Annotated in this window: 46 protein-coding genes and 3 pseudogenes; 22 read left to right on the forward strand and 27 right to left on the reverse strand. The window is 69.2% G+C overall.

Features of this window, described 5'->3' with window-relative positions:
• On the reverse strand, positions 1 to 727 hold a 727-nt coding region (locus ACWCQK_RS34875), incomplete at its 3' end, for an RNA-guided endonuclease InsQ/TnpB family protein (RefSeq protein ID WP_451162027.1).
• A gap of 245 nt (positions 728 to 972) precedes the next feature.
• On the opposite strand from ACWCQK_RS34875, the gene ACWCQK_RS34880 reads away from it, so the two are divergent.
• Complete coding sequence (locus ACWCQK_RS34880) at positions 973 to 1,311, forward strand: hypothetical protein (protein WP_451162029.1); 339 nt, start codon at positions 973 to 975, stop codon at positions 1,309 to 1,311.
• A gap of 62 nt (positions 1,312 to 1,373) precedes the next feature.
• Here ACWCQK_RS34880 and ACWCQK_RS34885 read toward each other — a convergent pair whose 3' ends face one another.
• A complete protein-coding gene (locus ACWCQK_RS34885) occupies positions 1,374 to 1,871 on the reverse strand; it encodes a hypothetical protein (RefSeq protein WP_451162031.1) in 498 nt (165 codons plus the stop codon).
• A gap of 46 nt (positions 1,872 to 1,917) precedes the next feature.
• On the opposite strand from ACWCQK_RS34885, the gene ACWCQK_RS34890 reads away from it, so the two are divergent.
• A complete protein-coding gene (locus tag ACWCQK_RS34890; protein ID WP_451162033.1) occupies positions 1,918 to 2,121 on the forward strand; it encodes a hypothetical protein in 204 nt (67 codons plus the stop codon).
• Positions 2,122 to 2,330: 209 nt separating this feature from the next.
• Here the strand turns inward: ACWCQK_RS34890 and ACWCQK_RS34895 are convergent, their stop codons facing one another.
• The gene (locus tag ACWCQK_RS34895; protein WP_451162035.1) at positions 2,331 to 2,576 is read right to left on the reverse strand and encodes a CU044_2847 family protein; all 246 of its coding nucleotides are present in this window, start codon (positions 2,574 to 2,576) and stop codon (positions 2,331 to 2,333) included.
• Positions 2,577 to 3,358: 782 nt separating this feature from the next.
• Between ACWCQK_RS34895 and snpA the strand changes: the two genes are divergently transcribed.
• Positions 3,359 to 4,147: a snapalysin gene (gene snpA / locus ACWCQK_RS34900; protein WP_451162037.1), complete on the forward strand. Its 789-nt coding sequence runs from the start codon at positions 3,359 to 3,361 to the stop codon at positions 4,145 to 4,147.
• Between the two features lie 299 nt (positions 4,148 to 4,446).
• On the opposite strand, the gene ACWCQK_RS34905 is transcribed toward snpA, so the two are convergent.
• On the reverse strand, positions 4,447 to 4,920 hold the full coding sequence (locus ACWCQK_RS34905) for a nuclear transport factor 2 family protein (RefSeq protein ID WP_451162039.1): 474 nt from the start codon (positions 4,918 to 4,920) through the stop codon (positions 4,447 to 4,449).
• A 463-nt stretch (positions 4,921 to 5,383) separates the two neighbouring features.
• On the opposite strand from ACWCQK_RS34905, the gene ACWCQK_RS34910 reads away from it, so the two are divergent.
• Positions 5,384 to 5,938: a hypothetical protein gene (locus ACWCQK_RS34910; RefSeq protein WP_451162108.1), complete on the forward strand. Its 555-nt coding sequence runs from the start codon at positions 5,384 to 5,386 to the stop codon at positions 5,936 to 5,938.
• A gap of 64 nt (positions 5,939 to 6,002) precedes the next feature.
• Here the strand turns inward: ACWCQK_RS34910 and ACWCQK_RS34915 are convergent, their stop codons facing one another.
• Positions 6,003 to 6,794, reverse strand: a complete 792-nt coding sequence (locus ACWCQK_RS34915) for a class I SAM-dependent methyltransferase (RefSeq protein WP_451162041.1) — start codon at positions 6,792 to 6,794, stop codon at positions 6,003 to 6,005.
• A 351-nt stretch (positions 6,795 to 7,145) separates the two neighbouring features.
• Here ACWCQK_RS34915 and ACWCQK_RS34920 point away from each other — a divergent pair, with 351 nt between their 5' ends.
• On the forward strand, positions 7,146 to 7,988 hold the full coding sequence (locus ACWCQK_RS34920) for a class I SAM-dependent methyltransferase (protein ID WP_451162110.1): 843 nt from the start codon (positions 7,146 to 7,148) through the stop codon (positions 7,986 to 7,988).
• A 99-nt stretch (positions 7,989 to 8,087) separates the two neighbouring features.
• Here the strand turns inward: ACWCQK_RS34920 and ACWCQK_RS34925 are convergent, their stop codons facing one another.
• A complete protein-coding gene (locus ACWCQK_RS34925) occupies positions 8,088 to 8,372 on the reverse strand; it encodes a hypothetical protein (protein ID WP_451162043.1) in 285 nt (94 codons plus the stop codon).
• A complete protein-coding gene (locus ACWCQK_RS34930; protein WP_451162045.1) occupies positions 8,369 to 9,244 on the reverse strand; it encodes a hypothetical protein in 876 nt (291 codons plus the stop codon). The genes ACWCQK_RS34925 and ACWCQK_RS34930 overlap by 4 nt, the downstream gene beginning before the upstream one ends.
• A gap of 277 nt (positions 9,245 to 9,521) precedes the next feature.
• Here ACWCQK_RS34930 and ACWCQK_RS34935 point away from each other — a divergent pair.
• Positions 9,522 to 10,324, forward strand: a pseudogene (locus ACWCQK_RS34935) (nucleotidyltransferase domain-containing protein).
• Positions 10,325 to 10,417: 93 nt separating this feature from the next.
• On the forward strand, positions 10,418 to 10,951 hold the full coding sequence (locus ACWCQK_RS34940; protein WP_451162047.1) for a GNAT family N-acetyltransferase: 534 nt from the start codon (positions 10,418 to 10,420) through the stop codon (positions 10,949 to 10,951).
• 377 nt (positions 10,952 to 11,328) lie between these two features.
• Here the strand turns inward: ACWCQK_RS34940 and ACWCQK_RS34945 are convergent, their stop codons facing one another.
• From ACWCQK_RS34945 to ACWCQK_RS34970, 6 genes are all read right to left on the reverse strand, one after another.
• Positions 11,329 to 11,814, reverse strand: a complete 486-nt coding sequence (locus ACWCQK_RS34945) for a DUF427 domain-containing protein (RefSeq protein ID WP_451162049.1) — start codon at positions 11,812 to 11,814, stop codon at positions 11,329 to 11,331.
• A gap of 122 nt (positions 11,815 to 11,936) precedes the next feature.
• Positions 11,937 to 12,233 (reverse strand): hypothetical protein, encoded by a 297-nt coding sequence (locus ACWCQK_RS34950; protein WP_451162051.1) that lies wholly within the window; start codon positions 12,231 to 12,233, stop codon positions 11,937 to 11,939.
• Positions 12,234 to 12,701: 468 nt separating this feature from the next.
• Complete coding sequence (locus ACWCQK_RS34955; RefSeq protein ID WP_451162053.1) at positions 12,702 to 13,640, reverse strand: LPXTG cell wall anchor domain-containing protein; 939 nt, start codon at positions 13,638 to 13,640, stop codon at positions 12,702 to 12,704.
• Between the two features lie 71 nt (positions 13,641 to 13,711).
• The gene (locus ACWCQK_RS34960; protein ID WP_451162112.1) at positions 13,712 to 14,371 is read right to left on the reverse strand and encodes an SDR family NAD(P)-dependent oxidoreductase; all 660 of its coding nucleotides are present in this window, start codon (positions 14,369 to 14,371) and stop codon (positions 13,712 to 13,714) included.
• 161 nt (positions 14,372 to 14,532) lie between these two features.
• Complete coding sequence (locus ACWCQK_RS34965; RefSeq protein ID WP_451162055.1) at positions 14,533 to 15,402, reverse strand: hypothetical protein; 870 nt, start codon at positions 15,400 to 15,402, stop codon at positions 14,533 to 14,535.
• A 243-nt stretch (positions 15,403 to 15,645) separates the two neighbouring features.
• Positions 15,646 to 16,587 (reverse strand): patatin-like phospholipase family protein, encoded by a 942-nt coding sequence (locus ACWCQK_RS34970; protein ID WP_451162057.1) that lies wholly within the window; start codon positions 16,585 to 16,587, stop codon positions 15,646 to 15,648.
• A gap of 543 nt (positions 16,588 to 17,130) precedes the next feature.
• Here ACWCQK_RS34970 and ACWCQK_RS34975 point away from each other — a divergent pair.
• Together ACWCQK_RS34975 and ACWCQK_RS34980 are read left to right on the forward strand one after the other, a co-directional pair.
• A complete protein-coding gene (locus ACWCQK_RS34975) occupies positions 17,131 to 18,366 on the forward strand; it encodes a BtrH N-terminal domain-containing protein (RefSeq protein WP_451162059.1) in 1,236 nt (411 codons plus the stop codon).
• Between the two features lie 317 nt (positions 18,367 to 18,683).
• Positions 18,684 to 21,302, forward strand: coding sequence for a DUF6185 family protein (locus ACWCQK_RS34980; protein ID WP_451162061.1), 2,619 nt, complete (start codon positions 18,684 to 18,686; stop codon positions 21,300 to 21,302).
• A gap of 193 nt (positions 21,303 to 21,495) precedes the next feature.
• Here the strand turns inward: ACWCQK_RS34980 and fabV are convergent, their stop codons facing one another.
• The 4 genes from fabV to ACWCQK_RS35000 form a co-directional block, all read right to left on the reverse strand.
• Positions 21,496 to 22,710, reverse strand: coding sequence for an enoyl-[acyl-carrier-protein] reductase FabV (fabV, locus tag ACWCQK_RS34985; protein ID WP_451162063.1), 1,215 nt, complete (start codon positions 22,708 to 22,710; stop codon positions 21,496 to 21,498).
• A gap of 136 nt (positions 22,711 to 22,846) precedes the next feature.
• A complete protein-coding gene (locus ACWCQK_RS34990; protein WP_451162065.1) occupies positions 22,847 to 23,011 on the reverse strand; it encodes a hypothetical protein in 165 nt (54 codons plus the stop codon).
• Between the two features lie 662 nt (positions 23,012 to 23,673).
• The gene (locus ACWCQK_RS34995; protein WP_451162067.1) at positions 23,674 to 25,122 is read right to left on the reverse strand and encodes an MFS transporter; all 1,449 of its coding nucleotides are present in this window, start codon (positions 25,120 to 25,122) and stop codon (positions 23,674 to 23,676) included.
• Entirely contained in the window at positions 25,119 to 25,775 is a 657-nt protein-coding gene (locus ACWCQK_RS35000) for a TetR/AcrR family transcriptional regulator (RefSeq protein WP_451162069.1), read from the reverse strand. The genes ACWCQK_RS34995 and ACWCQK_RS35000 overlap by 4 nt, the downstream gene beginning before the upstream one ends.
• Here ACWCQK_RS35000 and ACWCQK_RS35005 point away from each other — a divergent pair.
• Positions 25,753 to 26,268, forward strand: coding sequence for a recombinase family protein (locus tag ACWCQK_RS35005; RefSeq protein WP_451162071.1), 516 nt, complete (start codon positions 25,753 to 25,755; stop codon positions 26,266 to 26,268). The genes ACWCQK_RS35000 and ACWCQK_RS35005 overlap by 23 nt on opposite strands.
• Positions 26,269 to 26,336: 68 nt before the next feature.
• Positions 26,337 to 26,498, forward strand: a pseudogene (locus ACWCQK_RS35010) (GNAT family N-acetyltransferase); the annotation flags it as partial.
• Positions 26,499 to 26,860: 362 nt separating this feature from the next.
• Here ACWCQK_RS35010 and ACWCQK_RS35015 read toward each other — a convergent pair.
• Positions 26,861 to 27,815: pseudogene (locus ACWCQK_RS35015) on the reverse strand (transposase family protein).
• A 102-nt stretch (positions 27,816 to 27,917) separates the two neighbouring features.
• Here ACWCQK_RS35015 and ACWCQK_RS35020 point away from each other — a divergent pair.
• A complete protein-coding gene (locus ACWCQK_RS35020; RefSeq protein WP_451162073.1) occupies positions 27,918 to 28,544 on the forward strand; it encodes an SMI1/KNR4 family protein in 627 nt (208 codons plus the stop codon).
• A 218-nt stretch (positions 28,545 to 28,762) separates the two neighbouring features.
• On the opposite strand, the gene ACWCQK_RS35025 is transcribed toward ACWCQK_RS35020, so the two are convergent.
• Positions 28,763 to 29,758: a WD40 repeat domain-containing protein gene (locus ACWCQK_RS35025; RefSeq protein WP_451162075.1), complete on the reverse strand. Its 996-nt coding sequence runs from the start codon at positions 29,756 to 29,758 to the stop codon at positions 28,763 to 28,765.
• Between the two features lie 761 nt (positions 29,759 to 30,519).
• Here ACWCQK_RS35025 and ACWCQK_RS35030 point away from each other — a divergent pair.
• The 3 genes from ACWCQK_RS35030 to ACWCQK_RS35040 all read left to right on the forward strand — a co-directional run bounded on the left by ACWCQK_RS35030 (position 30,520) and on the right by ACWCQK_RS35040 (position 34,599).
• Entirely contained in the window at positions 30,520 to 31,548 is a 1,029-nt protein-coding gene (locus ACWCQK_RS35030) for a S66 family peptidase (protein WP_451162077.1), read from the forward strand.
• A 133-nt stretch (positions 31,549 to 31,681) separates the two neighbouring features.
• Complete coding sequence (locus ACWCQK_RS35035; protein WP_451162079.1) at positions 31,682 to 33,235, forward strand: alpha/beta hydrolase; 1,554 nt, start codon at positions 31,682 to 31,684, stop codon at positions 33,233 to 33,235.
• A 692-nt stretch (positions 33,236 to 33,927) separates the two neighbouring features.
• Positions 33,928 to 34,599, forward strand: a complete 672-nt coding sequence (locus ACWCQK_RS35040) for a DUF6461 domain-containing protein (RefSeq protein ID WP_451162081.1) — start codon at positions 33,928 to 33,930, stop codon at positions 34,597 to 34,599.
• Between the two features lie 641 nt (positions 34,600 to 35,240).
• On the opposite strand, the gene ACWCQK_RS35045 is transcribed toward ACWCQK_RS35040, so the two are convergent.
• Positions 35,241 to 35,612 carry a transposase gene (locus tag ACWCQK_RS35045; RefSeq protein WP_451162083.1) on the reverse strand — a complete coding sequence of 124 codons (372 nt, stop codon included), beginning with the start codon at positions 35,610 to 35,612 and terminating at the stop codon, positions 35,241 to 35,243.
• Between the two features lie 15 nt (positions 35,613 to 35,627).
• Positions 35,628 to 36,005, reverse strand: a complete 378-nt coding sequence (locus ACWCQK_RS35050) for a helix-turn-helix domain-containing protein (protein WP_451162085.1) — start codon at positions 36,003 to 36,005, stop codon at positions 35,628 to 35,630.
• A gap of 144 nt (positions 36,006 to 36,149) precedes the next feature.
• On the opposite strand from ACWCQK_RS35050, the gene ACWCQK_RS35055 reads away from it, so the two are divergent.
• The 3 genes from ACWCQK_RS35055 (at position 36,150) to ACWCQK_RS35065 (ending at position 44,610) form a co-directional block, all read left to right on the forward strand.
• A complete protein-coding gene (locus tag ACWCQK_RS35055) occupies positions 36,150 to 38,297 on the forward strand; it encodes a zinc ribbon domain-containing protein (RefSeq protein WP_451162087.1) in 2,148 nt (715 codons plus the stop codon).
• A 239-nt stretch (positions 38,298 to 38,536) separates the two neighbouring features.
• Positions 38,537 to 39,889, forward strand: a complete 1,353-nt coding sequence (locus tag ACWCQK_RS35060; RefSeq protein ID WP_451162089.1) for an ankyrin repeat domain-containing protein — start codon at positions 38,537 to 38,539, stop codon at positions 39,887 to 39,889.
• Positions 39,890 to 40,890: 1,001 nt separating this feature from the next.
• Positions 40,891 to 44,610 (forward strand): S8 family serine peptidase, encoded by a 3,720-nt coding sequence (locus tag ACWCQK_RS35065; RefSeq protein ID WP_451162091.1) that lies wholly within the window; start codon positions 40,891 to 40,893, stop codon positions 44,608 to 44,610.
• 391 nt (positions 44,611 to 45,001) lie between these two features.
• Here ACWCQK_RS35065 and ACWCQK_RS35070 read toward each other — a convergent pair whose 3' ends face one another.
• Positions 45,002 to 45,769, reverse strand: coding sequence for a phosphotransferase (locus ACWCQK_RS35070; protein ID WP_451162114.1), 768 nt, complete (start codon positions 45,767 to 45,769; stop codon positions 45,002 to 45,004).
• Positions 45,770 to 46,445: 676 nt separating this feature from the next.
• Between ACWCQK_RS35070 and ACWCQK_RS35075 the strand changes: the two genes are divergently transcribed.
• A complete protein-coding gene (locus ACWCQK_RS35075) occupies positions 46,446 to 46,736 on the forward strand; it encodes a hypothetical protein (protein ID WP_451162093.1) in 291 nt (96 codons plus the stop codon).
• A gap of 361 nt (positions 46,737 to 47,097) precedes the next feature.
• Here the strand turns inward: ACWCQK_RS35075 and ACWCQK_RS35080 are convergent, their stop codons facing one another.
• Positions 47,098 to 48,087: an alpha/beta fold hydrolase gene (locus ACWCQK_RS35080; protein WP_451162095.1), complete on the reverse strand. Its 990-nt coding sequence runs from the start codon at positions 48,085 to 48,087 to the stop codon at positions 47,098 to 47,100.
• Positions 48,088 to 48,227: 140 nt separating this feature from the next.
• On the opposite strand from ACWCQK_RS35080, the gene ACWCQK_RS35085 reads away from it, so the two are divergent.
• Together ACWCQK_RS35085 and ACWCQK_RS35090 are read left to right on the forward strand one after the other, a co-directional pair.
• Positions 48,228 to 48,941, forward strand: a complete 714-nt coding sequence (locus ACWCQK_RS35085) for a helix-turn-helix domain-containing protein (protein WP_451162097.1) — start codon at positions 48,228 to 48,230, stop codon at positions 48,939 to 48,941.
• Entirely contained in the window at positions 48,938 to 49,579 is a 642-nt protein-coding gene (locus ACWCQK_RS35090; protein WP_451162099.1) for a DUF6461 domain-containing protein, read from the forward strand. The genes ACWCQK_RS35085 and ACWCQK_RS35090 overlap by 4 nt, the downstream gene beginning before the upstream one ends.
• Positions 49,580 to 49,650: 71 nt before the next feature.
• Here ACWCQK_RS35090 and ACWCQK_RS35095 read toward each other — a convergent pair whose 3' ends face one another.
• Together ACWCQK_RS35095 and ACWCQK_RS35100 are read right to left on the reverse strand one after the other, a co-directional pair.
• Positions 49,651 to 50,313: a hypothetical protein gene (locus ACWCQK_RS35095; protein WP_451162101.1), complete on the reverse strand. Its 663-nt coding sequence runs from the start codon at positions 50,311 to 50,313 to the stop codon at positions 49,651 to 49,653.
• On the reverse strand, positions 50,313 to 50,774 hold the full coding sequence (locus ACWCQK_RS35100) for a DUF2199 domain-containing protein (RefSeq protein ID WP_451162116.1): 462 nt from the start codon (positions 50,772 to 50,774) through the stop codon (positions 50,313 to 50,315). The genes ACWCQK_RS35095 and ACWCQK_RS35100 overlap by 1 nt, the downstream gene beginning before the upstream one ends.
• A gap of 315 nt (positions 50,775 to 51,089) precedes the next feature.
• On the opposite strand from ACWCQK_RS35100, the gene ACWCQK_RS35105 reads away from it, so the two are divergent.
• Complete coding sequence (locus ACWCQK_RS35105; RefSeq protein WP_451162103.1) at positions 51,090 to 51,680, forward strand: DUF4240 domain-containing protein; 591 nt, start codon at positions 51,090 to 51,092, stop codon at positions 51,678 to 51,680.
• 69 nt (positions 51,681 to 51,749) lie between these two features.
• Here the strand turns inward: ACWCQK_RS35105 and ACWCQK_RS35110 are convergent, their stop codons facing one another.
• Positions 51,750 to 51,932, reverse strand: coding sequence for a hypothetical protein (locus ACWCQK_RS35110; protein WP_451162105.1), 183 nt, complete (start codon positions 51,930 to 51,932; stop codon positions 51,750 to 51,752).
• A 145-nt stretch (positions 51,933 to 52,077) separates the two neighbouring features.
• Positions 52,078 to 52,432 (reverse strand): hypothetical protein (locus ACWCQK_RS35115; RefSeq protein ID WP_451162106.1); only part of this gene is annotated, 355 nt, incomplete at its 5' end.

Genomic DNA, 52,432 nt, shown 5'->3' on the forward strand with positions numbered 1-52,432 from the left:
GCCCCCGGGCAGGGCGCCGACGCGCCATCATCCGCTGATACCGGGCCAGACGCTGCGCCGCCTGCTTCCCGAACTCCGGATGCGGCAGATCATGCTCGTCGCAGGTGGTGGTGGCCGTCTCCTTCACACCCCAGTCGACGCCCAGCACCCGCCCGGTCTCCGTAAGCGGCTGCACCTGGACGGCGACGACGAACGAGCAGTACCAGTGGCCGAGAGTGTCCTGGTAGACGCGCACGCTCGAGGGGTCGCAGGGCAGGTCACGCGACCACACCACCCTCAGCACGATCCCACCCGCGAGATGCAGACGGCCGTCCCTCAGACGGAAACCCCGGCGCGTGTAATTCAACGGCGGACGCGAATCACGCTTCTTCTTGTGCCGCGGCATCCCGGCCCGCCTGCGCATCGGCAGCCGGTCCTTGATGTCCTTCAACGCCTTCGCCCGGGACTTCCCGAAATCCCGGATGATCTGTTGCTGCGGCACCGACGAACCCTCCACCAGCCAGGAAACACACGCCCGTGCCTGCGTCAGCATCCGGTCCAGGGCTGCCGGCCCGCAGCTTTCCCCTTCGGCGTGCGCTTTCTTGGACCGGGCGACGCATTCATTCCATATCCAACGGCACCGCGCCCACTCGGCATGCAGAAGATCGCGGGCGGTCGACGACACACGCAGCCGGTAGGTGTACCGGGCACTCCCGGACACCCCGGCAGCATCCTGCGGCACCGTCACAAGAAAAATCGTATCCCAGGAAAGAGAATGGATCACCTCAACGAGAAGGTGCCGAAGCCCCGTTGAGGAAGCTGACCTGCATACCGTCCCCGGTCATGATCAATGGGCCACCCACTGCCTGCCGACTTCCGCCCGGCCTGCGCTGACGGCCGATCGCCCAGGCGGCGATCGCCCATTCCCTGCCCTGCTCCGCAGGAGTCCGATTCCTCCCCGGCCTAAAGGCCGGGGCATCCTCGGAGAGCCCGGTGAACGCGTGGGCCGCCTTGGTAACCGTCATTGAGCGCGGCTACGGCGACGACATCTACGAGTACACCAACGACCTCTACTGTCGAAACTGGCTGCGCGAGGCGTGGCTCCTGCTGGACGACTACATCGTGCAGCTCTGGACCCCACAGATCAAAGCCCTGGACGACCGGTACAAGGCGGCGACCGTCGACGACGACGGCCAGGCGCTCGAGCAGTTCATCAGGTTGCCCGGCCCCGACCTGTGGTGGTGGCGGCGACACCCTCGCATCCTCACCGGAGACCTCGGGCGTTCACTTCGCTCGGCCGGTGCCATCGGCGCCGACCCCGACACGGCATGACCCTCGGCCTCACGGAATTACGGGACACCTCTCAGGCCCCTCGGAACCTCGGTCCGCGTTGCCTACTGCTCCAGATCGTCCCACGTCCACGGCGGAGCCGCGGTCCCATCAGGCTCACGGCCGAACCGGAACTGCTCAGGGCCTGCGCCGGCCTCGAGGAACAAGTCGAATCTGCCTACAGCCGGCAGGCGAGCGAGCAGGGCGGCGATCTGCCCGGGTGGCACCACCTCCCGCAGCGCCTGCAACAACTCAGCCCACCCGTATGTCCCAGCCGCCTGGTCGAGGGGGACGTCGGCGACGGTCCGCCGGGCCAGCGCGGTGGCCTGCTCGTCCGCCCCGGCCTCCCGCAACGCCGTCAACAGCGTGAGCACCCTGTGGGGGCGGTTGAGGTGCACGTGGAGGGCAGGGCAGCGTGCAGGCAGAGCCGCACTCTGCCCTGCCTGCAACGCTCCCAGCAGCTCCGCCACCGCACCCGGGTAGTGGAGGGGCGCGTGGTTGGCCGCCCGTGTGGCCAGGGCTTGGGCCTGTTCCTGCGCCCCGGCCCCCCGCAACGCTTCCAATAGCTCGGCCACCTCGCAGCTGCCCCAGAACGTGAGGCGTGGCCTGGTGGACGAGTTCATCGTCTTCGACAAGGCGGCCTGCTACGAGATCGGACAGGATCAGCTTCGCGTCAACGCCTCGACGCGACTGAGGACGCATGAGGACTACGTCAGGCTCAGGACCCAGCGGTTCACCGAGCTGTGGGACGCGGGGGCGCCGACGCAGACCGCGGGAACGCCGACGGGTGAGCCCGGGACGGCCGGCGTGTGATGCGGCGTGACGCGCAGGTCACCTCCCATAGGGCGGTCCGCCTCACTGCGCGGAGTCGGGTCTGCCGGGGCCGCTCGGATGGACCATGTACGGCCTGCCGTGCCGCATGAGCGGAACCGGGCGCGCTCAGCCCGTGAGCTGCGCCCCCGGCTCCTCTCACCGAGACCTCGGATGTACCTCCTGTCACCACCGGTTGCACATGCCGACTGTCATTGGGGCGTCTCCGCCGAGCCGAATTGCATCGTGACCTTGAGTGCTCCCGATGCGCCCGCCTTGGCGACCGTCGCATTCCCCTCCGCGGTGAATCCCACTCCGAACTCCACGGTGAATCCGCTCGGTCGTTCGTCCTCCGGAATATCCCGGACAGCCTGGATCATCTCCAGCGCCATACGGGTCACGACCGTACGGGCCTGGGCCACTGATGCGCTCGCCCGGGCCGCGACCCTGCCGGACACAGACGTCTGCTCGGAGTTCGCAGCCGGGCAGAACCAGCATCACGAGGCGGCAGCCCTGCTCAAGGAAGCCGCCGAGCTGGCATCGAACACCGGCTCCGACGGCGTCCTGCACTGGGCGGCCCAAGCCCGCGAACGGCTTGAACCCGCATAGGAAGATCCGTCGGGCCCGGCCGGCGCGGGCGTGGCCGACACCGGCGAGCGCCTGCGCGGAGTCGCTCAGGGACAGTCCGACGTCAGTCACCGGGCGCGTTCCCCGAACGGCAGGAGCGGCACCTCACCGGCGCCATCAACCCGCGGCGCGCTCTCGCACGAAACCGCCCGACCGAAGCCGCAGAAGATCCCCTTGATGCACCGGCTGGAGAAGGGCAGCGCGTGGCCTATGACGTCGCTCACAGCCCCCTGCCGGCCCACCGGCATGCTTAGTAGATGCGACACAGAAGACATCTACCATTTTGTCCGTCTTGACCCAGATGTCGATCCCGTCACCCACTCCGGGGTTACACCTGCCCGGCCAGCGCACCTATCGCCGCGTCAGACAAGAAGCCTGACGTTACGTCAGCTTTCGCACCCACCGCTGTGCGGGCAGCGCCGAGCCGTACGCCGCCCCGGCGAGGCCGCGGAGTCTACGAAGCCGGGTAGTTGCAAGGCCCATTGCGCTGCCTGTAAAGCCGTCCTAAGAATGTCGACCCACAGGACGTCGCCGCAATACGAACGCCGGTGTTCACGCGAAGCAGGCCGCGCACCGGGCGCTCGGCGTCACCGAGCGAGCAGGAGCCCCCCACATGAAGTCGTCCCGAACCTCCACGAGAGCCTTCACCCTGACTCTCGCTCTCGGCCTGGGTCTGGCCTCCGCCGCGCTGGGCGCGGCGGTCCCCGCCAGCGCCCGTACGGCGACCGCCGAGCCGTCCGCCGCCACCGGGGCACGGTACGCCGGGCCGGCCGAGAAGTCCGCGGACAACAAGGCCTTCTTCCGGGCCGTACTCGAATCCGTCGCCGCGAAGCGCGCCTCCCAGCCCGCCACGCAGGCGGCCACACAGGCGGTCACCGTCTACTACAACGCCTCCCAGGCACCGAGCTTCCGCTCCCAGATAGCGACCGCGGCCTCGATCTGGAACAGCTCCGAGACCAACGTCAAACTCCAGGAGGCAACCGCCTCCATCCCCAGCGACTTCTCCTACTACGAGGGCAACGACCAGCGCGGCTCCCACGCCTCCACCGACGGCCACGGAAAGGGCTACGTCTTCATCGACTACGCCCAGACCCAGCAGTCCGACTCCATCCGCGTCGTCACCCACGAGACCGGGCATGTGCTCGGCCTGCCCGACGACTACAGCGGACCCTGCAGTGAGCTGATGTCGGGCGGCGGACCTGGTCCGTCCTGCACGAACCGCTACCCCGACGCCGCCGAACGCGCGCGTGTCGACCAGCTGTGGGCCACCGCACCCGCACAAGCCCCTGACACCGCGACCAGCCCGCCAGCTGGCCAGAACACCGGCCAAACCACCGGTCAGCCGAACGGCCCGCTGACCGGCTGGCCCACCATCCTGCTCGCCGGCCGACCCATCGGCTGACCGACCGACGGGCCGATGGGCTGGCCCACCGGCGTCATCGATACGCAGCAAGGGAAGGTCGACCTCTCCCGTCGCCCTGTCTGAGGCCCGGACACGCTCCGGCTTTCCAATCCCGTGCGGAGCCGCTTCGAGGCGACCGCGGCAGTCACCTTCCCACCGGGTCCGCTACCTCGGATCGGTGTCCCGTCAACCGTGGGCCCTCGGTGGGAAGGCGGCCTGCCCTTGTACGACTGGCCCCTCATGCGAATGTGCCTACTCCCGTCATAGCGGGGCGGGCGGGCCGCTGAGCCAGGGCGTCGTCACTCCTCGGTACCGGTTTCCAGCCTCTCGGTCGGTCCGGCGAAGGCCAGATACAAGGACCGGGAACGGATGAGCCAGCGGTCCTCGACCTTGAGGAACGAGTCCTCGTAGTGGCCGACCTGCGTCGGGACGCGCGGGGGCACGAAACCGCCCCGGTGCCCGTCGACGCGGTAGGTCGTGAAATAGGTGGTCGCGATGGCCGTCGTCTTGGATGTGACCGTGACCAGGATGTTCGTGCAGATCCGGCGCGAGAGACGGTCCGCTGGCCGCCCGGCGAAATACGCCCGAAGTGCTTCACGGCCCTCGATCCGACGGCCGCCTTCGGCCCACTCCCACAGTCCCGCATCCGTGAAGAGATCGGCCACGTCCCCCGGGTCACCGAGGTCGAGCTTGTGGACGAACTCGACCACAAGGCGTTCACACACGCGCTCAGCCAGCAGACGGTCCATCGGATCCAGTGCTTCGGTAGTCATCCCCCTGTCGTATCAGGATGATCAAGAGCAGCACCACGGTCCCCTCTGACGCCGCACGCGTCCGCGAGCCCTTCCGTCCTGCCCTCGCGGCCGCGGCCGACTGCTGATCCGCGCTGCCCAGTCGGCATCGGCCCTCGTAGCCAACTGGCTTGTGCGCATACCGATTCGGCCGACGCGACCTTGCACGACGGCGACGTTTCACGACGGTGAGACGCCGAGGCCGGCAGGCCGCTGATCCGTTTGGGGGCACCGCGCCTTCGCCCTACCGCGGTTCAGATGACGCGCCGATTCCCGGTCACGATGGCCATCGGCTCCCGCTGCCGCAGGGTCGCTTTCCAGCGGCGCTGATCGGCGCAAGCCGGCCAGGGCTACGACTACGCGCCCAATCCGCGGCAATGGCGATGGCGTGAGCCGGGGGATGTGAGATACGAGAAGAGCGGCGGCGGCACAGGCTCGGAAGAAGCTGACTCCCGGGGACCTTCTCTCCGCGATCGACCGGAACGTCGAACTCGAGATCGGGGCCAAGTGGTACGACCACAGTCCGACATTCCAAGGCCTGAGCGGTGTGCTGTACGACGCCGAGGGTGTCATCGTGCCTCCTCGTCGGCGCGGCAGGTCGCGTAAACCGAGTGCTGTGGTCGGCGCCCACCGGTTCGCGGCCGGGGTCAAGAGGCTGCTGTGGAGTCAGGGGGTGACGGCCGTCCCGGCGATGGTCCGCGACCTGGACGGAATCGCGAGCGTGTTCCTGACGGACCTCGCCCGGGACGCGGCCACGGTCGTCCGCGAGGGCGGGGTCAAACGATTCGGTACGGTCACCCGGGCGACGTCGGGCGAACCGGCCCCGACTCCTATCCTCACGGATTCCCTCCGGGCCCCGTCCGCCCGCAGCGGGGACAGGCGGACCATCGGCAGGGACGACATCCTGGCCGCCACCACGATGCAGTTGCTCGGCGGCAACCTCAGGCAGCGAGCACTCACCGAGGCACGCGAGGCGACACAGAACGCCTCGGCCGGATGAGCGGATGCGACCCGCATCGCCGCCGCACCTCCATCAGCCGTCTCGGTAGGCCCCACGGCTGGGGTCAGCCCGGCTTGACCGCCAGCGTCGCAAAATAGTTCGACATGTATGGAGCGGATGCGTTGGAGTGGTGCGGCGCTTCCGCGAAGCCGGTGAGGACGAACCCCGTGGCGAGTTGCCCGCCGATCTGGTCGGTGAGGGTGTGGCTGTATTCGAGAGCGGCATCCGCGCCGAACTTCGTGGCGCGTTCCTCGGCGGAGTACTGCGCGACATCGCTGTAGGGCAGCTTGTGCACGACGATCAGCTCGCCGCGCTCGTCGAGCGCCTCGTGGTCGAACAAGTACGCATCGGGGTTGAGGAAGCCCGCGAGCAGAGTTCCGCCCGGTCGCAGGGTGCGGAAGCACTCACGCCACACGGCTGCCAAGTCTGGTACGAAGAGGTTGGAGACCGGATGGAACACAACGTCGAAGGATGCGTCGCCGAAGGCGCCGAGGTCGCGCATGTCGCCCAGGACGGTGCGCAGTTCGAGTCCGTCGCGGGCCGCCACCATCTGGTCCTGGCCGAGCTGGCGGGGTGAGTTGTCGAACACGGTGACCCGCGCCCCTGCGGCGGCGAGGATCGGACCCTGCTGGCCACCGCCGGAGGCCAGGCACAACACGTCCTTGCCGGTCAGGTCCGTCGGCAGCCAGGAGCGATCGACCGGCTCATGCCCGATGAGAACGATCGACCAGTCGCCCCCGCGGGCGCGCTCGACATCCTCGGCACTCACCGGCCTCGACCACTCGTTGCCCTCCTGGACGTACTTGTCCCAGGCCGCCCGGTTGTGGGCAACCGGGTCGACAACCATGTCCTCCATACTCAACTCCCTGCCACAGCCGAGCGAAGACCTGCAGTATTGACAGTTCGGTGCCACCAGCCAACACGATCGCAGCATGCGGGCTCAACGAAATTAGCAGGCATCGAGATGTCCACGGCTTCGGCGGGTGATCGCGCGGTCGTCGAGCACGCCATCGCTCGCTGAAGGACCACCGGCCCTCCGCCGACGCCGCGGCGAACGCATCGGCCACGCCCCCGTCGGCATCGCGGCACTCCGCAATCTCAAGCCGAAAATTCGGTAAACCGCACTGCCACCACACCCCGGGACACCCGACACCCCATTTAGGCTGCGGCGGTGAGTGATGAGCAGGAGCGGGCACAGCCGTCGGGAGTGTGGGCCACCGCGGTGGGGGTGGCCAGGGTCCGGGCGCTGGAGAGCGCGCGCGAGGACGCGCTGTTCCGCGACCCGCTCGCGCAGGCCTTCGCCGCCGCCGGCGGCCTGTGGCCCTCCTCGCCGTCGCTGCCGGACGACGAGGCCTCGCGACGCCGTCGGCTGGGCGTGGCGTCGTCCATCGTCATCAGGACGAAGTTCCTCGACGACCTGTTGCTGCGCGCGTCCGCGGCCGGGGTCGGGCAGGTCGTGCTGCTCGGCGCCGGAATGGACAGCCGGGCCTTCCGGATGGACTGGCCCGAGGGCACCCGGCTGTTCGAGGTCGACACCGCGGAGCCACTGGATTTCAAGGCGTCGGTGCTGCGTCGGGAGCGGGCCGTCGCGCGCTGCGAGCGGATCACCGTCACGGTGGATCTGCGTGAGGACTGGCCGGCCGCGCTGGCCGCCGCAGGCCACGATCCGGCCGCGAAGACCGTGTGGATCGCCGAAGGGTTGCTGATCTATCTCCCCCAGGACGCGGTGGAACTGCTGCTGGCCCGGATCGGCGCGCTGTCCGCCCCGGGCAGCCGGATGGGGCTCACGCTGGGCACACGCGGCGTGATCGAGCGCTTCGGCGCGGACGCCGCACCGGGATCGGCGGCCTCCATGTGGGTCTCGGAGATGCCCGACGACCCGGTGGGCTGGCTGGCCGGGCACGGCTGGCAGGCCGACAGCCACACCCTGCGCGAGCGGGCCGCCGCGTATGGCCGCCCGTTCAGCACCCCGCCGCGGCGCGAAGAGCAACCCGGCGGACTGATCTCAGCGGTCCGCCGGCAGAACACCTGCCGGTTCCCGGGTAGGTGATGCGCGGGGAGCGCCGTTCGTACCGACGATGCAGGCGGCTGCGGCGGGGCCGACCACGCCGTCGCCGCTCCGTCGGCACCGGTGACGCTCCGGCCGACGCTAGGGCTCGATGCCCTCGCGGGCGATGGGGCAGATCATGTTCCGGGCCTGGCCGGGGTCCCCGTCCGCGGCCCAGTCGGCCAGGAACGCCAGCAGTTCGGCCGCGGTGGCGTCGAGTACGCGGCCGACGTCGTCGTAGCCGAGACCCGTGAACAGGCCCTGGACGGTGTCGAGATCGAGGGGGACGAAGGGGAGCGGAGCGTGGTCCTCGTGGTCGTAGGTGCCGTTTCCGGTGACGACGACCCACCGGGAGACGGATCTCGGTGCGGGGCTTTCTGCCGTCATGAGCGATCCCGCAGGCCGTCCGCTATCGCGGTACCGGTCTCGATGGCGGTGAGGCGGCGTTCCACAGCATGCACCTGCCAGCCGTTGTCGACGGCGATGTCGGTCACCGTCTGGGCGCCGTCGACGGACAGGGGTGCGAGCTGCTTCTGAAGAGCGACGACGTCGTATCGGTCGCACAGGTTGGTCCAGTTCACCACGCTCCCAGGCCAGGCTCCCCGGCCTTCCAGCGGAGAAGGGCGCAGCCGGTGGAAGACGAGGTTGGGCATGCCGAGCGGGGATCCGATCGTGACGAGGGCGGTCACCGGCCACTCCGGGTGCGCGCACAGCGCCTCGTACGCCACCACGGAACCCAGGGAATGACCCACGAGTACCCGGGTGTCGGCCGCCACGACCTTGGCGACCTCGTCCTGCACACGTGCGCGCACCTCGGGCTCACCGAGGTACCGGCTCACCTGGCGGAGCACACCGAGGAGGAAGCGGTCCCCTGCCCGCCCCACGAAGGACGAGCGGCTGAGGGCGTGGAGAGCGCGCTGCACAGAGACCGGCACGACGGCCTTCGACGTCCCGCCGTGCGGCGGCGGCACCGTGTCGGGCTCCAGCCTGGCCGCCTCACGCCACCACGCCATCAGCAGGTCCCGCTCCAGCGACTGCGTCACATCGCGTGCGGCGAACGCGGGCTCGCCCTTGGTCGCCGGCGCTCCCGGCGGGCGAAACCAGTGGCCGTAGAAAGCGATCTCCACGTCCTCGAAGGCCAGCGGCGGGCCACCCGCCAGCCGGACGCCGTCGAGCAGGGCAGGCGCGATGCCGCCGTGCAGTGAGCGCGGCCCCGCGTACTGCTTCCCGATTCCGTGCACGACGACATCGGCGACCATCGCCCCTCCCCCGAGGCTCGCACCGCGAACCATCCCATGCACCCGCAAAACGGGGCGGCGGCGGCTGTGATTCAACGGTTCACTTCTCCATCAGGCATGCGCAATACGCCTGCCGTGTCCAAGGGGCTACCGGGCGCCCGTCGAACGGGGCACCTCTTGGCAGGTCCCGATCCAAGCAGTCCGCCGTCGATGGTCCAGTTCACTCCCGGGGGCCGGCCGGACAATTCGGTCGCGGCCGGTGAACTGCCGCTGCAGACTGTGGCTCGTGGAACGTTTGATGGAGATCGCGAACCGACTGGCCGATGTCCGTGGCGTCGTCGGTGTGTCTCTGGGAGGCAGCCGGGCGAGGGGTACGCACCACCCCGATTCCGACTACGACCTGGGGCTGTACTACCGGCCACCGCTGGATACCGCCGCTCTGCGCGTGCTGGCGGCCGAGCTGACCGGCGGACCGGTGGAGGTCACCCAGCCAGGCGGCTGGGGACCGTGGGTGGACGGTGGTGGCTGGCTGGACGTCGACGGCCATCGCGTCGACTGGATCTACCGCGACATAGATCGAGTGCGCCGAATCTGGCGGCAGTGCCAGGCCGGGCGGTTCGAGATCGGCGCCCAGGCCGGCCACCCCCTCGGGGTGTACTCCCATGCCTACGCCGGTGAGCTGGCCCTGGGACGCGTCCTCGCCGATCCCGGTCGCGAGCTTCGGTCCCTGCAGGAGCAGACCCGCCTGTATCCGGAGCCGCTGCGCGAAGCACTCATCGCCAACGCGCGATGGGAGGCACCGTTCATCCTGGCCGGCGCCCGCAAAGGAGCGGCCCGTGGTGACGCCTTCCATGTCGCAGCTGCCTCTTCCGTGCGGTCGGACTTCTCGTCCACGCGCTCCACGCCCGTGCCAGGCACTGGGTGCTCAACGAAAAGGGCGCCGTGCGGGCCGCGGGAGAACTCCCCGGCGCCCCCGCGGACTTCTCCGGACGGGCTCACGCGCTGTTCTCCGCGCTCGGCACCACTCCCGGCACGCTCGCCGCCGCGCTCGACGACGCCGACAGACTGGTCGCCGACGTATGCGGCGACCTCGCCGGGTGACCAGCTCCTCGCCGGTGGAAGCGACCGCTCCGCCCGTTCCGTGACCGGCAGGTGCCACGACCTCACTGTCGGCCGGCCTCTACTCTGGTCCTCATGCCCGATCGTGATCATGTTCAGCTACGCCCCGTCGCCGAGAAGGACCTCGACCTGTTCGAGCGCCTCTACGAGGACCGTTCCGAGCTGGGAGAGCTCGGCTTCTTCGGCTACCGCAATCCTGGTCATCTGCGTCGGCAGTGGGCCGAACAAGGCTTCCTCACCGCCCAGGGCGGACGTTTGACCATCGCCGGGGACGACGACCGGTTCATCGGCGAGGTGCAGTGGCACGAGGTACTTCAGGGTCCGGCGTCGCCCTGCTGGAACATCGGCATTTCCCTGCTCGCAGCCGAACGCGGCAAGGGCTACGGCAAGCAGGCCCAGCGCCGGCTCGCCGAGTACCTCTTCGCCCACACGAAGGTCAACCGGGTCGAGGCAAGCACCGAGGTGGTGAACATCGCCGAGCAGCGTGCCCTGGAGGGTGCGGGCTTCACCCGCGAAGGCATCCTGCGCGGCGCCTGTTTCCGCGGCGGAGCGTGGCGCGACATGGCCTTCTACTCGATTCTGCGTGCCGAGGTCGTCACGGACGCCTGAACGCCTCATAGGGGCCGGACGCACCGGACCGCATGGTGTGGGCCCGGACGCTCCCCTCTCCACGGGCAGAGCCCGCCTCAGCGCGCCGGCGGTGCCGGGTGCGGGTGTGCCGGGCAGTCGTGTGGCGTCGTCCGGAGGAATGGATCTTCGACGCACCGGCCGCCGGGACCGAGCAGCCGCACACCGGGATCGGCTCGGCGAATTCCGGCGGGCCCGGCCGGCCGAGGGGTGCTGATGTCACACCCGGTCCCCGATCTCATCGTGGGCCGCGGCTTCGCCCCGGCAGGGCCCAGGATCAGGGAGTCCGCCACCACCACCGCCGCCACCAGCACCACGGGCGGCCACGCGCCGGACGAACCGACGCGCCGGTTCAACGGTCACCAGCCGAGGGTGTGCGCGCCTCCCTTGAACGGCCCCCTCACCTCAGGTGTGATCCAACCTCCGTAGAAGTCGCCTTCCTGCGGCTGCACCGTGTAGCCGTCGACGACGCAGCTGTCGACTCTCCCCGCGTAGAAGGCGAAGTGGTCGACGAGCTCCTCGTACGGCGGACGGGGCGCCGGGTAGCTCCAGGCGGCGAGGGGACGGATGTCGCATCCGACCACGATGTCCCAGTAGCGGGCGCTTCCCTTCCACTCGCACCAGGTACGGCGCGAGGCGGGCCGCAAGAGGTCCGTGCGAACGTCGCCCGGCGGCACGTAGAAGACGGGCGGGTGGCTGGTCTCCAGGATCTTCAGGGCGGCCGCGGTGTCGGCGATGGTCTCTCCGTCGCACTCGACGACGATGCGCCGTGGGTCACGGCGCAGGGCAGGCGGGCGCGGATAGTCCCAAACCGATTCCGCAGGCGGTGTCTCGTGCGACGGCATGGTGGATCCCTCCTGGGGGCCGGTTCAGCAGTCACCTTTGTCTTCCGCGCGAATCCTCCCCGCAGACGCGAACCCGCTCCGCGGATGAGACGGCTTCCCCGACCGCGGTCCTGCCGCCTGGGTCACGACTCGCGACATAGGGGTAGCCGCACTGCCTGATAGGGCGACATCGTCGGCGGGGAGCGCACGACGAGTCCAGCCGACATCTCCGGAACTTTCGGCGTGACTTGAGTGAGCGATCCGATGTCGGCCAGGCCCTCCTCGACCGGCACATACCGGGTCGACATGCAGAAGCTGAGGTCACCGCTGTCCTGACTGAGCACTCCGTGGTTCGACGTGGTGGTGTCGGTGTCCTGAATCCACGAGCGGGAGGCTCGTCCTGCCACGACGAAGGCAGGCGCCCGGTGCCACTGACTCATGTGAGCCAGCATGAGAAGTGCGGGGCCGCTCCGTCACACCGGGTGACGGTGCGCCTCACCATGGGAAGCGCACCGCCGCCCCGCTCTGGTGCATCCGGTGGTCGTCGAGCGCCGGTCCGTCCGTAGCGGCCGTGGTCGTTCAAACGATCGGCCACTGTTGCTTGCGGCGGCCAGTCCGAGGGGTATTCGCCTTCACGCCACGCGACGATGAGGACGGCGAGCAGCCCGACCGACCCATACCACCCGCCCTCTCGCGGGCCATGCGGTAGGGGCCCTCTCCGCCCGCGGCCCCGGCGGCCTGTGTGGAGGTCTCTCTTCCTGCCGGTCCGAGCCGCGGGCGAAGTCGAGCGAGTTGTCGCCCGTCGACGGACCTCATGGGAGGCGGGGTTCGACGTCAGTCAGGCCGACCGTCGGTCCGGCAGGTCAAGAGCGAACCCCGCAGTCCGCCTGGAACGAGATCGCGCGACCTTAGGGAATCCGAGGCAGCTCAGCCCTGCGGCGGCGCGCGGAGTACACCACACCGGCACCCGCCACGACTGCCGCGCCACCGACACCGGCCAGCAGCCAGAGATCCGAGGACGAGCCGGTCTCGGCCAGGATCTCGCCTGACGGTGTCGCAGGCCCACCGGTCGGCGTGCCGCCACCGTTCGGCGTGCTGCCACCGCTCGGTGTCGGAGCACTCGTCGTCCCACCCGTGTGTGAGCCCGGCTTGAGGACCCTGAAGCTTGACCAGAGTGCCTGGGAGAGAGGTGTGTCCGGGACATCGGATGGCAGTCGGCGCGACCTGCCGACGATGAAGACATCGCCGATCTGGTCGCCGCGTGTCACGGTGAACGGGAAGTCCTTGGCGACACGGACGCGAAGCGAGATCATCAGGTTCTGGAAAGGGGCGAAGTCGATGTCGGTGAAGGTGCCGGGGCCGGGACCGGTTTGGTCCGGGGAGTCCTGATCCCGCCAGGCTCCGGAACCGGGCTCTCTGGCCTGCAGATCGACGGACCTCGGGTCTCCACCGGGCATCCCGGGCGTAAGGTCCTGCACCTGTTTCCCGACCGACACGTCGACATCTTCCAGCGTCGCCGAAAGCGTGTTGTGCACCCTGACGGTGAACTCGTGCCATCCGTCCCCGGCTACGATCTCCCGTGGCAGGCCGTCGATGCTGAAGGCAATGCACTTGTCCTCGAAGTACCCAGTCTGGCAACTGGACTTGGTCGGTTCGGCGCTCGAGGGTACGGAGGCCGGTGGCGTCGACACGGTCGGCGTACCCGCCGGCGTCGGTGTGGACGCGGCCATGGGCGCACTTGCCGGGGAAGGGGAATCCACGGCGTACGCCGCCGCACCCGACAGCAATGCCGCCGGTATCAGGGCGGCGAGCGCCGCACTGCGGTATGAGGTGACGCGAATGTTCATCAGTGCCTTCTACGGTGGTGAACGGAGGAACGAACGGACTCACGTGTGACATCCGACGCCTGTGCGACTGATCAGCCGCGCTGGAGGTTGTACCGCCGTGACCGGGAGCCGACAGAGAGGTCGCCCGACAGCCTGACTGGTGAATCGTTGCCACCACATCTCGGCCCAGCCCGTGTCCACGGCCACGCCGCCGGTCCAACGACGCGGTTCCAGACCGTGGGGACGGCGCGGCACAGCACGCGTGGTGACACGTCCGGGGAGCGATCACCGCGCACCCCGGCGGCGAACGAGACGGCGACCACGCTGCCGTGGCCGCGTGCCACCATCCCGGGGGCCACGGCCCGGATCGCGTACGGCGTGCCGAAGTAGTCGACCTCCATCATCTGCCGGAGCACCTCGTCCGGCTGCTCCAGGAAGTGCCCGGGGCGGGCGAGGCCTGCCGAGGTGATCAGGACGTCGCAGGGCAGTCCCTGCTCTTTCTCCAGTTCGGCTATGGCGCGAGTGAGGGCAGCCTGGTCCGCCACGTCAGCTGCCCGCGCGGCGGCCGACAGCTCGTTCGCCGCTTCCTCGAGGTGTTCCCGGCCTCGCGCGATCGGTGAGACGTTCGCCCTGCGGCCGCGAACTGCCGGGCCGCGGCCAGGCCGATGCCGCTCGACTCGCCCGTCACGATCACATGTGCCGAACCGGCGTCCAGGGGACGGGGGTTCCGCAGCCTCATGGCTGGAGCGTATGGGGCTGGTTCGTTGCTGGCGAGACGTCCGTCAGCGCGGTCCGCCGGACAGGTCGTCCGCCGCGGCGTCGGCAAGTCGGCGTTCTCCGGCCGGCCGCCGCATGAGGAGCTCTTCGCTTTGCGCGCCGGGTGAACGTGCTGGGTTCGGGGAGCCGTTGGCGTTCAGGTGCGGTGGCGGAGGGCCAGTGTCCAGGTGTCCACCGTGTAGACGCTGGGCCCGTCCGTGTGCGGTACGGTGACGATCGCGGAGATGCGGTCACCGTCCCATCGCAGCTTGCGACTGGTGGGTCCACCCAAGTCCGTGGGGGCGTCGGTGAGTTCGGCGAGTACCGTGTGGTCGAGTCCGCGGCCCACCGCACGGAGCACTCTGCCGTCGAGGACCAGGATCGTCCCGTCGTGCAGGACCAGTGGCTCGGGCGGCTGTGGATCGGTCAGACGCGGGCCGCGTTCCACGACACCGCCGGGCAGCAGGCGGACGACTCGGCCCTTGCTGGGCAGCTGACGGTCGGCTTCGACGACGCGCAGGCCGCTGCCGACCACGTAGTGGCCGTAGGAGCGCCAGGCGTCGGTCTGGGTGCCGTTCCGGTCGTACTCCCAGGTGTCGAAGACGTCGTAGCCCTCCAGGCCGAGCACGAAACGGCCGCCGCCCCGCGCCGCGGCACTCTGCCCGCGCAACTCGGCGACGAGCCGCCCGTCCGCGAGGTCGAGGAGCAGTGCGGGGCCGAGGTGGCCCCAGGGCGTGTACTCCAGCGAGTCCGTGGTGACGAGCACGCGGTCGCCGGACACATGCGCGGCATTGGGCTGGCCGCTGCAACGGTGCACCCAACGGACTTCCCCGGTGGAGTCGACGCACTTGATGGACCCGACGGCACCGACGATGGACAGACCGTCCCGGCGTGCCATCGGGTCCTTCGCAAGCCAGGCCGACTCGATGGGCGACTCCCCCACCGTTCGCCGGTGGCGCACCACCGTCGCGCTCCAGCCCGCGGCGGTCCCCTTCAGGGCTTCCCCGCTCGTCTCTTCTCTCGGCACGGGCGCGATCTTAATGCCGTACGGCACCACGGGACGAGGTGCGGGCCCTGGCGGACTTCGTCCACCACGCAGCCTTGTGCCGCCAGGCGGCCCGAGGTGGCTCAGCACGGATCGTCTGCCGTACCGCCCGGTCTCAGTCGGCACTCGACCAGCTATTGCGTGCGCGTCGTGGCCACGCACGATGGCAAGCAAGGGTTCCAGGCGCTCTCAAGTGGCGTTCGCAGGTGGCGTCGCGAGGCCCTGTCACCCGAGGTGGCGGGGCGGCGGCTCGCCGGGGTCGGTGAGGGCTACGGGACCGCGGCCGGCCGATGCCGTCGGGCCCTGGCCAGCCGGTCCGGTGACGGTGGAGTCGGCCCGGTACAGGCCGGGCCCGTCGATGCGCAGGCTGTCCAGGAAGTTCCCCGCGGTGCGGGCCGCGGTGGTGATCAACCGCTGGGTATGGCCGAAGTCCCAGGGGGAGGGCCATGCGTCGATGCCGGTCGGCAGCATCACGGTCGGGATGTGCCGGGACACCTCGTACAGGTCGCGCTGGATCTGATGCTGCAACAGCAGCAGTCCGGCCCGTGCCGCGATGGCGCCGGCCCGCCGACGGGGGATGTCAGGGGTCAGCGGAGAACTCTCCAGTCCGCTCGACAGCACCACGACGCTCGCCGCCCCGGACCACAGCGCCGCCAGCACCGGGATGTAGGCGACCACCCCGCCGTCGACGAGGGTACGGCCCTCTCGGTCCACCGGTGGCAGCATCCCCGGGACGGCGGCGCTCGCCAGCAGCGCGGACTCGAGATCCCCGTGGTCAAGCAAGGCCGGAGCGCCGGTGGCGAGGTCCATGGCGACCGCGGTGAACGGCACGGCCAGCTCCTCGATCCGGCACGGCAGCCCGGACCCGGCGATCAGCCGGCGCAGACCCCGGTCGTTGAAAAAGCTCACCCGTGACGCCACGTAGCCGAAGGGATACACGTCGCGGCGACGCAACTGCGACCACACGTTGTCGAGCCACGGAGCGGCCTCGTCGGGGTGTGCCGCCGCGATGGCGCCGTTGAGTGCGCCCACCGACGTGCCCACGATCAGGTCCGGGGCGAAACCACGTTCTTCCAGCGCGTACCCGACGCCCACCTGCGTCGCTCCGAGGACACCGCCGGCACCCACCACCGCCGCCACCGGCCGTGGCAGGGCGCTCAGGCCCACCGGGGCCGACTCATCGACGGTGGGGCGTCGGGAATCGGAAGAGGTCCTCCTCTCGTCGCACTCCGCTTCACCGGCCCGGAGGGTGTGGCGTACCCATGGAACCGGACTCCGGTTGAGCAGAAGCCTCATGTCACTTCACGCACCTCACCCTGATCGTCTGACGCGGCTTTCACCCACCCTGACGACGACTCTTCAGGGAAAGAAATGCCTCATCCCACGTCCATACAAAAGCGTATTCCCACCATCCACGACCACGCTTGTCCGGACCGCACACCGTTGACGGCCTCCCTCACGTGACGGCGGAGCAGCTTTGATCACGCGGGGTGCGTGTTTGTCGGCCGGCCAGGGCCGGGATAGCCTGCTGGCGGCGCCTCCCGCGCGCCAGACCCCCACACCGAGTGCTCACGCCACCCGGCGTCGCGGGGGCGAAGGTGATTTTCGTGTCGTCGCGGGCGTGACTTTCCTTCGTGGTGTGTCGTCCCTTCCGGGTGACGGTGACGGTCTGCGTGAGGGCTCGTGCCGTCCACCCCGAAAGGATGCGCGGTGACCGAGCAGCGTGGGTTCAAGAAGCTGGTGCGTGGGCGGATGGCCCGCACCGGGGAGTCGTACACCACTGCCCGCCGCCATGTACTGGCCAAGTCGGCCAGGTCCCAGATGCCCGTGCCGCCGGACGGACTCGTGTATGCCGAGTTCGGCACCGACCAGCATCACGAGGCGTCCCTGATCCGGCATGCGCTCGGCAGCGTCCACGACGAGGCGCTGGTCGCCGGTCTGGCCGGGGGCATCGGTTTCATGTACTTCGTCTTCGAGTACCAGGGCCTGCCGCCCATGCTGACCATTGTCGCCCAGCACCATACCGAGCCATGGGTCCAGACGGCCCTGGACCGGCTCCACGTGCCGTACGACATCCAGCACAGCGGGAAACCTCAGTGGGTCAAGCTGCGCAAGGCCCTGGACGCGGGCCGTCCGGTGTTCTGCGCCGTGGACAGATCACGGCTGCCCTGGCACGGGATGGAGCCGGGATTCGGCGCGGACCCCTACACCGTCGTCATCGCCGGCTACGACGGGGACACCCTCTCCGTCGACGACGGGTCCGCTGCACCGCACGCCATCGGCACCGAGGAGTTCGGCGCCGCCTGGTCCGCCTACAAGAAGGGGCGCCACCAGATGATCGTGCCGACCGGACAGGCCACCGGCGATCCCGATATCGACGGCGCGATCGCCGCCACCGCCAGACATCTCACCGGACCGGTCCTCGGCAACAACTTCGACGTCAACTTCGGATTCTCCGGAATGGAGAAGCTCGCAGCCCAGCTGCGTGACACCAGGACGAAGACCGGGTGGGAGCGACGCTTCGGGGAGCCGGTGCCCTTCTTCCACGGGGTACGCAGGCTGTATGAGTGTCTGGAGGTGGAGTACACGGCACCGGGTGCGACGCGGCCGCTCTATGCCGACTTCCTGGACCTGGCCGGCCGGCCTGACGCGGCAGCCTTGTTCCGTGAGTCGGCCCGCGGCTGGGAGCGAGTGGCCTGCCTCGCGCTGGAGACAGTGACCGGCCTGGGCGCGTACACCGAGATCTGTGAGCAGCGGATGCAGCTGATCATGTCCCGCGGCGAGAAGGCCGGAGAAGAGATCCGAGCCCTCGGGGAGCGTGCCGACACGCTCGCCGAGGAATACGGGGCCCCCAGCGCCGAACAGCGCAGACACCTGTTCGACGAACTCGCGGGCATCGTCGACGCCAGCGCGGCACTCGAACGACAAGCCGTCGAACTGCTGTGACCACCGGCGTTCCGTAGGGCGGAGGGCGTGGGAGGAGATACGTCCGCGGGGCGCCCGGCGGCGTATCTCCTCCCACGCCCCGGGCGATGTGTGCCATGAAGACCCGGCAATGCGGGCAAGCTTTCAGGGCGGCGTGTCCTCGACCGGGGTTGCCGGGAGGTCGGCGGAGGGTCGTGGGGAGGGCGGGAGGGGTACAGCGCGCACCACAAGGTGGCGCGTAGTGCATCTCACGGATTCACTGCTGGGGGGCGGTCGACCAGGTGCGCGTGTGTCGGGGGGCGGCATCGCTGTTCGTACTCCTCTGCGTGCTTCTCGGCGTGCAGACACTCCTGTGGTCGGCCGCAGGCCGGGCCGAAGGGCTTCCGGCCGTCGCCCGGGAGGACAGTGTGATCGCCGTGCCCGACTGCGCCGAGCAGGGGCTGAAGGGGGCGACTGGGCAGGTCCGGCTGGTGTTCGACCACGATGGCAGGACCTACACGAAGGTGACCAGCGAGGTGACCCTCACCGTTCCGATGTCCTGGAGGCATGCCGACAAGCTGCTGTTCGGGCCGTCGAGCGAGGACTACCGGCTCGCGATGCGGTGTCTGGTCCGCGGGGAGCTGCGGTTCGACACGCGCTGGGAGGAGTGGCGCTCGCACGAACCCGTCGTGACGCCCGGCGCCACGACAGTGACCGTGGAGATCCGTACGCACGCATGGGTGGATCAGCGGCGGGAGTTCCTGGTCGGGCCGTGGACCGTCGACGTACGGCGGGCATGGTGGCAGGTGCGCTTCACGCCCCCGGAGGTCCTGGGGGCCCTGCGCTGGAAATCCGTCGTGGTGGACCCGGGCCGGCCGGGAGTGTCCAGGGCGACGCCGCGTGCGACCCGGGGCGTCGGCGACCACGGCCTCGAATGGACCTCCGTCGTGCCGAAGCGGCCCATCACCGTACGGATCGAGCCGTCCTGGCCCCGGAGCTGGTCCGCGCAGGACGACAGCGCGCCATTCGGCGTCATCGACGCGGCGGGGTACGTGCTCTGGAACCTGCTGGTCGCCGGGTCTCTGTGGCGGGCGGCGGTCCTGTACCGCAACCGGCATCGACTGCTGCCCCCGGTCGATCAGCGAGTTACGTCCAACTTGCGTAATTGGGCCGCGGTCCAGTTCTGTCTCTCCCTGCTGGTCAACGCGGACAACATGGTGTTCGTCGCCGCAGGCGCGTTCGAGGACCCCGACAAGTGGGCCGAACAGGCACGTCTTGCCGTGCATGCGTGGTGGCTGTCGGCGCTGGCAGGGGTGGTCCTGCTGCTGTTCGCCCGTGCGGGGCGGCGCGTGAGCGTCGTCTGTACCGTGCTCGTGGTGATTGCGGCGGTGCCCGGGACGGTGCCGAGCGTGGTCGGACTGCACGCACCGACGTTCGTACGTCCTGAGGCTCAGGGCCATGCCTGGTACACCGTGACGGCCGTCGCCGCGGCTGCCCTCGCGTCGTTCGTACTCCTGGTGCTGGGCACGTGGGCCGCTGCCTGGCGACTGTTGCGCGACGGCGGGCTCCTGCGCAGTCGCGGGGCGACGTTTCCCCTCGGCAAGGCGCTCGCCCTCTCCGCCGGCGGTGTGCTCCTGATCGGTGTGTGCCAAGCCGTTGCGAAAGAGCGCGACTGGCTGCGGGGCAGCTGGCCGAGTGCCTTCGTCGACCCGACATACGTGCTCCGGTGGAGCGACGGCACCTTCATCTCCCGCCATGTGGGGTACGGGGCCTGGCACCAGGCCGAGTTGCGCAGTGGTCTGCTGTGGTCCGCCGATCAGGCCCTGGAATGGTGGTCGGGCAAGCTGTGGGTCTTGACCGCCCTGGCCATGCTCGCGTTCCTGCACATGGCCTCGGGTCTGCGTACGGACTTCTCGGCGCCTACGAAGCGGCTTCCGGTGCTGCGGACCGAACCAGGTCCCGTTGAGCGGTGGTTGCTGATGGTGTCCTACCCGGCTGTCGTGATGCTGTTCCTCGGGATCTACGCGGCAAACAGTGCACCTGCGTTGCTCTGGTTCTTCGTGGACCTCGCCGCCCTGGCTGTGTGCCTGCGCCTGGCAGCACGGCGGGCCGTACTGCACCAGCGGGCCGGAATCGGGCCGCGGCTCGGAGATCTGGTGACACCGTCGGACCGCGCTGCTCTCCTCATGGCGGCGCGGGGGCACCGAGAGAGGCTCGCCAGGCTCCGCCGGCTGGACCACGGGCAGTCCGACGATGGCGCCGTCGACCGCGAGCGGATCGAAGAGGAACTGAGAGACCTCCGCGACTTGGACAGCGGGTCAGGTGGGGTGACGCCCCGGCGTGAACTCCCGCCCGACATCACGGTCGTGGATGCCGTCCTCGCGCTCGGGCCCCGGGACGCCTGGTGGGACAACGGAATGCGGGCCGCCCGGTACGCCGCACTCATCTCCATCCCCTTCGCGGGGGTGTTGACCTGGTCACAGTCGCTGCGCGGCGACACGCTCAACGGCACGCTGTACGAACCGTTCGGCTTCCCCGAGGTGGTGTGGTCCGCCGCCTCCTGGGTGTTCGCCTTCTCCTGGGCGGGCTTCCTCCTCGGTGCGCTGTGGCGCCTGCTTCCCGGCAGGCGCGGCCCGGTGAAGGCGCTGCCCCTGGCTGTCGCCTACGCCACCCCGGTCGCACTCTTCGCCGTCGGCAACCACCTGCTGGGCGAGGAACAGGACATTCTCGCGCTCGCGGCAGCGGCGGTCCTACTCGTTCTCACCCTCACGGCCTTGGCGATGGACCTCGATACCTTTCGCGCCGAGCGGGTCTTCTGGCCCTCCCGGGCCCAACTGCTTTTTTCCGTCTACCAGATGCGGTTCTTCTCCCTGCAGATCGCATGGATCCTGGCGCAACTCGTCGCGCTGGTCACGCTCTGGCAGTTCTTCACCAGTGCGGACGCGCCGCCCTCCGGGGGCGGCTCGGTGACCAAATGACCCCATGGCGAAGCCCAACACCGTCAGCATCCATTGCTCCTGCCGCGCCGGGCGCTGCGTTCTGTCCAGACTGAATGCTCCTCCGCGCTGGCCGACAAACTCCGCCAACAGCGAAGGTCGTGACACAGACGCCATCGACGAACAGTGAGAACCGCTCAGCGGGGGCGTTCCGCATGGCGGATCCGTGCCCGGATCAGAGCGTGGGGGCGGGCCAGGGAATGTCGGTGGTCACGGCGGCGGTGTAGTCGACGCCCGGTACGGAGAATCCGTACAGTCGTTGGACTTCAGCACGGAACCAGTCGACGTCGGCGAGACCGACGATGGTGTCGGTCGTGGCGGCTTCCCAGCGTTCGGCGACGGCAGCTTGGACGTCGTCCGTCAGTTCCCAGGTGTCCAGGCGGATTCGGCCTTCGTCATCCAGGGCGAGCGGGACGGCACCGGTAAGTTGGTCCCACAGGGCGGCGAGCTGACGTACCGGCGGGACCAGATCCGCTCCAAGGACGCCGCGCAGCAGGCCGGTGTACAGAGCGATGCCGGGGATGGCGGCGGAGGACTGGGTGACAGCGGCGCCGTTGACGGAGGTCACGGCCCGCCCGCCCACCGTCTTCTCGAGCCGCTCGTTCAGGGTCCGGGCGGTGGCCTCCAGGTGGGCCTTGGCCGCGCCGATGGTGCCCTGCCGGTAGATCGCCGCTGTCAGCGGCGACCCGATGTACGACAGCGCGGCAGTGGCGAAGCCCTCGCCGAGCAGCCCCCGACTGGCCAGGTGGTCGATCCAGCGTTCCCAGTCCGCACCACCCATCACGGCCACAGTCTGCTCGACATCATCGCCATCGGCCGGCCCGGTCTCGACCTCGCGAACCTCAGGAACGCCCTGGTCGTCGAAAACAAGGGTCTTGGTGCGGTTCGACTGGCCGATCGGTTTGAGGACGGAGGCGTACGTGGCGCCGGTGTCCGGGTCGGTGCGCCGTGGCGCGGCCACCGAGTAGACCAAGTAGTCCAGCCTGCCGCCGAAACGCTGCTCGATGAGGTCGGCGACCTGGTTCTTCATCGTGTCGGAGAACGCGTCGCCGTTGAGGAAGACCAGATCCCGCCCGGCAATACGGGCGACGTCGGCGGTGGCGGCGGTGCGGTACCAGCCAGCCGTGGCGGTGCGCCGTTCGGTGGGGGCCTTCTCGAAGGACACCATGATGCCGCGGATGCCGGCGCGCTTGAGTCCGGCAACAGTGGCCGCCAGGCCGTATCCCGCCGAGGAGCCGATGATCAGAGCCACCGGCCCGGCACCCTCCGGCACATCGGCAGGGTCGGGGCATGCCTGCCACATGTCGGCCACCAGCCGCTCGCAGCCCGCCGGGTGGGAGTCGAGGAAGAGGAAGCCCCGGTTGCGGGGGATGAGAACGCGCTCGCTCACGATTGCAGTCCTTGGGTCGACCGGGCCGAAGACGCGGCAACACCAGGTCACCACGTCCTGCAAGTTTGCGACAGGACGGACACGGACGGTGGCCCTGCCAGGGACAAGGATCATGAGCCGATCTTGGAGTGTTTCACTACATCCAGCAGAGCAAGTCGCGGCCCCTATCAGGCTCAGCATCACGCACTTCGTCGATGTTCGCGCCCAGGATGTCCTGCGCCCGTCCGGCAGTCTCGTACAGCATCCACCAAAGCGTCTTCACCCACAGGTGCACCTCCCGCCGCGCGATCAGCCGCTCCACGGCCATCTGCCTGCCGGGGCACGGGAGTCTGATAGCGCCAGCCGCTTCGCCCAGGCCGGGGCGGGGCGGACGGCCCGTCTTACCCGTACGACTCGCACCATCCGAGCCACGACAGCACCGTCTCCGACGGCCGTTCCAGGTGATGACCGCCGCGGTGCCCCACAACAGTTCCAGGGCCTCGCCGATCTCGTCGTCCGCGACCGACCCGAGCGGGCGGGCCTCGCCGATGTACTAGGCCGTCTTGCCGACCCCGGTCGGGTAGCTGCGGACCGGGTTCGGGTTGCCGAGCAAGTCGAAGAAGGCATCCGCTGGCGCGTGGACGGTCAACGACTTCCCGCCCGACAACTTCACGACGGTAGGCACCACTGCCGACGTCCGCGCGACCGAGCAGCGCTACCGCGCTCATAAAGTCGCCGGAAATGGGGACCTGTGTTCCGGCAAGACGCTGCAAGAACGCAGGTGCGGCGCTACGGTCCGAACAGCGTCTGCGAAACGGGGAGAGCAGAGTTGAGAAGCCCCCCCCTCCCGTGACGAAGGGGGGCGAGGTGTACCGCCCCATGAACAGTCACCACGACACCAGACACCGCCCGTTGCCCCGGCCTGGTCAAGAGTTCGGGCTGGAAAACTGTTACCAGCGATCGAGCGGCCTCGGTGTCAGCCGGTCACCCGACACTTCGCTGCGGTTGGTCAACGGTGTGGATGTCGTGATCGTCCGTGGCAGCCATCGACCGGGTGGGTAGCAGCGATGCCGGTAGCAGGCCGAGGGCGGCGAATCCGGCGAGGACCATCAGGGTGGGGCCCGTCGCCGAAGCCGACATTGCCCTGCTCACGCCCGCAGTTGGGATCCCGGCGCCCGTAGGTCTCAGCACCATCATGCCGGCGGCTACGGCGATTCCGAGGGACGGGCCGACGTTCATGGCGGTCTGCTTGAGTCCACCGATAACCCCGGCGTATCCGGGCGGTGCCTCACCCACGACGGTTGCGGTAGCGGTGACCATGACGGTGGCGAATCCCGCGCCGAGGACGGCAAAAGCCAGGCCGGTAGCAGCCCATGTGCCTGCCGAGCCGAGCTGGGAAAGACCCCCGATGCCAAGGACGACAAGGACCGTGCCAAGGATCGCGGTGCGGCGTGGGCTGTACCGGCGCAGGGCGACGCCGGCGACGGGCGCACCGAGGACCATGAGCGCGGTCAGCGGGAGCGCCCTCAGACCACTGCCAAGCGGGGAGAGCCCGAGTACGTCCTGGAAGAAGAATGTGGCCACGAACAGCGCGCCGAACATACCGCCGGTGGCGAACAGCAGGATCACTACTGATGCCGCCACAGGTACGGACCTCGCCACTGCCGACGGCACGATCGGGTGCGCGGTGCGGCGTTCATGCCCGACGAACGCCGCCGCGACGCCCGCGAGAGCGGTGAGGCCGAGCCATGTCGAAGCGGAACTCCACCCGTGCGCCGGTACGCCAGCCAGGGTGTGTAACAGGACCGCGAGGGCGGTTGCGAGCAACGCCGCACCGGTGAGGTCAAGTCGCTGAGACCTGGCACGGGAGGGCGCCGGCGCTCTCACGGCGAGGGTGAGTGCGGCGATCGCGAGCGCGACGGGGACGTTGATCCACAAGACGGCACGCCAGCCCAGGTGCGCGACAAGAACACCCCCGAGCACCGGACCGACCGCCGCGGCCACACCGATCGCGCTGGTACGGATGGCGACCGGCGTACCGAGCCGGTCCGCCGGATACGCCAGCCTCAGCAGCGCAAGTGTCGTCGGCTGGAGGAGCGCACCGAACACGCCCTGTACGGCGCGCAGGGCGATCACCCAGCCGACGCCGGGAGCGAGCGCGATGCCCGCCGAGGCTGCCGCGAAGCCGAGCACGCCGACGAACAGCATCCGCGGGTGTCCGTACCGGTCACCCAGGCGCCCGGCGATGACGAGAAGCGCGGCCACCGCGAGCAGGTACGCGGTACTTGTCCACTGGACCTGCGTCATGCTCGCGCCGAGGTCGCGTTGCAGGCTGGGCTGCGCCACGAGGAATACCGTGCCGTCCAGCGCGACGATCACCGCGCCGGCAACGCTGACCAGGAGTGCGAGGCGCCGCCGTACGGTTGCGATCACGAGTTCACCGGGCCGAGATGAGCGTCCAGGACCGCCGCGACGAGCCGGTCGAGAGGGCTGCTGTCAGCTGCTCCGCCTGGTGGTGGGATATCAAGGGTGAGCTGGAGGCTTCCCCAGGCCCACAGTTGGGCGAGACCGTGAAGGTTCGACCAGAGGGCGGCGGCCGTCACGGCCGGCGGCGCCTGAGAATCGCTCGGCTCGCTGGGCCGGTGCGCGGCAGCCTGCTCCCTGCGATACCGGGCGATGAGCTCAACAATGAGCTCGAACAACGGCAGGGTCGAATCTCGGAGCTGCGGCTGGTCCGATGCGTCATTCTCGCTGTCGAGGAGGTCATGCCGGAACATCAGCTCGAACATGCCGCGGTGCTCAAGCGCGTACCGGACGTATGCCCGCCCGATCTCCTGCACCTGACAGCGCGGCAACGTCGTGCTGTCGGTCGCGGCTGCGAACCGGGCTTTGAGGTCCGCGAAACCGCGGTGGGCGATCGCGGAGAGCAGGGCGTGATGAGTGGGAAAGTACCGACGCGGAGCCCCGTGCGACACCCCCGCCCGGCGCGCGATCTCACGCAGCCCCAGCGAAACGGTTCCGTCGGTCATCACAAGGTCCACTCCGGCGTCGATCAACCGTTCCTTGAGAGAATTCCCGCACTCCATAGACAGTGTCTACCATGATTCTTTAGACACTGTCTACGCAGTCAGGGAACCCGCACGGTCGAGCGTCGTCAGACAACCGTCCGCCGACACTCGGCACGGCGATGAGGAACCCACAGGCGAGGACTGTCGAAAACCCGCGTCGGGAATCAACGCCAGCAAACGGCAAGACGGAAGGTTCCGGCACATACTCATTGGACAGGCGAGGACATCGACCGCCGACCAGAACCCCGACCACCAGTTCGACGCCCTGCAGCGCGCCGGCGTCGAAGAGAAAAACATCCACGTCGAGACCGCAGGCGGCGCCAAGACCTCCCGCCCGAAACTCGGCCTGGTCCTCCAGCACGTCCGCCAGGGCGACACGTTGAAGGTCACCCGGCTCGACCGGCTCCCCCTCTCCGAGGGCGATCGTGGGCGAGACGCCAGTGTGGTGCCGAGAACGGGAGCCATCCCGTCCCGTGCGGGCATGGCTTGTACGTCCCAGCCCCGTCGGTGAGAACGGGGCCTGGGCCCGTGGCTTGATCGGTTCGCGCATTCTGATCGCTCTCAAGCCTGCTGGTCAGGTTGGCCGGCACGACTGAGCTCGGATCCGCCGCCTGGCCGCCCGCTCCGATCAGGACGCTCCGCGCGTCCGAGACGCGGAACCGTGCAGCGTTCATCGAGCTGAACGCCTCGCCGGAGGTGGGCTCCTACCTCTGTGCCCCTCGACCACGAGATGAGCTCAAGCACGGTGACCGAGGTGATCGGAAATGGCAGGCGCGTTGCGCCAGTGGTATCCATCCACCAGTCACAACTACCTCCAATTCTCTGCCGGTCCTCCGCCCTGAGTGCCCGGAGGAAGTAACGACGCGAGAAATCTGCCGGGCTGCATCTCCTTCGCCAAGGACGGAGCAGATGGCAGCGCAGTCTTCCGCGTCTGGAGCGGATTCCTGTTGCAGACCCCTGATCCGATGCTCGTGCTGGCCACCCCGGAGGCTGTGCTCGCTGTTGAGGCCCAGTGGAGGTTCTGAGAATCCGCAACGAGCTAACGGGCTGCCTCGCGATTGATGTTGGGCCGTGCTGGCCTGGTCGTTCAGCTGGTGGGTGATTCAGCAGGCCGTCGTGTGGACGAGCACGAGTTCGGCGGTCGGTTTGTGCCGGGTGACCAGCTTGGCTGCTCGGTCAGAAACCAGGCTGGCGATGGCGCGGTGGGTCTCGGCGTACTCCTCACGTCGTCCGGTGTACCGCTGGAGCGGGCGCCACTGCCGGTGTTCGGCGTTGGCGTGCTCGACGCAGATCCGTCGAGAGGATTGACGACGGCGCATCTCGCGCCATCCGTACCGCTCGGTCAGCGGTGCGTTGCCGGTGTCCTTCGGTTTCCTGGGCGGTGCTGACCTGGCCGGGGAACTCGTTGGCCAGACCTCGGTAACCCTCGTCAACCTCGGCTTTCGCGGCGGGATACTGCCGAAACTGTTCTGCGATGCCCTCGGCGCGCACCGCGGTCTGGTCATGCATGCGGCCGGGCCGGGCGGCGCCGGACCACAGAGTGCGGCCCTGGTGGTCGCTGATCGTGGTGGTCTTGATCGTGTTCTGCCTACGCTTGCCAGAGACGAAGGCTCGGCGCCCGGGGCAGTGCGCCTGCGGGCGGCGGACCTGGGTCTCGGTGCCGTCGATCCTCAGCGTGACGTTCTCGGCCACGGCATAGGCGAACACGTCCTCCAGCGTCCGTAGCCGAAGGCCGGGCCGGTCGGGCACCGCGAACCCACGCGCGGCCAGCAGCGGACGGATCTCGCTGATCGCCCGCCCGATAGTGGAAGAACCCACCTCGTAGATCGCTCCGAGGGCCTCGTGGGTCAGTCCCGTCCGCAGGTGGACGAGCGTCACCAGGACCCGGTCGGTGAAGACCAGCTCGTACTTCGGCCCAGCGCCGACCTTCAGCTTCCGGGCCCCGTGCCGCCGCTCGTGCCGGCCTGACTCGCACCGTGCGTCCCAGCGTGGCGCGAGCTCGGCGATCAACTCTCCGAGATACTCAGCCGAGATGCCGCAGAACGCACGGTGCGACATGGCGGCACGAGCCTGCTTGATCTTCACACCTCAAGAACCTGGCGGGGCGCCTCCATGTCACGGCAGAGTCCCGACGGATCGCTCGCGTCTACCCTCACCGGTATGACGACCGATTGGATAGCGGAAGCCCAACGCATGGCCCACGGGCGGCGCTTTGACGAGCTCAGCTGTCCCCCCTCGAGGCAGGACGCCTGCCCGGCGCCGCCGCTGTCCGAAGCGGAGATCTGCGAAGCGGAGGCGGAGCTGGGCATCGTGTTCCCGGACCAGTACCGAGAGTACTTGCTCCGGCAGAGCGCCAGCGGCGCGGTGAACCGCCTGCGCCGATCCGCGGCAGGCTGGGGCTGGCATGGGGACTCACGCACCAACTACGACCTGCTCACTACTGCCTTCTCGCATCCCGACTCCTACTGCGCTTACGAGGATGAGCTGGACGCACGCGAGCCGCTGACGGAGGACTTCCCTGACTGCAACGCCTACCAGGCGGCATGGAAGCAGTGGGACGCTGAGTACGAGGTGTTCCAGGAGCGCAAGACGTCCGGCGCTGTATTCATCCAGGACAACGGCTGTGGCTTCTCGACCCTGCTCGTTGTCACGGGTCCGCGCCAGGGCTCACTATGGTTCGACGGCCGGGCCACCTGCGACCAAATCCTTCCTCTGAATCTCGGCGGTCGGCCTGTGTCGTTCATGGACTGGCTCACTCGAAGGTCCATGGATCTGGTCGGCTGGTGAACGCTGCCGGGCCGACACCGGGCGGGGCCGGTCCGACAGGCCGGTCGCAGAACCCCCTAACTCACCCACCGATGAGGACTCTCGGTCAGGTTAATCGCGGGTCAGGTCGTAAGAGTCCGGTTCCGTAGCCCCGATGCCGGTTGTCGAAGCGGCTTTGCCTATCGCCGGAAAGGCTGTCGGCCCTGACCTTGCCCCGTTTTACGAGGCCTGGCCGCCGCTCAGCGGACTGGATCGACCAGGCGACGGACCGTCATTTCCGCGTCGCCTGCCCGGGTCGCGAGCAACGCCGATCCGTCAGAGCAGCTCAGGGCGGCAGGACCGGTTCCCTGCAGTGGCGCACCCAGCATCTCGCCGCTGACGGCGTCCCATAGGCGGATCGGGCCGTCGTACCGGGCGATGAACAGCACGCCGCCACCTGCCGTGGTGGCACCGGCCAGGAAGGTTTCCGGGCCTGGTCGCATGAGCGGGCCGATCGGTTCGCCGGTGACCGCGTCCCAGCGCGACAGCGTCCCGTTCATGTCGAGGGAGGCGAGCATGACTCGCCCGTCGTTCAAGGCGAGGGAGACCAACCGCATGCTGTAATCACCGGGCCCGTGGATGGGCTTTCCGTACGGCTGGCCCGATGCGGCGTTCCAGCGGAGGATGCGGCCTGTCTCGTCCTCCGAGGCGATCAGCGCGGTGCCGTCGGGCAGTGTGATGGCCGTGACGGCCTTGACGCAGATGGTATGGCCGACCAGCGGCGGACCCAGGGGCTCGCCTGTCGCCGCGTCCCATCGGTACACCCGAAAGCCGCAATGGCCGGCCCCGGCGATGAACGCCCGGCCGTCCGGCAGGAGGCCGGTGGCCACGTCCCAGATGGTGTCACCAGCGGCCATCTCGTAGCCATCCAGTTCCGCGCCGGTCAGCGCGTCGAGCCGCAGCACGCCGTCCTCCGTGGCCACCGCGACCACCAGGCTGCCGCCCGGCGGTGAGGCGACCGCAAGAGCATTGGCAGACCAGGCATCGACCGAACACCACATCATTCGGCCGGTGAACATGTCCCAGCGGCGGATCTCCTGGCCTTCGCACGATGAGAGCAGCACCACCTGACCCGACCGGGCCCGCGCCAGCGTCGGCCAAAGGATGCGCCCCGGCTCGGACGTGAACGTCATCACTCGCGCCGAGCGCATGCCCTGCCGCATCCCGCCTCCGCGCTGCTGTGCCGACTGACGCATGCCGAACTTCTGGATGTTGCTGATGCCGTGCTGGAATACCAGCCCACTTGATGAACGAGATCAGTCTCCTACAGTTGGCGATCAGGGCCGTGCCATGCCGACGAAGCGGCAGCAGTGTCCCACGCCCCCTCGGGCCGCCGCGCACCCGATCAGGGGCGGTTGCCGCGGACAAGGCCTACTCGTCCAAGGCCAACCGTGCCTACCTACGCAGGCGTAGGCTCGCCGCCGTCATCCCGGAGGAAATCGGCCAAGCCGCCGACCGGCGAACGAAGGGCTCGGCTGGCGGACGCGCCGTCGCCCTCGACCCGCGCCGGCATCGGCATCGGCATCGGCGGCGCAACCCTGTGGAGCGCTGCTTCCAGAGATCAAGACCTGGCGTGAACTCGCCACCCACTACGACAATTCCCCCGAGAGCTACGAGGCAGGACTCCACCTACGAGGACCGATCATGTAGCTGAAGCACATCACCGCAGCCACCTGATCCCAACTTCGAACAACCCCCAACTCACCCCGCGGCGCAACGAGCCTTTAGGCATGCCCCTGACCATCGAGCGGGCACCCGTAACAGTCAGCCCGTCTTGGCCCGTTCCACGGGCCGCGCCCGGATCCACGCGCGGCGGAGGGAGTCGGTGCCGGGCTCGATGATGGTGCCGGTTGCAGTTCAGTAGGTGATTTGAAACCTGGCACCCGGGCATCTGGGCAGTTTGAAGCGCACAGAACTCGGTGTCCCGCGAATACGGCGCTGTGCCAAAATCCAGCGTATGGCTGTTCGATACCCGTCCCCCCTGCGTCCCGGTGACTGTGTTGGTGTCACCTCTCCCTCGAGCGGGGTCGCGAAAGAACTGCGTGAGCGCCTCAATTTCGCCGTTCGTGACGTCGAGGACCGCGGGTACAAGGTCGTCATCGGCCGGTGCATGGACGGCTCCGGACACATCAGTGCTTCGGCGGCAGACCGTGCGAGCGAGCTGATGTCGATGCTGACCGACCCCACCATCAAAGCCATCGTGCCGCCATGGGGCGGAGAGACCGCCATTGATCTGCTACCGCTGCTCGACTGGGACAGGCTGCGGCAGAGCGAGCCCACCTGGCTCGTCGGATTCTCCGACATGTCGACCCTGATCACGCCGATGACTCTGCTCACTGGGACAGCCACTGTCCACGGCAACAACCTCATGGACACGCCCTACCGGGTGCCCGAAGGGCTGCAATCGTGGCTTGACATCGTCGCAGCGCCCCCGGGGCACCAGAACACACAGACCCCGCCCGGTCGCCACCGGGCCACCGGTTTCGACGACTTCGCCGTCTGCCCCGACATACGCGAGTACACGCTCGACTCCGTGGGCACCTGGACCCGGCTCGACGGGAGCGATGACGTGGAGGCCGAGGGAAGACTGATCGGCGGCTGCATCGAAACTCTGTGCAATCTCACGGGAACGATCTACCTCGACGTCTCGGCCTTCGCTCGCAACGAGTCACCGGACGGGCTCCTCGTCTACGTGGAGGCAGCCGACAACGATGCTTTCACCATCTGCCGGAACCTGCATGGCATGAGGCTCGCTGGATTCTTCGACCACGCGAACGCGGTTCTCGTCGGCCGGACCAACGCACCCGACAACCATTCCCTCAGCCAGCACGAGGCAGTCCTCGACGCACTTGGTTCTCTCAACGTGCCGATCATCGCCGACATCGAGTGCGGCCACGTCCCGCCCTACATGCCGATCGTCAACGGAGCGTACGGCCGTATCGTTCACACACCGAGCCGGAGCGAACTGACGCAGACCTTGAACTGACATCGCACACCGCGCGTCCGGCCGTGCTGTCGGAGGCGGCTTGTATCCTCCACGCATTCGACGATCGGACGATCACGGGTACGGGCATGCGGGCACGGGGCGGTCGTCCAAGGGCGGGAGCGCGAGGATTTCGATGAGTGACCCACATACGATACGAAGCCGCACACCGGGCCTCTCGGTCGGCGCGCGCATCATCGCCGTGGTCATCCTCGCCGCGATCGGAGCCGTCGGCGCCTGGCTTCAGCACGACGCTCCCGGCCTGAGTGCGCAGCCGCGCACGGAGTTCACCGCGAACAACCCACCCGCCGGTCTGCCCACCGCGCTCACCATCGGCCAGCACCTCCACTGGTCCAGCTGCACCTCGCCGCACACCGCGCGCACGGGCTACGACTGCGCCACCATGAAGGCCCCCCTCGACTACCGGAAACCGGACGGCAGGACGATCGACGTCGCCCTGATCCGCCGCAAGGCCACCGGCCCGAACGCGCGGCGCATCGGCTCGCTCGTCCTCAACTTCGGCGGCCCCGGCGTGTCCGGCGTCAGCGGACTGCCCGAATTCCTCGACCAGTACGAGCCGCTCCTCGACCGCTACGACCTGGTCTCCTTCGACCCGCGTGGCGTCGGCGCGACCATCCCCGTGCGATGCGGGAAGACCGCAGGCGACACCGGCTACGACGGGGCCGACGCCTGCGCCGAGCACTCCGGGACGCTCCTCCCGTACATCGGCACCTCGCACACCGCGCGTGACCTCGACCTGATGCGAGACCTCCTCGGCGACGAGCGGCTGCACTACTTCGGCGTCTCGTACGGAACGGCGCTCGGCGCGGTCTACGCCCACCTGTACCCGTCGCACGTCGGACGGCTCGTCCTCGAAGCGTCCGTCGATCCGACCGAGGACCACGACGAGAAGAAGGTGTCGCAAGTCAAGGCGGTTCAGGCGGCGTTCGACCGGTTCGCCGCGCATTGCGCGGCCCGTGTCCGCCACTGCCCGACCGGCAACGGGCCCGAGGAGGCCGCGCGGCGCATGGCGCGCCTGGCCGACCGGTTGGAGAAGAAGCCCGCCCCGGCCGGCGCCGGAAGGAACCTCGATGCCGACGACCTCGCGTACGCCGTCAGCGACCATCTCGACCTCGGCACGGACGGTTGGGCGCCGCTCGCCAAGGCCCTGTCCGCGCTGATCGACCACAACGACGGCCGTCCGCTGAGCAAGGGCGCGGACGACATCGGCTCCGCCGACCGCGCGGCGACCCCGAGCGACAGCAGCCGCGCCGCCCAGACCGCGATCACCTGCGCTGACTCCAGCCTGCGCCCCGGCTTCGAACGCCTCGACCGGGACGAGGCCCGCATCAAAGCCGCCTCACCCGTCTTCGGCGCGGCCTGGTCCATCGGCGTCTACCTCTGCTACGACTGGCCGTTCGACGGCGAGCGCCCCACGCTTCAGGTGAACGCCGACGGCGCGGCCCCCATCCTTGTCGTCGGCGGCACCGGCGATCCGACCACCCCCTACCCCGGGGCCCGCCACATGGCCCGCGCCCTGGGCGACGGCATCGGCGTCCTCCTGACAGCCGAGGAGGAGGGCCACGGCACATACCCGCAGAACCGCTGCGTCACGGAGGCAGTCGACCACTACCTTCGCACGGGCCGCACTCCGGCCCCGGGAACGGTGTGCCGGGGCAGCATGTCCTGAGGCTCTCGTACGGATCCGCCGGGCGGCCGTCAGCACACCGGTTCGCTCGCACGGGCCCCGGGCATGCACCACCACACCGCCCGGTCCGATACCGCCTTCGGGTGGGTGCCGGTGCGGTGGTCGGCGCAGAGCGGCCGAACCATGCGCAGGCGGGCCACGAGGTCGCTCCGGACGGCCTGGGGCACAGCGACGTGGATCCCCGGCAAGTCCGTGTCCCGGACCGGCGAGCCCGCGAAGGACATGTCGCGGCGATACGGTCGAAGGACTCCATGACGCCGCCAACTTCCGCGCGAACGTCAACCGCGCGAACGTCAACCGCGCGAACGTGGCCGGGGGAAGAAGGGGCCCGCTCGCCTCGAACACCTCCCGCATCCACGGGGGCGGCGCGACTGCGGGATACAGGCCGCCGGCTGGGAGGAGCACGCGAAGCGCATCTCCACCCTCCTCTACGACGGGCTTTCGCAAGTCACACAGCTGTGGCTTTCGGTCTCGGAGCCGCCAAAAGTGGTCTCACGAACGCCACGCTCCACTTCAGCAGCCCAAAGCCCCCGCACGAGGGTATGGATGTCACCCCGATCCCCTCGCAAACGGGCGGCCGCATTCGGGGAGGATGAGCGTTCTCTTTGGCGGGGCTGAACGCTAAGTTCGGCTCGCGAGGGCGCCATCGTGGCGGACCATTGGCAGGGGGCGTGATGAACCGGGGATCCGGGGAGAACGGGCTGCGCTGGATAGCGAACCCGCACAGCGAAAGTTTCACGCTGACGCTCAGTGAGGGGCTATCGCCTGACGAACTGCTGGGCAGCGTCGGAGCCGAGGAGCGCCACATCGTCCCGCTGACCCGTTCCGCGGCGCTCGACCTGCTCATCAGAACCGGGCAGGACCACATCAGTGACATGGACTTCCTCGACTGGGAAGACGACGCGGCAGTGGCCCGATTGACGAGCGCGGGCTTCCTTCCCTTCCCGCCGGACACCATCGTCCGAGCGGGCTCGGTGGCGGGCTGGGCATATGCGCTGGAGGAGTTCAGCTGCCACACGGGCAACTACGTCGCCGCGCTGTCCGAGCGGGGACGGGCCTTTGTCGTGCACCGCAACGCGAAGGGCTTCAGCAGCGTCGTCTACGCCCTGCACGGCGAGGTCGTGTCCTCGTTCGAGCCGAATCTGCCCCATCTCGGGGACGGCGTACCGGCCGAGGTGGCGCTCGGCTTCGTCCACCTCGGTGACGAGGCAGGAGATGTGGCGTTCCTGCGGTTCCTGGAGGGCGAACTCGGCATCCACCTCGCCTGGGAGGAGACGGAGGCGGAGCTGTCGGCGGCCGCTTTCACCCACACTGCCGGACGAGATCAGATAGTTGCGTCTTCGTAGAACGACACGCTCACGACCGCGCACGGATTGCGCACCGTGTCGGTGGGCGAACCCACACACCAGCCACGCCCCCTGAACGCCGCTCCCTTCCCCACGATCCCATCCAAGTCGAGGTCCGGACGCCCTGGTACACCACGAAGAGCCTGACGGCTTCCTGACCTGTGAGTTTGTCGGCGATGCACGCTGCGACCTGCGACTTAGATGTCGGCGGTGGTCGCCGTTGAGCAATGTCCGACAGCCCAGCTGCTCCGTTCAAGGCCGGCCGTCGCCACTTTGCGGGATCGCGCAGGTGGGTCCCACAGGCTTCTGGCTGAACGGGCGCGCAGCCGGCAGGCCACACTCGGGCGCTGTCGGGCAGTGGTGCGTGATTTCGGCACGTACGCGTCCGCGCTGTCGACCAGGTTCGTGCAGACCGTGCCGGGCTCCGGGGCCTGACGGACTGACCAGGGTCCATGATGAGACTGGGCGCCAGTTGACGGTTTCGCCCAGTGGCTCGCTCGTGAGGTGGTAGCCGGGCGTTTCCTGGCGACGGCCTTGATTTCGGGCTCTCGTTCGCCGGTGACTTTGTGGACGATGCCGCAGGCTAAGAGATATCCCGTAATGGGGCGCAGGTCATGCTGGGGTGGTCTTGGTGGCGTCGGTTACCGGATGTCCAGCTTGAGGTTACGGAGTGCGGCAACACCGGAGGCGGCGTGGTCGATGCCGTCGCCACGGCGTCTGCACTGGCGGAGTATCTGGTGGTCCTTCAGACGGGCTATCACGTGCTCCGCGACGGCGCGGCGTTTGCGGAACCGGCGGTGGTTGCGGTCTTTGATGATCCGGCCGTCCGGCCCGCGTCGGGGTGTACGGATCTGGTTCTCTCCGCGGTAGCCGCCGTCGCCGGACAGTCGAGGATGGTCGGGCAGGGTTTTCCCGACGGTTTCGCGGAAGACGACGATGTCGTTGCGGTTTCCAGGCCAGGCTTCCCCGACAGCGACGACGCGCCGGTCGCAGGCCCGGCAGACGATCTGCACGTTGACGCTGCGCCGCTAGTTCTTCGACTTTGCCGTCCTCTCTTTGTCGTGGACGGGGATAAGGGTTCCGTCGACGAGCCATAGTTCCCGCTTGTCGGTGGGTGGCGGTCCGAGGAGTTCGGCGAGCGGGCCTGCGAGCCGGTCGACGGTGCGGTGCACCGCGGAGTCGGAGATCCCGAAGAGCGCACCGAGCTGCTCCATTGTCAGGTTGGTCCGGTAGGAGAGGACGAGCAGGAGGACGCGGTCGGGAAATGGCAGCGCCCAGGGCCGGCCGTGGCCCGCGTCCGGAATCTTCGCCCATAGTTGTGCGACGAGCCGGTGCATCTGCGGGCCGGTCAGTCCCGTCCATGCCCGCAGGTCAACACGGGTGCAGTGGGTGAGTCGCAGGTGCATGCCGGGCATCGTAGCCAGCCAACCGGGCTGTGGTCAGGGCCCGTTGTCAGTGGGGCGGGTTACTGTTCCTGGGATTGCTGATCCGGCCTGCTGCCGGACAGGTCTGCAGGTGTTCAGCGCGCCCGAGAGGAGGTGGAAGGTCCCATGACTGCACGTCCGCAGCACATGCCTTCTGCCTCCGATGCTGTTCCCGCGCGCCGGTTCCGGGGCAAGAGCAAGGGCCCCGGCTGGAAGCGTGGGGAAGACACCGAATTCGCGGTCATCCGGCTGCTGTTGGACGTCCACCGGCCCGAGGGCGTCGCCCGGCTCGAGCAGCTGTTTTCGTCGATGTGGTCGGTGAAACGTGCCCTGCAGCGGGATGCGCGTGCCGCGGTCGACGCGTACTGGGCCGGTGATGTGCGGCGCGGGGTGGATGCGAAGGCGTGGCGGGCTGTGCTGGGGTTGTCCCGTGAGGGGATGGAACACCGCGGGTACCGGCACATGGAACGCTCCCGCCACCTGGGTCATCACGTCACGAAGGCGTTGGTGATGCATCAGGCCGACGAGGTGTGGGAGGGCGTCTCCCGGCACTTGTTCCCGGACGCGGTCGGCCGCAGGTTCGGCCGGCCGAAGTCGGGATCGTGGTGGGATTACACGCGGATACCCGGTCGTGCCAGGTCGCATACGACGGCGCGGAAGTGGGAGACGTTCAGGCTCCACGGCACCCTCACCGGGCACCTCGCCGCCTACCAGCACCGGAGCCTGGGCCCGACGATCCTCACGCCGGAGCAGGCGGCTGCTCTGCGGACGGGAACAAAAGTCCTCGAGCAGTTGCGGCGGCTGACCGCGCCGGCCAGGCCTGCAGGTCGTGTCCCGATGGGGGACACCACCTCGAAGGGCGCTCCGAAGACGCGGGCTGCGACGTGGTGGGACCACACCGGGCCGCTCACGCTCGTGTTCTCCGGTGGCGCGGACTCCCGCCGCGGCGACCTGGTCCTCCCGGTCCGGCTGCCGTCCGGCGCCGGCCGCTGGCCCCGCCTGCTTCACTTCCTCGACGACCCGGATTCCTGGCACAAGGTCGACCTCGTCCGCCGCCGTGACGCATCCGCGCCCGGCGGGTGGGCATACGAGGCGCACCTGATGGTCCTCGCCGGAGGCTACGCGTCCCCTGCCACCCGGGCCCGCCGTCAGGCAGCGGCCGGGATGGACCGGGTCGGCGGTATCGACGGGAACGTGTCCAACCTGTCCGTCGTCTCGTTCCCGGACACGTTCGACCCCGCCGACGGCGGTATACGGACCAGTCGGATCGAGTTCACCGACACCGAACGTGCGGCGCTCGAGCGAGTCCGGCGGAAGGAACGAGGGCGCAAGCGTGCACTCGACCGATCCCGGCGGGCCACCAACCCTGCCCAATATGCGCCGTCGAAACGGCAGCAGGCCCGGGACGAACGCCGTACGGAATCCGGGCTGCCCGCCCGCACCGACTCGGTGCCCGGCGGCGCCCGGGACGCGAACAGGGCGGGTGTGCCGCGGCAGGCGTACCGGCGTGATGTGTTGTCGGCCGGGTACCGGGTCAACCGCGCCCGCCTCGCGGAAGCTGCGGCGACCGCGGCCGCGGCGAAAGACCACCGGGCGCGGAGGATCGCCGAGCGGATCGTCGAGGCCCACGGGGTGCGGCTAACCGTCGAGGACTGCGACATCAGGACCTGGTACAGGCTGTGGGGGAAAACCCTGCAGGCGGCCACTCCAGGTCGGCTGATCGCGGCGATCGGCCGGGAATGCGAGAAGGCCGGCGGGCGGCTGCTGCGCGCGTCGACGTTCACGACGAAACTGTCACAGACCTGCCTGTGCGGCGGCCAGGTGAAGAAGACACTCTCCGAGCGCGTGCATCGTTGCACGGTCTGCGATCTTACCGCCGACCGGGACATGGTGTCCGCAGCCCTCGCCGCACACGTCCGGCTCGCCGACCCCGGCAAGCCCAGCACTGCGGGCTTGGACGGTGTCCAGGCCCGCACCACACAGATGCTTTTCTCACCAGGGCTGCAAGAAGTCCTGTCGAGTCAACCGCAGCGCGGTGCCCGCCCCAGCCGGGGCCGCACCCACGCGGCAGCCCGCACCTCCGGAACACCCGAACCGCAGGCCTCTGCTCGGCGAAACACGACCGACCGGTACCGGCCCACCCCGAATGAGACCCGACCCGCAACCACGCGGCACAAGGCCCACGTCGGAACAGCCGCCCCAGTACGGAACACGGCGCCACCAGGCGGCCCACCCGAACAGGAACCGGACGGACGACATCCCATTACGGGATGACTCTTAGGGCCCGCAGAGAATTAACTTGCCGGTTTTGAGACTTGACGCCGCAGTTCGGTGGGGTGGCCGCCCGCATGTTGTTCCTCTGCGGGCCCTTAGCCCCGCCAACTACCCTCACCCGGGCCGGGCTCAGCTGCGCCGATCGGCAGAAGTCGGTCGGCGACGGGGCGTTTGCCGCGCGGTGGTGGACTCTGCTGCTTGAGCCAGCAATTCATGACGAGACCGGGGCACAGCCGAAGATGGACGGTACGGAGCTCGTAGCGGCAGTCGGGCGGGGGGACGCGGAGGCCGTGATCGCGTTGCTGGAGGCGGGAGCGGCCCCGGACACGGTCACGGGCGACGGCCTGCCGGTCCTGTGCCTGGCGGTCGCCGCCTATCACGCTGCCGTCGCGGAGGCGCTGGTCGAGGGCGGCGCGGATCCGGACCGGAGGCTGCCGGACGGAACGACTCCGCTGGTACGGGCCATCGACGGCGGCTCTCCAGCCGTGGCGGAAGCCGTGCGGGGGCGGGAGCCCCGGCTGCGCCTCCCGGAGGCCGAAAGGGAGCAGCTGCTCGCCCTGGCCCGGCACTGGTACGAGCGGGGCACGGAGGCCGAACTCCGGTGCCGGACTGGCGAGTCTGGGCCCGTGCGCCAGGTCCGGGTGATGGATGACGACTACCAGCATGTCACGCAGCTGACGCTCGCCGGCCGCACGGTCCGTGCCGGGCACGGCGCGATCCTCACCAACCTGGAATGGGCCTTCCGCATCCTGACGCCCGTGGACGAGTTGGTGGCCAGGGCCGTGGAGCGGCGCGACCCGGACCAGGTCGACTGGTCGGCCGCCCGGTGGGTCCTGAGCCAACGCCGCAGCAAGGAGACGTGGTTGGCCGTCACGGCGTACCGCCACGGCCCGGATCCGGAGCACCGCCGCTTCGTCCTCGATGTCCTGCACTCGTACCTGCTGATGCCGTCGAGCTGGCGGAACTCCTACGAGAAGGAGACGGCGGATCTGCTCGTCGCCTGGGCTGCCGATGGGGAGGATGACTACGACGTCCTCGCCGAGGTGCTCCGCGTCCTGAACGCGACGGAGCACCGGGAATCGGAGTCCGTGGGACTTCGGTACGCCGGTCACCCGGACCCGCGCGTCCGCACCCGGGTCCCCGACCTCCTGGTCAGCTGGGACGCCCCTCGCCCTCCCCTGGGCGCGGCTGCCCGGGCGGCTCTGCTGGTGCTCGCCGGGGACGAGGACTGGGGGGTACGTGCCGAAGCGGGCGGGGCGCTGGCCGCGGCTCACGACGGCAGCTCCGAGTTCACGGACGTCATCGTCGGGCTGCTCCAGGATCCGGCGGCCGAAGTGCGGGCCCGTACGGTGGCGGCCGGCGCGGACCGTACAGCGGCGGTCGCCGACGCCCTCCAGGGCCTGCTCGACGAGGACGACCTCGAGACGCGGCTCAACGCCGCCTATGGCCTCCTTCGGCGCGACGACCCGCGTACCGGGGAAGCGATCGAACGGGTAGGCCCGCTCTCCCGCCCCGGCTTCGAGGAAGACCACCGTGTCTCCGCGTTCTGGAGTTGGAAGTGGGACCGCGAGGACCGTTCCGCCGATCAATAGTGCCTGCGGAAGGGCCGAGCCAGGCTTCGAAAACAACCTGGCGACGTGCGGTGCAGCGCCTCGCGCCGCAACTGCTCATGATGCCGCGGGGTGAGCGGGCCGCACGGTCCACCTCGATGTGTGCCATGAAGACCCGGCAATGAAGGCAAGCTTTCGGGACGGCGTGTCCTCGACCGAGGTTCCCGGGAGGTCGGCGGACAGGTCGTGGGGGAAGCGGGAGGGGAACAGCGCGCGCCAGCTGATCTGCGTCAGTGGGCTCCGTCTGGAGAGCGCGCTCCGTCTCGCCGGGTGCCACGTAGCCCTGGGGAGTTCGGCCCCCGGGCGCCTCTCCCGATCGATTCATGAACATTACGGAGCTCGAGGCGAACTCGTTCGTTCCGCTTGCGGAGACTCGCCCTGCTCACGTGATCCAGACGAGAGACCCTGGCGCGTGCCGTGACGGTGCGGGCCTGGCGTCGTTGACAAGGCACCCCCGAACCGGGCCCCGGGAGACTCTTGACCAACCTCCCGGGGCCCGGTCCCCCGGCTGACCGCCTGCGAAGCCGTCCGGGGCAGCGTCGGGCGGTGCGGACGCGCTCTCCCGCCCAGGCAGCTTCTACGCTCCGGCTGCGGTCACCGCCCGGCCTTCCGGCTCCACTCTCACGGATACGTCGCCCATCATGTGGGAGGGCGCGGGCAGTTGTCGCAGGATTACGGCGGGGATGTCGGCCCGGCCGGAGGCGGCATTGAAGCCCTCGAGATCGTCAGGCCTGCAACCTCAGCGCGATCGGGCGGAAGTCCGCGAGTCAGAACGCGGAAGAGGCGGTGCGGCCGCCTTTTCCGGCGACGGCTTGCCGGTACGCGAGGAGCCGCGGCTGCTTGGCACACAAGCGTCATGGCCTCGATGCGCCATGTCCATGATCTGGTTCAGCGTCAACTCCTCGTCTGAGTATGGCCCCGGCCCGCACCGCGGTGCGGAGCCGCTCTTGGATGTCTGCGCTTTCGAGGAGCTGGTGCAGGGGATGGGATCGAGATCGAGGACCGCGGCCGTGGTCGCGGCGACCGCGGTGGCGATGTTCGCCGCCGGGCTGCCTGCGGCGGCCGAGCAGGAACCGAGCGCCGGGGCTGGGCATTTGGTGGCGCCGTCGGCGGCCGCGTTCGCGCAGCGTACCGTCACGCTGATCAGCGGCGACCGGGTCGGCTTCACCGGCAGCGGGAACGGACTGCAGGTCAGCGGGGTGACCCCGGGTGCCGGGCGGGGGAACATCGCCTTCACCCGGGCCAGGATCGACGACCACGAGTACGTGGTCCCCGTCGATGCCACACCGGCCCTGGCCGACGGGCGGGTGGACCGGCAGCTCTTCGATGTCACCGCGCTTGTCGCGCAGGGCTTCGACGACGCCGCCCGGGCGGACATCCCGCTGATCACCACCGCGCAGGCGGCTCCCGCGCTGCGCGGGTCGACCGGCCGGGAGGCGTTTCCCGGGCTGGGACTGACGTCTCGTACGGTGCGCAAGTCCGAGGCGTCCACGGCCTGGCGGGGATTTCTCGCCGCGGCGTCGGGCAGCTCCCGCGCCGCGTCCGGGAAGCTCTGGCTCGACGCGAAGGTCAAGGCGAGTCTCGACCGCTCTGTCGCGATGATCGGCGCGCCCGTCGCCTGGCGCAAAGGCCTGGACGGCAAGGGCGTGAAGGTCGCGGTGCTGGACACCGGATACGACCCGACCCACCCCGACCTGAAGAGCAAGGTCATCGCGGAGAAGAACTTCTCCTGGGACGAGAGTGTCACCGACCGCAATGGCCACGGCACGCACGTCGCGTCGACCATCGCCGGGAGCGGAGCGGCCTCGCAGGGCCGGTACAAGGGCGTCGCGCCGGGGGCCGGACTCCTCATCGGCAAAGTCCTGGACTCGAGCGGGACCGGCGACATCAGCGGCATCTTGGCCGGCATGGAATGGGCGGCCGCAGAACACGCCAACGTCGTGTCGATGAGCCTGGGTTCCAGCCTGCCGAGCGACGGGAGCGATCCGCTGTCGCAGGCGGTGGAGACCCTGTCCCGCGGCGATGGGCCGCTGTTCGTCGTCGCGGCCGGAAACGAGGGCAGGGCGCACAGCATCGGCGCGCCCGCTGCCGCGCCCAGCGCGCTGACCGTCGGGTCGATCACCAAGCAGGGCGGGATGTCGTCGTTCTCGTCCCAGGGGCCTGCGGTGACCGACGGCGGCGTCAAGCCCGAGATCACCGCGCCCGGCAGTGCGATTACCGCCGCCCGCGCCGCGGGCACCCTGGGCGCGGTCGCGAACAGCCAGTACTACGCGACGCTCAGCGGCACGTCCATGGCGACCCCGCACGTGTCCGGCGCGGCTGCCATCCTCAAGCAGCGGCACCCCGGTTGGGACGCCCAGCGCCTCAAGGCGGCTCTCGTCGGCACGGCCGTCCCGGTCGGCGGAGCGGGGGTGTACGAGCAGGGCGCGGGCCGCGCGGACGTGCCCGGCGCGCTCTCGTCCCGGATCACCGCCTCCCCGACCGCGGTGTCGGCCGCACCAGCCTGGCCATACGGCGGCAGCCTGGTCCGCACGGTGACCTACCGCAACGACGCGGGCAAGGACGTCCGGCTGAGCCTGTCCCTGACCGGGACGGCACCCGTCTCGGTCGCCCCGCGCCAAGTGACCGTCCCGGCCGGCGGCACCGCCGAGGTGAGCGTTCGGATCGACGCGCGCCGGTTGTCCGCGGGCGCCCACAGTGCGTGGATCACCGCTCGCGGCAGTGACGGCAGCACGGTCCGTACCCCGGTCGGCATCGATGCCGAGGCGCCGACCGCCACGTTGACCCTCGAGCCCGCCGCCCTGCGTCCCGGGGTCGAGACGGCGTACACGACCCTGGTGGTGCAGAACGAGAAGACGGGCCAGGCACAGCTGGTCGGCCTGACCACGGCCTCCGAGGAACTCCGGCTGCCGCTCGGCGACTACCGGGTGTTCGGCGGGGTGTGGGAGTACGTCCGCCACGGCAGGGCGAGCGTGCCGGAGACGTCCGTGGCCGTCGCCCGGCGCGTCACCCTCTCCGGCGACCGGACGCTTGAGACCGACGTGTCCGGGGCGAAGCCCGTCACCATGGGCATCGACGACCCGAAGATGCGGATCAGCGAGCAGGGGTCGGCGACCGGGCTGGTCTCGTCGACCGGCGCGGGCGCCCCGGTCGGGCTGGCAGCACCGATCTACGCCGGTGCCTACACCTCTTCCGCCGTCGGCAGCTCCCGGATACCCGGGCTGACGTACTTCTCGGCCGCGGCCTGGGAGCAGCCGTACGTCCTGGCCACGACCGTGGGTGGCACTGGCGCCCCGGTGGATGTTCCGGTGTGGCAGGTGTCCTGGCAGCGGGTGGAGTGGAACGTGGAGGCGCAGGTCACCGACGCGGGCTACGGCGCGGACCTGACGGGGCTTCGGCTCAAGGACCGGATCGTGCTCCTTGAGACGGACTGGAGCCTGCCCTGGGAGGAGCTGACGCGGCGGTACGAGGCCGTCAAGGCGGAGCATCCGGCGGCGATCCTGCTGGCGGGCTCGGCGTCGATCGACCCTGCCGACCCGACGCTGGGGACCGGCGACCAGGGGGTGGCTCTGCTGCGTGAGCGGCTGGCCAAGGGCGAGCTGACTCTTCGGATCAGCGGCGCCCGCAACGGTGACCGCGCCTACTTCACGTTCCACACTCATGGCGACGGAGTGCCGGCCGGTGCGCACTGGCAGGACGCGCGCCAAAACCTGGCCCGCGTCGACCACAGCTTCCGCACCACCGGATACCCGAACGACCCCAAGGGGATCTACGGCTGGGCCACGTACAACGGTCTGCAACTGGCCCAGCAGTGGACGCTGTTCCGGGCACCGCACAGGATGACGGCGTACTACACGCCCGACGTCCCGTGGACGACGGCCACGTTCGAGTACGCGACGGACGCCGGGGCGCTCGGCGCGCAGTACACCAACCCGACGGTCTACCGCCGGGGGCGCACGGTGACGGACAGCTGGCTCACGGGGCCCTTCAATCCGTCGCTGTCGGCGAACGGACCCGATGGCCGGGCACAGGCGACCCGCGACGGGGACAAGCTGCGCCTTGCGCTGCCGATGTTCTCGGACGCGGCGGGCCACCGGTCGGAGCCCGCGCGGTCGGTGGAGTCCGGCGAGACGGTGCTGCGCGACGCCTCGGGCAGGGTGCTCGACCGCAACGACGTGCCGGGTCAGGGTGTTTTCGACGTGCCCGCGCGCGGGCAGTGGTACGAACTCGCCTCCTCCGCGCATCGCGACGCCGCGGAGTGGTCGCTCGGCACGCATGTGACGGACACTTGGCGGTTCCGCTCGGAGCACACCGGCGGTGAGCACCCGCTGCCGCTGCTCGACACGCGCTACGACATGGCCGGGCTGGACGGTGACAACTCCGTACCCGAGGGGTCGGAGTTCACCTTCGGCCTCGGCATCGACCGCCCGGGGTCGGGTGGCGGCGCCGATGGCGAGCGGGTGTCGGTGCGGTACTCCACGGACGACGGCGCCACCTGGCAGCCGGCGAAGGTGCGGGGCCGGGACGGGGACCGGCGGGTGACCGTACCCGCGATGGACACCGGCTGGGTCTCGCTCAAGGTGACGGCCTCGGACCGTACCGGCGCTTCCGTCACGGAGACGGTCACCCGGGCCTATCGGGTGGGCTGCCCGGAGTACTGGTGCGCCTTCGCCCCCACATGGCCGCACTGGCCGGCCCGATAGTCCGCAAGCCGAAACGACGACGGTGCGGGCCGGGGCCTCAGGCCCCGGCCCGCACCGTCCTGCCGTGCCGGTGCCTGCCGAAGCCGATCCCCGCCCAACGACCGGAGCGACCGTCCCCGCGCACGCACCAAGCAGCACTCCGGCTACCGGCCAGCCAGCGCAGGACGCGCAGCCGAGTTTCTGAGCTGAGCAGCAACAGATCATGTCCCAGATATGCGGTGCCCTCGGTCTCGGCCCGCAGCTGGGCGGCGAGCTCACAGCGCCGGACGTGCTCCTAGCGTTGCCGCACGCTGATCCAGACCGGAACCGTCTCCTACCAGTTCCAGGCCACCGAGGACGGACGCGGCGCCAAGAAGCACCCGGTGAGTTTGTCCGCGAACGTACGGTCCGGTCAGTTCAGTAGGGCAGCCGTGAACGTCTTGCGGTGGTCCACCAGCCAGGTCTGCACGCGGTCCCAGCGCTCCCATCCACCACGCTCGGCCAGCGCCTGGAGATAGACGGGGTCCGCGCTGGCTACGCGGCAGGCGACGAAGGCCCGGCAGACCTCCGTGGCCTGCTCGATGACGCCAGGCAACTCGGCGCGGCCCTCCGCCGAGAGGCCGTAGCTGTCGACAAGAATCCGCAGCCGTGCGGCCGCATCCAGCCCGGGGGGATAGAGAGCGACTGCGGACTCGGGATCAAGCATGGGTACCCAATAGCGGGCGGTCATGGCGATGTCCCAGAGGACACGGCCCGGGGCCGCCAAGTCGAAATCGATCAGGGCCGCGGCACGACCGTCACGGAAGACGACGTTCTCCGGGCACACATCGTTGTGGCACAACATCTCTCCCCCTTCCGGGTCGGCGAGGTGCAGCGGCCACTCGGCACGGGTGTCCACCGCGACGGCTGCGCTGCTCTCATGCAGACGCCGCAGCAGGCTCCCCACCGATTCGAGGGCAGAACTCCCCATCGCCCAGTTCGGGAACGGCGCCAGAGCCACGTCGCCGGGGATGAAGGTCAGCTGCTCACGGCCATCCGCGGTGAGACCGACAGGGGCCGGCGCCGCATCGAAGCCATGCTCCTTCAGCGCAAGGAGATAGGCATGCAGGGCCCGCGCGTTGCGCGGTGCCGGTCGCTCCACCAACTCCCCCCGGCGGAAAACCGCCCCCGCGTTCGCCATCCCGCCGACCAGCGCCTCGTCTTCAGCCGTCACGAGAATCACGCTATCGCCAGATCGACCCCGCGCGGAGCGGACTGCACATGACGTGGATCAACGCATGACGGAACGCACGACGCGGAATCCCACGTCGTCGACCTGGGAAATCGGGTGGCTGCGGCGCCGCGCGAGGCCCCGCAAAACAACCTCGCCCGCTGGCAAGGCGAAGCAGGAAACCCCACCGGCACCGCCACCCCGCTCGCCGAACTACTCGAGGACCAACTGCAGGTTCTGGGACCCGACCATCCCTACACCCTCATGACCCGCAACGCTCTCGCCCACTGGCGGGAGCGGGCGGGGGGGGGAGAATGACCCGGCCGGCCGGTAGCTCGAGCAGTTCGGCGACCGCCTTCGTGCCCTTGGCGGCGTCACCACCCCCGGACCCAAGCACCCACTGGATCAGCAGCGCGACCAGCACCACGCCGCCATCCAACGCGCGCACCGCCACCGAGGCATCCGGGGCGACAAGGGCGTTCGTACAGTGGCGCGCTCCGCCTGGACGCCATGAACCACGCCCGCTCGACAGACGTGTGGGCCGACGGCGGACGGGATGGGAGCTGGGGAGGACGGTGGTGGAGGCAGTGGAAACCACAGGTCAGGCCCGTATGGATCGGGCCAGCCGTCGCGTTAGCCTGCGGCGGTGAATGAGGCGACGATCGGTTCTCCGCAATCCTGCGACTCGTGCGGGCGGCCCGGATTGGTGATCCAGTTCGACAGCTGGGCGGAAGGCGGAACGCTCCTCTACCGGGATCCCGCCCTGTACCCGGTGTGCGAGCTGCTTGAAGACGCCGACAGCGGCGATGTCGGAGACGCCTTTTATCGGGTCGTAACAGACCTCGATCTTCGACTGGCGAGCTTTGAGGCCAGCTTGGCTGCGCGGTGGCGAGAGAAGGTCCGTGCCGGGCAGCGGAAAGCCACAGCGAGCGGGTGAACGGCCGCCAGGATGGCGCTGAGCGTCACGCCTGCACGCGGCTGCTGACACCAGTGCCTGATGACACCAACGGGCGCGAACGACAGCGGTCTTCACCTGACCTCCATGGACGATCGGCCGAGATGCAGGCGCGGTTCGCCGCCGTCGACTGTCAGTGGCGATCGACCTCATAAGGATGAGGACAGACCCCGGAGCCTCCGCCTTGCACGGGTGCCGTCATCACTGTCGGCCGGCGTCCGTCAGCGGGCGGTCTGCGGTCTCCTCCGTTGGATTGCCGCCTTCACCGAGCAGACCGCCCTCCGCTGCGTCGACGCCGCCCACCCTCAACGAACCGCCAAGGTGCCCAGGTAGCCCGTGTGGTTCAACCCTGGAGGGTGGCGAGCCAGTCGGTCAGCAGGCGGTTGACCTCGTCGGGGCGCTCCTGCTGGATCCAGTGGCCGCAGCCGTCCAAGAGGTGGGAGGCCGACAGGCCGGGCAGGGTGGTGGGGTAGGCGTCGATGGCGTCGGACATCCAGGTGGTGGAGGCGTCCTGGGCGCCACCGATGAACAGGGACGGCTGCTTGATCGGGGCTCCACGGTGCGCGGCGAGGTCTTCCCAGTCCCGGTCCATGTTGCGGTAGCGGTTGAGTGCGCCGGTGATCCCTGTGCGCTCGAACTCCCCGGCGTAGACGTCGAGGTCGCCCTCGCTCAGCCAGGCCGGGAGGACCTCAGTAGGAAAGCGGTCGCGCAGCCGGCCGCCGCCACGGGCCACGAAGTGCGGGTCGGGCTCGCCCTGGGCGGGCATCGTGTCGGCGGACAGGGCCGCGTAGAAGCCCGCGAGCCAGCCCCGGACGTCGGGCTCGATCTCCGCCTCGGCGCGGCCGGGCTCTTGGAAGTAGGAGACGTAGAACTCCTGCTCGGGGCCGCCGATCTGTCCGAAGACGTCGGTGGGGCGGGGGCCGCCGGGCGGCGCGTAGGGGACGCTCAGCAGGCCGACGGCGCGAAAGACCTCGGGGTGGAGCAGGGCGGAGGCGGCGGCGATGTTGGAGCCCCAGTCGTGGCCGACGACCACCGCGCTCTCCTCGCCGAGGGCTCGTACGACGGCGACGTTGTCCTCCACCAGGTCGAGCATCCGGTAGGCGTCGGTCGCCTCCGGCTTGGAGGAGCGGCCGTAGCCGCGCACGTCGATCGCCACCGCCCGGTGGCCGGCCGCGGCGAGGTGCGGGAGCTGGAGGCGCCAGGAGTACCAGGACTCGGGGAAGCCGTGTACGAGCAGGACCAGCGGGCCGGTGCCCTGCTCGACCAGGTGCAGGCGTCCGGCCGCAACCTCGACGGTGCGGCGGCGGAGCTCGGCGGTTGGCTCGGGCTGCATGGGCTTCTCCTCGGTTCGCGGGCGGACGCGGCTGCCCATCGATCATGCGGCGCGGCACCCGTCCGACGCGATCAGCCTTGCCATTCTGGCAAACTCGCAGGACAGAGGAGTCGAGCGGCACGAGCCAGAAGGGGCTGAAGGTGGCAGTCGACGACGTGGACGGCACGCTGGCCGCGATGGGGCCCCGGTTGCGGGCCGCGCGCGAGCACCTCGGCGCGACGCTCGCCGGTGTCAGCCGCGCGACAGGCATCTCGGCCAGCACGCTGTCCCGGATCGAGACAGGCCGGCGCAAGCCCACCCTAGATGTGCTGCTGCAGCTGTCGAACGAGTATGGCGTCTCCCTGGACGAGTTGGCCGGCACCGCACCCACCCCCGCGGCCGAGCCGCGCGCTGCAGCGCCGCTGAGCTTCGGCGACGACAAGGTGGTGCTGCCGTTGACCCGGTACGTCGGCGGCCTGCACGCCCACAAGCACGTCCTGCCCGCCCTGGAGGACCCGCCCGCGCGGCCCCGTCAGGTCTCCCACGACGGCCACGAGTGGCTGTGCGTCCTGTACGGGCGGCTGTGGCTCGCACTCGGCGACCAAGACCTCGTCCTGACCCCCGGAGACGTAGCCGAGTTCGACACCCGCACCCCGCACGGGGTGGCGAACGCCGGACCGGGCGGACCGGTCGAGTACCTGATCATGTTCGGACCCCAGGGCGAGCGCCTACGGCCGCGCACCCCTCCGGCCGCCGGCCGCGGGAACCGCCAGCACGAGCCTGGCTACCCGTCGCGCCACGCGCATGACCGAGAACACGGCGGCCCGGCAGGGCCGGCGAGCGGTACCCAAGTGAACGACGGAGGCAAAACATGAAGACAGACGCGGACATGGATTCGCTCCGCTGGGCAGTGGCCTGGATGTGCGTCACCTTTACCCGCGGCCTGAGCCCCGAGGAGGTCTTCACCCGGTACGGGGCCGACCCGGACCAGGCACACCTGCTCGACTGGGACACAGCCTCGGACCTGGTCCCGGGCGACTCCGGTGACGCGATGGTCTCGCTGCTGCGGTCCGGGAGGATCGATGAATGGGCCTTCTGCGTCGAGGAGGAAGGCGGCATCGGCCTCGGGGAGGAATCGCTCGCGGAGTTGTCTCGCGGCACGGAGACATACAGCCTGGCGACGACCGACGGAATCGACGTCTTCCAGTACTGGCGTGACGGCGAATGCGTCGAGTACTTCGAGCCAGGCATGGAGCACACCCGGTCCGAACCGTTCGGCCCCTGGTGGGATCGGGTGGAAGCGGCGCTCGCCTCGCGCGAAGGAGAGGATGCCGGGATTGCACCTGTGGTGGCCCTCGTGCTGGACCACCTCGGCATCACCCTGGACGACGCCACCCTCGCCGCCCCCTGGCCCAGCCTGACGCTCACCGAGGACGACGCGCCGTCGAAGCCACGGGGCGACACCTACACAGGCGAGGGACCGGTTTTGCCCGGGACTGTCGAGATCCTGTAAGACCACACAACGTCAATGGTCTTGAAACTCAAGCGTCAGTCGTCAGGGTGCTCAGATCCGTTGCCCGTGGGTCAGCCACCGTGGAGGGCCCACTCGTCGAGGCCGCCGTAGATGTGCGCTTCGAGGCACCGCGGGGCGTCAAGGCCCACGGCCTCACCTCGGTACACGGCGATGAGTGAGTCCTTGCCCCGCCGCCAAGAGTCGGTCACACCCTGCACTTCGGGCACCGGCTCGAATTCGCCAAGATCCAGTGCGTCGACGGCCGTGCGAGTGACCCTTGTGACGGTCGTGGCCCAGCGGCGGGCATGAGCGGCAAGCGCCAGGGATTCCACCCATCCGTCAATGCTGGCATGCAGGGGCGTCCAGCGGTAGGCATCGATACCGAATGCACCGTCGGGGCCGATCATGAAGCGGTAGGCCATGGACACCCGGCAGCCTCCTGCCGGGAACGACCAACCTTGTGCGGGCGTCTCCTCGGGGCAGTCGGCGTCCAGGATGCGCGGCCCGCCCTCGTAGAACGGGGCCGGCGGCAGGGCGAGGCCGCCCCAGCAGTGCTGGAAGGCAGTGGCCCGTTCGATCTCCGCAGCGGGGATCCCATGCTCGATCCACGCGTCGTGGTGTCGCCGGATGTCCTGCCGTCGAACGCGGATGCCCTCCGCCTCGATGAACCGCCGGGCCCTGCGACTCAGGCCGGCAGGCGCGACCGGGATGGGCGATACGGGCTGGTCGGCCATTACTGCTGTTCACCGTCACCGGCGTGGAGCACGGCCGACGCAATCTCCCGCACGCGCTCCAGGCTGATCCCTGTGTGCTGCTCGACGGCGAGGGGGTGGTGGGTGGGCTCCAGCTCGACGAAGGGGCGCTCGCCGACCGGACGGGTATGGACGTGCGTCTTGAGGTTGAGCGTCGTCGGGTACACCGGAAGATCGGTGGTGAGCCAGCCGAAGTACGGCTTCTCGGCCTCGCGGCCGGGCCTGTCCCACAGATCTGAGGCCCGGGAGAAGCTCTCTCGGCTGAGCGAGACCCAGACGCCCCAGGAGAACACCTCATCACTGCCGATGACCGGTATCTCGATCAGACCCTTGACGAAGTAGTGCTGACCGCGGACCACGCACTGATCCGTGGAGAGGAAGCAGTCGTCGGCGTCGGCGAAGGCCGGATCCCACACGGCGGGGGCCTCGGCCGTGTAGTTCATCGGCAGCTCAGGGTGGTGGGCCCCGCAGCACGCGCAGGTGAACCCGAGATCACTGGTCATGGTGCTCGAGCCTAGCGACGAACTCCCGTGGTACATCGGTCGGGCATGCATGAGGTGCGGAGCCAACTAGCGTGCGCAAGGACCAGCTGTCCTGTCGCGGCGCAGGCGGCAGTTGACGTGACGCTGACTTGCATAGGTGCCAGATGTTCTGGGCCTGCGGGCCGGTGTCGATCTCAAACGATCTGGCTTTCGCGGAAGTGGTGATGGCACCAGGTAGCCCCTCCGTTGTCAGTGGCGCCTGGGAGGGTACTCGCCGTGAACCTTGAGAACTTCTGGGAACTTGTAGAGACGTGTCGCCGACAGGCAGACGGCAGGGATGCGCGACTTACTTGTCTTCGTTCCGATTTGTCGCGCAGGCCGCTGGCGGAGATCGTTGAGTTCCAGATGTGCCTCGACCAGGTGACCCGTCAGGCTTTCACCTGGGAACTGGTGGCTGCGGCGGAGCGGATCTTCGGCGGCTTGTGTTCGGATGACGACTTCTGCTACTTCGGCCTCTGGATGGTCGGGCTGGGCAAAGACGCCTTCGGGCGAGCCGTGCTCGACCCTGACGCTCTGGCTGACACTCCTGAGGTCCTGCGTCTGGCGGGACGAACTTGGAAGACCTGGGGTGATGACTGGCCCGGGTGGGAATCGCTCGACTATGTGGCATTGGAAGCCCATGCGATTGTGACCGGGAATCCCGACGACTGTGGGGATGCTTTCTATGCGGCTGTGGAGACCCGGCGGGGTGAGCACGCGGTCAGCCAGGGCCTGGCCGGAAAGCGCTGGAATGTTCGGGATGAAGACGAGGCGGCCCGCAGGCTGCCAAGGTTGAGCGCCATGTTCCCGCTCAGCGCCGACGCGTGAGTCGCGACGATTAAGACGCCGAGACTTTGGCGTTCTGCACGGGATGGCTTTCACGGAAGCGTGTGCAGGTCAGCCGTCTTGCTCTTCGGTGAAGCTGCCCGCGGTCTCCCTGAGACGATGCCGTGCCGCATCCAGACGCTCCGCGTAGTCAGCGGCGAAGATCCCGGGAAGTGCCTTGTCCAACGTTCCCGCGATCTTGTGGATCGGGGCCCATGCAGCCGGATCGTCGACCAGACGGCTGAGATGAGTCATCTGAACCCGCTCCAACCAGTCTGAGAGGACGAGTGCCTCGTCGGAGGTGAGCTTGATCGCCGTCGAACATCTCCGCGTCCGCAAGGTGTGGGTCGACGGCGGCTACCGCTGCACAGTGAGCTTGAACCGACTTGCAATGCCTGTATCACTGAACATCGGCCGTCACCGTCCCGGAGAATTCTTGGACAATGCCGGAGAATGTGTGACCAAAAGAAATGTCTTTCACCTTGGGTATATGCGTCAGCGATGCCAGCCCAGTCTGACTGTACGAGACAATTATTGTTCTCGTCTTCGCCATGCCAATCGAGTGCGAATCGCCGGTCCCGCAGCCGGAAGGATCCCGACGCCCAGTCCCAAGCTCCTCGTCGAACTCGTCAGCACCAGAGGCCTCCTGGAAGCGAGCCGCGACGGCGTGTGCCGCGTCGGGCATGCCGGGCCGGGCGCTGCGCAGCAGGCGGACCACGTCGCGGGTCGCGGGCCGCAGTTGCGTCTCGGGCACC

The organism is Streptomyces sp. NPDC002306 (assembly GCF_053593435.1).

Coding starts and splice junctions, on each gene's coding strand:
- ACWCQK_RS35040 (WP_451162081.1), top strand. CDS start 33,928: ATGAACCGGGGATCCGGGGAGAACGGGCTGCGCTGGATAGCGAACCCG.
- ACWCQK_RS35050 (WP_451162085.1), bottom strand. CDS start 36,005: ATGCACCTGCGACTCACCCACTGCACCCGTGTTGACCTGCGGGCATGG.
- ACWCQK_RS34950 (WP_451162051.1), bottom strand. CDS start 12,233: ATGAGTCAGTGGCACCGGGCGCCTGCCTTCGTCGTGGCAGGACGAGCC.
- ACWCQK_RS34955 (WP_451162053.1), bottom strand. CDS start 13,640: ATGAACATTCGCGTCACCTCATACCGCAGTGCGGCGCTCGCCGCCCTG.
- ACWCQK_RS35100 (WP_451162116.1), bottom strand. CDS start 50,774: ATGAACTACACGGCCGAGGCCCCCGCCGTGTGGGATCCGGCCTTCGCC.
- ACWCQK_RS35065 (WP_451162091.1), top strand. CDS start 40,891: ATGGGATCGAGATCGAGGACCGCGGCCGTGGTCGCGGCGACCGCGGTG.
- ACWCQK_RS35025 (WP_451162075.1), bottom strand. CDS start 29,758: ATGCGTCAGTCGGCACAGCAGCGCGGAGGCGGGATGCGGCAGGGCATG.
- ACWCQK_RS35090 (WP_451162099.1), top strand. CDS start 48,938: ATGAAGACAGACGCGGACATGGATTCGCTCCGCTGGGCAGTGGCCTGG.
- snpA (WP_451162037.1), top strand. CDS start 3,359: ATGAAGTCGTCCCGAACCTCCACGAGAGCCTTCACCCTGACTCTCGCT.
- ACWCQK_RS35020 (WP_451162073.1), top strand. CDS start 27,918: ATGACGACCGATTGGATAGCGGAAGCCCAACGCATGGCCCACGGGCGG.
- ACWCQK_RS35000 (WP_451162069.1), bottom strand. CDS start 25,775: ATGGAGTGCGGGAATTCTCTCAAGGAACGGTTGATCGACGCCGGAGTG.
- ACWCQK_RS35060 (WP_451162089.1), top strand. CDS start 38,537: ATGGACGGTACGGAGCTCGTAGCGGCAGTCGGGCGGGGGGACGCGGAG.
- ACWCQK_RS34915 (WP_451162041.1), bottom strand. CDS start 6,794: ATGGAGGACATGGTTGTCGACCCGGTTGCCCACAACCGGGCGGCCTGG.
- ACWCQK_RS34930 (WP_451162045.1), bottom strand. CDS start 9,244: ATGGTCGCCGATGTCGTCGTGCACGGAATCGGGAAGCAGTACGCGGGG.
- ACWCQK_RS35110 (WP_451162105.1), bottom strand. CDS start 51,932: ATGACTCATCTCAGCCGTCTGGTCGACGATCCGGCTGCATGGGCCCCG.
- ACWCQK_RS35055 (WP_451162087.1), top strand. CDS start 36,150: ATGACTGCACGTCCGCAGCACATGCCTTCTGCCTCCGATGCTGTTCCC.
- ACWCQK_RS35030 (WP_451162077.1), top strand. CDS start 30,520: ATGGCTGTTCGATACCCGTCCCCCCTGCGTCCCGGTGACTGTGTTGGT.
- ACWCQK_RS34940 (WP_451162047.1), top strand. CDS start 10,418: ATGCCCGATCGTGATCATGTTCAGCTACGCCCCGTCGCCGAGAAGGAC.
- ACWCQK_RS35080 (WP_451162095.1), bottom strand. CDS start 48,087: ATGCAGCCCGAGCCAACCGCCGAGCTCCGCCGCCGCACCGTCGAGGTT.
- ACWCQK_RS34905 (WP_451162039.1), bottom strand. CDS start 4,920: ATGACTACCGAAGCACTGGATCCGATGGACCGTCTGCTGGCTGAGCGC.
- ACWCQK_RS35070 (WP_451162114.1), bottom strand. CDS start 45,769: ATGGCGAACGCGGGGGCGGTTTTCCGCCGGGGGGAGTTGGTGGAGCGA.
- ACWCQK_RS34945 (WP_451162049.1), bottom strand. CDS start 11,814: ATGCCGTCGCACGAGACACCGCCTGCGGAATCGGTTTGGGACTATCCG.
- ACWCQK_RS35095 (WP_451162101.1), bottom strand. CDS start 50,313: ATGGCCGACCAGCCCGTATCGCCCATCCCGGTCGCGCCTGCCGGCCTG.
- ACWCQK_RS35035 (WP_451162079.1), top strand. CDS start 31,682: ATGAGTGACCCACATACGATACGAAGCCGCACACCGGGCCTCTCGGTC.
- ACWCQK_RS34925 (WP_451162043.1), bottom strand. CDS start 8,372: ATGACGGCAGAAAGCCCCGCACCGAGATCCGTCTCCCGGTGGGTCGTC.